Annotated in this window: 53 protein-coding genes and 1 pseudogene; 24 read left to right on the top strand and 30 right to left on the bottom strand. The window is 48.0% G+C overall.

The window, feature by feature from the left end; genetic code table 11:
• Positions 1-83: 83 nt before the first annotated feature.
• The 11 genes from folK to C7N83_RS15500 all read right to left on the bottom strand — a co-directional run bounded on the left by folK (position 84) and on the right by C7N83_RS15500 (position 7,454).
• Complete coding sequence (gene folK, locus C7N83_RS00280; protein ID WP_106739767.1) at positions 84-584, bottom strand: 2-amino-4-hydroxy-6-hydroxymethyldihydropteridine diphosphokinase; 501 nt, start codon at positions 582-584, stop codon at positions 84-86.
• Between the two features lie 12 nt (positions 585-596).
• Positions 597-968, bottom strand: a complete 372-nt coding sequence (locus tag C7N83_RS00275; protein WP_106739765.1) for a SirB2 family protein — start codon at positions 966-968, stop codon at positions 597-599.
• A 54-nt stretch (positions 969-1,022) separates the two neighbouring features.
• A complete protein-coding gene (gene mnmM, locus C7N83_RS00270; protein ID WP_106739764.1) occupies positions 1,023-1,586 on the bottom strand; it encodes a tRNA 5-(aminomethyl)-2-thiouridylate-methyltransferase MnmM in 564 nt (187 codons plus the stop codon).
• A 90-nt stretch (positions 1,587-1,676) separates the two neighbouring features.
• On the bottom strand, positions 1,677-1,967 hold the full coding sequence (hfq, locus tag C7N83_RS00265) for an RNA chaperone Hfq (protein WP_106739762.1): 291 nt from the start codon (positions 1,965-1,967) through the stop codon (positions 1,677-1,679).
• Positions 1,968-2,283: 316 nt separating this feature from the next.
• Entirely contained in the window at positions 2,284-3,753 is a 1,470-nt protein-coding gene (der, locus tag C7N83_RS00260) for a ribosome biogenesis GTPase Der (RefSeq protein ID WP_106739760.1), read from the bottom strand.
• A gap of 191 nt (positions 3,754-3,944) precedes the next feature.
• A complete protein-coding gene (locus tag C7N83_RS00255) occupies positions 3,945-4,574 on the bottom strand; it encodes a YfgM family protein (protein ID WP_106739759.1) in 630 nt (209 codons plus the stop codon).
• Positions 4,575-5,870, bottom strand: coding sequence for a histidine--tRNA ligase (hisS, locus tag C7N83_RS00250; protein ID WP_106739757.1), 1,296 nt, complete (start codon positions 5,868-5,870; stop codon positions 4,575-4,577).
• Positions 5,871-6,004: 134 nt separating this feature from the next.
• Positions 6,005-6,472, bottom strand: a complete 468-nt coding sequence (locus C7N83_RS00245; protein ID WP_106739755.1) for an antibiotic biosynthesis monooxygenase family protein — start codon at positions 6,470-6,472, stop codon at positions 6,005-6,007.
• Between the two features lie 55 nt (positions 6,473-6,527).
• The gene (locus C7N83_RS00240; protein WP_106739754.1) at positions 6,528-6,959 is read right to left on the bottom strand and encodes a cytochrome b; all 432 of its coding nucleotides are present in this window, start codon (positions 6,957-6,959) and stop codon (positions 6,528-6,530) included.
• A 45-nt stretch (positions 6,960-7,004) separates the two neighbouring features.
• Complete coding sequence (locus C7N83_RS15505; protein ID WP_245911056.1) at positions 7,005-7,220, bottom strand: hypothetical protein; 216 nt, start codon at positions 7,218-7,220, stop codon at positions 7,005-7,007.
• Positions 7,221-7,259: 39 nt separating this feature from the next.
• Positions 7,260-7,454, bottom strand: a complete 195-nt coding sequence (locus C7N83_RS15500) for a hypothetical protein (RefSeq protein ID WP_245911055.1) — start codon at positions 7,452-7,454, stop codon at positions 7,260-7,262.
• A 317-nt stretch (positions 7,455-7,771) separates the two neighbouring features.
• On the opposite strand from C7N83_RS15500, the gene C7N83_RS00230 reads away from it, so the two are divergent.
• Together C7N83_RS00230 and C7N83_RS00225 are read left to right on the top strand one after the other, a co-directional pair.
• Complete coding sequence (locus tag C7N83_RS00230; RefSeq protein ID WP_106739752.1) at positions 7,772-8,215, top strand: MarR family winged helix-turn-helix transcriptional regulator; 444 nt, start codon at positions 7,772-7,774, stop codon at positions 8,213-8,215.
• Between the two features lie 219 nt (positions 8,216-8,434).
• Complete coding sequence (locus C7N83_RS00225; RefSeq protein ID WP_106739750.1) at positions 8,435-9,358, top strand: pseudouridine synthase; 924 nt, start codon at positions 8,435-8,437, stop codon at positions 9,356-9,358.
• An 88-nt stretch (positions 9,359-9,446) separates the two neighbouring features.
• Here the strand turns inward: C7N83_RS00225 and ispG are convergent, their stop codons facing one another.
• From ispG to cmk, 9 genes are all read right to left on the bottom strand, one after another.
• Positions 9,447-10,712, bottom strand: coding sequence for a flavodoxin-dependent (E)-4-hydroxy-3-methylbut-2-enyl-diphosphate synthase (gene ispG / locus C7N83_RS00220; RefSeq protein ID WP_106739749.1), 1,266 nt, complete (start codon positions 10,710-10,712; stop codon positions 9,447-9,449).
• A 2-nt stretch (positions 10,713-10,714) separates the two neighbouring features.
• Positions 10,715-11,572 (bottom strand): helix-turn-helix domain-containing protein, encoded by an 858-nt coding sequence (locus C7N83_RS00215; RefSeq protein ID WP_106739747.1) that lies wholly within the window; start codon positions 11,570-11,572, stop codon positions 10,715-10,717.
• A gap of 3 nt (positions 11,573-11,575) precedes the next feature.
• Positions 11,576-12,331, bottom strand: coding sequence for a type IV pilus biogenesis/stability protein PilW (gene pilW / locus C7N83_RS00210; RefSeq protein ID WP_106739745.1), 756 nt, complete (start codon positions 12,329-12,331; stop codon positions 11,576-11,578).
• Positions 12,332-12,334: 3 nt separating this feature from the next.
• Positions 12,335-13,429, bottom strand: a complete 1,095-nt coding sequence (gene rlmN / locus C7N83_RS00205; protein ID WP_106739743.1) for a dual-specificity RNA methyltransferase RlmN — start codon at positions 13,427-13,429, stop codon at positions 12,335-12,337.
• A gap of 233 nt (positions 13,430-13,662) precedes the next feature.
• The gene (gene ndk, locus C7N83_RS00200) at positions 13,663-14,088 is read right to left on the bottom strand and encodes a nucleoside-diphosphate kinase (RefSeq protein ID WP_106739741.1); all 426 of its coding nucleotides are present in this window, start codon (positions 14,086-14,088) and stop codon (positions 13,663-13,665) included.
• A gap of 148 nt (positions 14,089-14,236) precedes the next feature.
• A complete protein-coding gene (gene zapE / locus C7N83_RS00195; protein ID WP_106739739.1) occupies positions 14,237-15,367 on the bottom strand; it encodes a cell division protein ZapE in 1,131 nt (376 codons plus the stop codon).
• Between the two features lie 152 nt (positions 15,368-15,519).
• On the bottom strand, positions 15,520-15,834 hold the full coding sequence (locus tag C7N83_RS00190; protein ID WP_095503440.1) for an integration host factor subunit beta: 315 nt from the start codon (positions 15,832-15,834) through the stop codon (positions 15,520-15,522).
• An 11-nt stretch (positions 15,835-15,845) separates the two neighbouring features.
• The gene (gene rpsA, locus C7N83_RS00185; RefSeq protein WP_106739738.1) at positions 15,846-17,528 is read right to left on the bottom strand and encodes a 30S ribosomal protein S1; all 1,683 of its coding nucleotides are present in this window, start codon (positions 17,526-17,528) and stop codon (positions 15,846-15,848) included.
• A 246-nt stretch (positions 17,529-17,774) separates the two neighbouring features.
• Positions 17,775-18,434 carry a (d)CMP kinase gene (gene cmk, locus C7N83_RS00175; RefSeq protein ID WP_106739735.1) on the bottom strand — a complete coding sequence of 220 codons (660 nt, stop codon included), beginning with the start codon at positions 18,432-18,434 and terminating at the stop codon, positions 17,775-17,777.
• Positions 18,435-18,636: 202 nt separating this feature from the next.
• Here cmk and C7N83_RS00170 point away from each other — a divergent pair, with 202 nt between their 5' ends.
• On the top strand, positions 18,637-19,863 hold the full coding sequence (locus C7N83_RS00170) for a uracil-xanthine permease family protein (protein ID WP_106739733.1): 1,227 nt from the start codon (positions 18,637-18,639) through the stop codon (positions 19,861-19,863).
• Between the two features lie 67 nt (positions 19,864-19,930).
• Here C7N83_RS00170 and C7N83_RS00165 read toward each other — a convergent pair whose 3' ends face one another.
• Positions 19,931-20,530, bottom strand: a complete 600-nt coding sequence (locus C7N83_RS00165; RefSeq protein WP_106739731.1) for a DUF4230 domain-containing protein — start codon at positions 20,528-20,530, stop codon at positions 19,931-19,933.
• A gap of 227 nt (positions 20,531-20,757) precedes the next feature.
• Here C7N83_RS00165 and ribBA point away from each other — a divergent pair, with 227 nt between their 5' ends.
• The 3 genes from ribBA (at position 20,758) to C7N83_RS14110 (ending at position 23,323) form a co-directional block, all read left to right on the top strand.
• On the top strand, positions 20,758-22,092 hold the full coding sequence (gene ribBA, locus C7N83_RS00160) for a bifunctional 3,4-dihydroxy-2-butanone-4-phosphate synthase/GTP cyclohydrolase II (protein WP_106739729.1): 1,335 nt from the start codon (positions 20,758-20,760) through the stop codon (positions 22,090-22,092).
• A gap of 164 nt (positions 22,093-22,256) precedes the next feature.
• A complete protein-coding gene (locus tag C7N83_RS00155; RefSeq protein ID WP_106739728.1) occupies positions 22,257-22,523 on the top strand; it encodes a GNAT family N-acetyltransferase in 267 nt (88 codons plus the stop codon).
• A gap of 521 nt (positions 22,524-23,044) precedes the next feature.
• Positions 23,045-23,323, top strand: a complete 279-nt coding sequence (locus tag C7N83_RS14110; protein WP_146135060.1) for a hypothetical protein — start codon at positions 23,045-23,047, stop codon at positions 23,321-23,323.
• 856 nt (positions 23,324-24,179) lie between these two features.
• Here C7N83_RS14110 and C7N83_RS00145 read toward each other — a convergent pair.
• Positions 24,180-24,980 carry an aldo/keto reductase gene (locus C7N83_RS00145; protein ID WP_106739725.1) on the bottom strand — a complete coding sequence of 267 codons (801 nt, stop codon included), beginning with the start codon at positions 24,978-24,980 and terminating at the stop codon, positions 24,180-24,182.
• Between the two features lie 545 nt (positions 24,981-25,525).
• Between C7N83_RS00145 and C7N83_RS00140 the strand changes: the two genes are divergently transcribed.
• The 6 genes from C7N83_RS00140 to nqrF are packed head-to-tail and all read left to right on the top strand — an operon-like array spanning position 25,526 to position 31,320.
• Complete coding sequence (locus tag C7N83_RS00140) at positions 25,526-26,869, top strand: Na(+)-translocating NADH-quinone reductase subunit A (protein ID WP_106739723.1); 1,344 nt, start codon at positions 25,526-25,528, stop codon at positions 26,867-26,869.
• A 2-nt stretch (positions 26,870-26,871) separates the two neighbouring features.
• Positions 26,872-28,104, top strand: a complete 1,233-nt coding sequence (locus C7N83_RS00135) for an NADH:ubiquinone reductase (Na(+)-transporting) subunit B (RefSeq protein ID WP_106739721.1) — start codon at positions 26,872-26,874, stop codon at positions 28,102-28,104.
• A complete protein-coding gene (locus C7N83_RS00130; RefSeq protein WP_106739719.1) occupies positions 28,097-28,867 on the top strand; it encodes a Na(+)-translocating NADH-quinone reductase subunit C in 771 nt (256 codons plus the stop codon). Before C7N83_RS00135 ends, C7N83_RS00130 begins: the two co-directional genes overlap by 8 nt.
• Complete coding sequence (locus C7N83_RS00125) at positions 28,867-29,493, top strand: NADH:ubiquinone reductase (Na(+)-transporting) subunit D (protein ID WP_106739718.1); 627 nt, start codon at positions 28,867-28,869, stop codon at positions 29,491-29,493. Before C7N83_RS00130 ends, C7N83_RS00125 begins: the two co-directional genes overlap by 1 nt.
• A 3-nt stretch (positions 29,494-29,496) precedes the next feature.
• On the top strand, positions 29,497-30,090 hold the full coding sequence (nqrE, locus tag C7N83_RS00120; protein ID WP_106739716.1) for an NADH:ubiquinone reductase (Na(+)-transporting) subunit E: 594 nt from the start codon (positions 29,497-29,499) through the stop codon (positions 30,088-30,090).
• A 12-nt stretch (positions 30,091-30,102) separates the two neighbouring features.
• Positions 30,103-31,320 carry an NADH:ubiquinone reductase (Na(+)-transporting) subunit F gene (gene nqrF / locus C7N83_RS00115; protein ID WP_106739715.1) on the top strand — a complete coding sequence of 406 codons (1,218 nt, stop codon included), beginning with the start codon at positions 30,103-30,105 and terminating at the stop codon, positions 31,318-31,320.
• A gap of 88 nt (positions 31,321-31,408) precedes the next feature.
• On the opposite strand, the gene C7N83_RS00110 is transcribed toward nqrF, so the two are convergent.
• Entirely contained in the window at positions 31,409-31,870 is a 462-nt protein-coding gene (locus C7N83_RS00110) for a DMT family transporter (protein ID WP_106739713.1), read from the bottom strand.
• A gap of 118 nt (positions 31,871-31,988) precedes the next feature.
• On the opposite strand from C7N83_RS00110, the gene C7N83_RS00105 reads away from it, so the two are divergent.
• Positions 31,989-33,029 carry an FAD:protein FMN transferase gene (locus C7N83_RS00105; RefSeq protein ID WP_106739797.1) on the top strand — a complete coding sequence of 347 codons (1,041 nt, stop codon included), beginning with the start codon at positions 31,989-31,991 and terminating at the stop codon, positions 33,027-33,029.
• Positions 33,030-33,050: 21 nt separating this feature from the next.
• Complete coding sequence (nqrM, locus tag C7N83_RS00100) at positions 33,051-33,275, top strand: (Na+)-NQR maturation NqrM (protein WP_106739712.1); 225 nt, start codon at positions 33,051-33,053, stop codon at positions 33,273-33,275.
• A gap of 288 nt (positions 33,276-33,563) precedes the next feature.
• Here nqrM and pheA read toward each other — a convergent pair whose 3' ends face one another.
• Entirely contained in the window at positions 33,564-34,646 is a 1,083-nt protein-coding gene (pheA, locus tag C7N83_RS00095) for a prephenate dehydratase (protein WP_106739710.1), read from the bottom strand.
• Positions 34,647-34,806: 160 nt separating this feature from the next.
• A complete protein-coding gene (locus C7N83_RS00090) occupies positions 34,807-36,042 on the bottom strand; it encodes a multidrug effflux MFS transporter (protein ID WP_106739709.1) in 1,236 nt (411 codons plus the stop codon).
• Between the two features lie 262 nt (positions 36,043-36,304).
• On the opposite strand from C7N83_RS00090, the gene C7N83_RS00085 reads away from it, so the two are divergent.
• Entirely contained in the window at positions 36,305-37,834 is a 1,530-nt protein-coding gene (locus tag C7N83_RS00085) for a helicase HerA-like domain-containing protein (RefSeq protein ID WP_106739707.1), read from the top strand.
• Positions 37,835-37,931: 97 nt separating this feature from the next.
• Here C7N83_RS00085 and C7N83_RS00080 read toward each other — a convergent pair whose 3' ends face one another.
• The 4 genes and pseudogenes from C7N83_RS00080 to C7N83_RS00060 form a co-directional block, all read right to left on the bottom strand.
• Positions 37,932-38,903 carry a calcium-binding protein gene (locus tag C7N83_RS00080; RefSeq protein WP_106739705.1) on the bottom strand — a complete coding sequence of 324 codons (972 nt, stop codon included), beginning with the start codon at positions 38,901-38,903 and terminating at the stop codon, positions 37,932-37,934.
• Positions 38,900-40,366, bottom strand: a pseudogene (locus C7N83_RS16840) (hypothetical protein); the annotation flags it as partial. The pseudogene C7N83_RS16840 and the gene C7N83_RS00080, both read right to left, overlap by 4 nt.
• An 868-nt stretch (positions 40,367-41,234) precedes the next feature.
• Positions 41,235-41,951: a tRNA (guanosine(46)-N7)-methyltransferase TrmB gene (gene trmB / locus C7N83_RS00065; protein ID WP_106739700.1), complete on the bottom strand. Its 717-nt coding sequence runs from the start codon at positions 41,949-41,951 to the stop codon at positions 41,235-41,237.
• Between the two features lie 225 nt (positions 41,952-42,176).
• Positions 42,177-43,286: a metallophosphoesterase gene (locus C7N83_RS00060; protein WP_106739698.1), complete on the bottom strand. Its 1,110-nt coding sequence runs from the start codon at positions 43,284-43,286 to the stop codon at positions 42,177-42,179.
• Between the two features lie 140 nt (positions 43,287-43,426).
• Between C7N83_RS00060 and C7N83_RS00055 the strand changes: the two genes are divergently transcribed.
• Both C7N83_RS00055 and recB read left to right on the top strand, forming a co-directional pair.
• Positions 43,427-44,329: a Dyp-type peroxidase gene (locus C7N83_RS00055; protein ID WP_106739795.1), complete on the top strand. Its 903-nt coding sequence runs from the start codon at positions 43,427-43,429 to the stop codon at positions 44,327-44,329.
• Between the two features lie 266 nt (positions 44,330-44,595).
• A complete protein-coding gene (recB, locus tag C7N83_RS00050; RefSeq protein ID WP_106739793.1) occupies positions 44,596-48,234 on the top strand; it encodes an exodeoxyribonuclease V subunit beta in 3,639 nt (1,212 codons plus the stop codon).
• A gap of 756 nt (positions 48,235-48,990) precedes the next feature.
• Here recB and C7N83_RS00045 read toward each other — a convergent pair.
• Positions 48,991-49,212, bottom strand: coding sequence for an HP1242/YdcH family protein (locus C7N83_RS00045; protein ID WP_106739697.1), 222 nt, complete (start codon positions 49,210-49,212; stop codon positions 48,991-48,993).
• 239 nt (positions 49,213-49,451) lie between these two features.
• Here C7N83_RS00045 and C7N83_RS00040 point away from each other — a divergent pair, with 239 nt between their 5' ends.
• From C7N83_RS00040 to C7N83_RS00005, 7 genes are all read left to right on the top strand, one after another.
• Positions 49,452-50,195, top strand: coding sequence for a nitroreductase family protein (locus C7N83_RS00040; RefSeq protein ID WP_106739695.1), 744 nt, complete (start codon positions 49,452-49,454; stop codon positions 50,193-50,195).
• Positions 50,188-50,547 (top strand): hypothetical protein, encoded by a 360-nt coding sequence (locus tag C7N83_RS00035; protein ID WP_106739792.1) that lies wholly within the window; start codon positions 50,188-50,190, stop codon positions 50,545-50,547. Before C7N83_RS00040 ends, C7N83_RS00035 begins: the two co-directional genes overlap by 8 nt.
• A 137-nt stretch (positions 50,548-50,684) precedes the next feature.
• Positions 50,685-51,935 carry a serine hydroxymethyltransferase gene (glyA, locus tag C7N83_RS00030; protein ID WP_106739693.1) on the top strand — a complete coding sequence of 417 codons (1,251 nt, stop codon included), beginning with the start codon at positions 50,685-50,687 and terminating at the stop codon, positions 51,933-51,935.
• An 853-nt stretch (positions 51,936-52,788) separates the two neighbouring features.
• On the top strand, positions 52,789-53,301 hold the full coding sequence (locus C7N83_RS00020) for a hypothetical protein (RefSeq protein ID WP_106739690.1): 513 nt from the start codon (positions 52,789-52,791) through the stop codon (positions 53,299-53,301).
• Positions 53,302-53,422: 121 nt separating this feature from the next.
• The gene (locus C7N83_RS00015) at positions 53,423-54,001 is read left to right on the top strand and encodes a hypothetical protein (RefSeq protein ID WP_106739688.1); all 579 of its coding nucleotides are present in this window, start codon (positions 53,423-53,425) and stop codon (positions 53,999-54,001) included.
• 185 nt (positions 54,002-54,186) lie between these two features.
• Positions 54,187-55,137 (top strand): thioredoxin-disulfide reductase, encoded by a 951-nt coding sequence (trxB, locus tag C7N83_RS00010; protein WP_106739686.1) that lies wholly within the window; start codon positions 54,187-54,189, stop codon positions 55,135-55,137.
• A 290-nt stretch (positions 55,138-55,427) separates the two neighbouring features.
• A complete protein-coding gene (locus C7N83_RS00005; RefSeq protein WP_106739685.1) occupies positions 55,428-57,434 on the top strand; it encodes a site-specific recombinase in 2,007 nt (668 codons plus the stop codon).
• The last annotated feature ends 237 nt before the right edge of the window (positions 57,435-57,671 follow it).

Below are 57,671 nucleotides of genomic sequence, written 5' to 3'. Positions count from 1 at the left end.
GTCAGACCGTATTTTATCAGACCCTGCAATAGTGAACAGTATAAAGATGCTGTCTGAAAGTGGTTAGGATTTTTTCAGACGGCCTATTTATCCGCTTCACTCAATAACTGAATGCCATTATCTCCCAACCGTGCGGCAATATCGGCAGCTTTACCTTGTTGACCCAATTCAAAATCAGGCAGGATTTCGGCCAGTGGCTTCATCACAAAACTGCGCTCGTGCGCACGCGGATGTGGTAAAGTCAAATGCGGATCGTCACTGCTTTGGTGATGGTAGTCGATGATGTCTAAATCCAGCGTGCGCGGCGCATTACGGAATGTGCGTTCGCGGCCGAAATCCGCCTCAATTTGATTCAATACTGCCAACAAAGCAACGCCTTCCAAACCGGTGCATACCGTACACACAGCGTTCACAAAATCCGGCTGATTGTCATAGCCGACCGGAGTCGTGATGTAGAGTGAAGAAGTTCGTTCAATCTCAATCTGTGGATGGGCAGCAATCGCTGCCAACGCTGCGCGAACCTGTTGGGCAGGGTTTTGCAGATTGCTGCCCAATGCAATGATGGCGGATTTTCGGTTCGACATATTCAGACGGCCTCAGAAATAAGGTTTGAATAAAGCCATATACACAATCGTGGCCACACAGGCCATGGCGCATAAATAGGTAATATAGAATTTGCGCGAACGCGGCGCAGCACGCATCATCACCACACCAAAGCCGATGTACACCAATAATAAAACAATTTTGACGGCCAACCAAGGTGCGTTAAACGGGGTGAAATGAGTGAGTTTCATCAACCACAAGCCGGTAAACAGCAACATGGTATCGTTCAAATGCGGCAAGGCTTTCAATACCCCGGCCAAAGGTTTTTGCGGATTTTTCCACAACAAGAAAAAACGCAAGGTAAACAATAAAATGGTAATTGCCACAAAAAACATATGGCTGTGTTTAACAATCAGATATTGCATGGCAGGGTCGCGGAGAGTTTGAGAATAACGCTATTTTACCCTAAACATTCATTTCTAACGTAACTTTTGTATCGCCAACATATAAGGCGGATGATTTTGGCGGTTGATAAAATGATATTTCAACACGGCAAATTCTTGTTGCGGCAACGATTGCGCCCATGCTTCTATTGCTTCGGTTTCCGCACGGCCCGAATCGTGACCGGGGTATAACACTGCCACTACAATGCCGTTGGGATTTAACAGCGACAAGGTACTGTTTAACGCGGCAAGGCTGCTATCGGCCAACGTAGTCACGTTTTTATCGCCACCCGGCAACCAGCCGAAATTGAACACCGCTGCATCCAATCCCTGACAGATATAACGTTCGATATATTGGTGGCTGTCGTGAACCAAAGCAACTCGACTAAGCAAATTTTCCGCCATCAATCTGGCCTTGGTCTGCTCGGTGGCTTGTTTTTGCACATCAAATGCCCATACTTTGCCACAATTGCCTACTGCCTCGGCTAAAAAAACCGTATCGTGACCGTTCCCGGCCGTACCGTCTAAAGCAATGTCGCCATTTTGCAAATGACTGGCTAATAATTGATGGGTAAAGGGAAGAATATTCTGAATCGGCATCACATTCTCTCCATTGCGTTTGAAAGGCCTTCTGAAAATAAAAATACCTTACCGCCAAACGGTAAGGTATCAAAAAAATAATGACCTGCATTATTCTACCGGCTGGGTTTCCACTTGCCCTGACGCAACTACTTGTGGTTGGGCTGCCGGTTTGTTTTCGTGCTGCAAGCTTACCGCACGGGCCGGAACAATGGTTGAAATAGCATGTTTGTAAACCATCTGAGTGACTGAAGTATTACGCAGCAAAACAACGTATTGGTCGAATGATTCCACTTGGCCTTGCAGCTTAATGCCGTTAACCAAGTAAATCGAAACCGGTACGTGCTCTTTACGCAACGCATTCAAAAAAGGATCTTGTAACATTTGTCCTTTAGCTGTCATATTCTTTACTCCGTTATTATGATTTTAAGGAAAGCTGTGAATAGCTTTATGGGCGATTGTAGCCTTGAATATGGATTTTTACCAATAATTTTGGGTAAGAATATGCAAACTTTTTAATACGGTCTATTTGTTTATCTGGCTTGATTTTCCTTACTATGTAGCTTGTTTTTTGTTTAAATATTTACTCTATTTACCTTATCTCTTTCATCTTTTTCAACTTTATTTGCTATACGGCATTTTTGACAACTTAGCCAACCACACTATGTGCAAAACAAGACCGGCAAACGAAATTTTGCTTTCGTTTGCCGGTCTTGTTTTATTTGCTGTGTTGTTTTTTCACGCTGACTTGGCGCTTCTTGGCTTTGCCGCCGCTATTGCGCACTTTTTCACCCTTACGTTCTTCACGTTTGGCGATACGGTTGCTGTAGGCCGCACGGCGCAATGGTTTCTTCTTCGGCTTATCTTCTTTTTCTTCGTAAGGGTTTTCCGAAACATTATACTGAATCCGCAACGGCGTACCTTGGAGATTAAAAGCTTTGCGGAAAGTTTGGGTCAGATAACGTGTGTAACTGTCAGAAATCAAGTGCAGGGAGTTACCGTGCACCACAATCACCGGCGGATTCATGCCGCCTTGGTGGGCATAACGCATTTTCGGACGGGTCCGGCCCGAACGCGGCGGTTGTTGGCGCTCAACGGCAGTCTGAAGTACACGGGTGATTTTCGGTGTCGGCATTTTAATCATAGCTGCCTCGTAAGCCGCTTGAATACTGTCGAATAAACCGTCAATGCCACGCTCTTTCAAAGCAGAAATAAAGTGGAATTTAGCAAAATCAAGGAAATACAGCTTGCGGTTGATATCGCGCTTGACTTGCCCTCGGCACTCTTCGCTCATACCGTCCCATTTATTCACCGCCACTACCAATGCACGCCCTGCTTCCAAAGCAAAACCGGCAATCGTGGCATCTTGGTCGGCGATGTCTTGCTGCGCATCCAATACCAATACCGCGACATTGGCCGCTTCAATCGCCTGCATGGCTTTAATCACCGAGAATTTTTCAACCGCCTTATCCACTTTGCCTCGACGACGCACACCGGCGGTGTCGATGATGGTAAACGGCTTGCCTTCGCGCTCGAAATCGATATAGATACTGTCGCGCGTGGTACCCGCCATGTCGAATGCAATCACGCGCTCTTCACCCAAAATGGCATTCACCAATGTGGACTTGCCGACATTCGGCCGGCCGATCACGGCAAAAACCGGATGTTTGGCGATTTCTTCCTCTTTTTCCGGCTCTGGAAATTCTGCCAAAATGTCTTCAATCAGATAATACACACCATCGCCGTGCGCACCGGAAATCACATACGGGTCACCTAATGCCAATTCGTAAAACTCGGCAGACAACACTGCCTGATTGCCGCCTTCGCTTTTGTTCACAGCCAAATAAACCGGACGCGGATTTTGGCGCAAACGGTCGGCAATGATTTTGTCTTGCGGGGTCAGACCTGTGCGCGCATCAACCAAAAACACTACCGCATCGGCTTCATCAACCGCTTGCAGGGTTTGGCGCGCCATTTCGTGCAAGATACCGCTGTCGACTACTGGCTCGAAACCTCCGGTATCAACCACCAAATAAGGTTTGCTGCCGATTTTGCCGTGACCGTAATGGCGGTCGCGCGTTAAGCCGGGCAAATCGTGTACCAACGCGTCTTTGGTACGTGTCAATCGGTTGAATAAGGTGGATTTGCCGACATTCGGCCGCCCCACCAGTGCAATCGTTGGTTTCATTTTTTCTCTTTCTTGCGTTTTCAGGCGGCCTATTATTCGGCAGGCCGTCTGAAAACACACAAGGGCTTGCCGGACATAATCCCGACAAGCCTGCTGTTCTTATCATAAATCCACATCATCCGCGCCAAACCATTTGCAGCCCATATTGCATGATTGGTTAACGTATTCCATCAATATGGTTTCAGACGGCCTTATTTTTGCGAATCCAATTTCATTTGAAGCAATTCGCGGCTCCCCGAATCTTTCGGTAATTTTGCTAATGCCTGCTCATAGCTGGCAGCCGCTTCTTTGGCTTTGTTTTGCGCCACAAAAACATCGCCTTTGGTTTCCAGCAACAAGGCTTCGTAGTTGGGATCAACTTTTGTATCCAAGGCGGCTAAAGCTTCATCATATTTCTTCTGCTGTAACTTTACCACAGCCAAACGCTGCACTGCCAATGCTTGAACCAACGGCTCTTTTTGGTTTTTCAATACCCAGTTCAAATGGCCTGAAGCCACGTCGTAACGACCGGCATCAAATTCGCTAGCCGCTACCATCAACGTGGCTTGTGCTGCCGGAATGGTATCGGCAAAGTTTTGCTGAAGGTTTTTCAAATCGACATTAATGGCTTTGGTATCGCCCTTGTTTTGCGCCTTTTCAACCAGTTGCGCCAACACGCCTGCCGCTTCTTGGCTTTTTTTCACCAAATGGCTTTGATACATGGTATAGCCCAAGTAACCCAATGCAACCAGCATCAGCAGGGCAAACAGCCAACGGCCGGTGCTTTTCCAAAAGTATTTGAAATTGTCTAACTCTTGTTGTTCTTCCAAATGAGCTGCCATTTATACGTTCTTCCATTGTTGTAAAGTATTGATTAAATCAGCGGCTGCCACAGTAATCTGGCCTTTTTCGCCCTGCATGTCTTTCAGTGTGACTTTGCCTTCGGCCAATTCGTCTTGCGCCACAATCAGCGCGAAACGTGCGCCGCTAGCATCGGCTTTTTTCATTTGCGCATTCAGTTTTTGATAACCCGAATGCTGCAACACATTCAAACCGGCTGCGCGTAAGGCTTGCGCGTATTGCATCACTTTCAAATCCGCACCTTCACCTTGGTGCATGGCATACACGTCCGGCGCAGCATTCACTTTCAACGAGCCGTATTCGTGTACCAGCAACAGCAAACGCTCAATACCCATCGCAAAACCGATGGAAGCCGCCGGCTTGCCACCCAACTCTTCAATCAAACCGTCATAACGGCCGCCACCGCATACTGTGGCCTGCGCACCGAGTTTTTCAGTCGTCCATTCAAATACGGTCTGGTTGTAGTAATCCAAGCCGCGAACCAGGCGCGGGTTTTCGACATATTCGATTTGCAAGCCGTCAAGCAGGGCTTTAAAGCGGTTGTAGTGTGCCAGAGACTCTTCGCCCAAATAATCAATCAGGCACGGAGCCGCATTGCAGATTTCCTGCAAACCGGGATTTTTGGTGTCCAGCACGCGCAAGGGATTGCTTTTCAGACGGCGTTTGCTGTCTTCATCTAATTGGTCTTCATATTCAGTCAGATAAGCCACCAACGCGGCACGATAGGCGGCGCGTTCTTTCCGATTGCCCAAGCTGTTGATTTCCAGCGTCAAATAATCCCTGATACCCAGTTTGTTCCACAAATCAGCCGACATCGCAGTAATTTCGGCATCGATGTCCGGCCCTGCAAAACCCAACGCCTCGATACCGACTTGGTGAAATTGGCGGTAACGGCCTTTTTGCGGACGTTCCCGGCGGAACATCGGCCCCATATACCATAATTTCTGCGGGTTGTTGTATAAAAGATTATGCTCTACCACCGCGCGCAAACACGAAGCCGTGCCTTCGGGACGCAGGCTCAGGCTGAGTGAATCATTGGAATCGGAAAAGGTGTACATTTCTTTGCCGACCACATCGGTTTCCTCGCCGATAGAACGCACAAACAAACCGGTCTGTTCCACAATCGGCGTACGGATTTGCTGATAGCCGTAAGCGCGTGCCCATTGGCTGACCGTATCTTCAAATGCCTGCCAAAAAGCGGCGGTGAGTTTGAAATCTTTTTGTTCGACAGGCAAAAGGTCGTTCATGCCTTTTACGGATTGGATTTTTTGTGCCATTTTTTTAAACAGAATGGGAAATCAAATAGTCGGTTATTATAGCGGATTTTTCAGACTTTGTGAGTTTCGGAAAAGGAACAACAAGGCCGTCTGAAAGATTTGCGGTTTCTTTCAGACAGCCTTTGGGAATAGTATTACCGATTAGCAACCGCTTTTTCTTCTAAAAATTTCTGCTGCATTTTGATAAACGGATCTTTGCCATCGACACGGGTTACTTCATACAGCGCAGGGGTAGCAACCGTGCCTTCCGGTAGCGGATTGTTCAGCTCCTGCCGCATTTTGGCAGTGGCGGCTTGGAACTCGGCAGGTGATGCCCATTGTGCGATGTTGATTAATTGGTATTTGCCGTCAGCATCGATATTACGGTGCAGGCGTGTATTGATGTAGCCGGGTTGTTTCGCCAAAAAGTCACGCGATTTTTCCCATGAAACAATGGCTTCATCGACTTTGCCTTGTGGCACTTCAAACACATTAATCAGCGTGACCTGCTCTGCGTATTTTTTCGCAAATTTTTTCGGACCAAAGCCGAAGCAGCCTGCCACCATTAACACAGCAGTGATTGAAGTAGCAATAACGGCGGATTTTTTGAAATTGGTTTTCATGATTCAGACCTTTCGATATGGATAAAACGGGTTTCAGGTTGGAAAACAGCGCAGTTCAAGCCATACGCTGCCAGATTTTTTCGCCTTTGCATTGGTGGATTACTGTCATCATCACATGACCGGCTACCAGCAACAGCAAACCGAATGCCAGCAACCCGTGTGCATTGCCGAATGCTGCTTCTGCCTGCTGTGCCATGCCTGAAGCCGGTACGGCAAACATAGCGGCGTAAAGTGCCAAATGACCGATACGGGTGGCGGTATTATTGTGCGGACGATGGCGGAAGTTTTTAACAGCCAGCACAAAGCGGAACAGGGTCATCAGCAGCAGTAAAATTCCTACTGCGCGGTGCACGTTAATCAAATAAGTTAAATTTTCGTTCACATTCCATGCCAGCGCAGTGCCGAACATAATCAGATAACAAGCAGCCATCAGCCAATGAAACCGGCGGGTAAAGGTGCTGTAACGTTGTGGGGTGTCAGTTTTCATGATTGCGATTCCTTATAGGTTTTAATGCTGTATTTTTCAGACGGCCTATGCTTGCACTTTTGCAGCCGTGCGGCTTTTCACGGCGGTTACACCGTCGCGAATATTCAATCCCATCATGATCAGGTTGGCAGCACCTGCGATTAATTCGATGATTTGCACGGTGTAAAACATGCCGTTAAATTCACCGGCCTGCGCCAAGCGGTTGAGATAAAAAGCGCAAGGCAGCAACACCAGCAGACCGTTGAGGGCAATTTTCGGCATGCGGCGGCAATGAGCGGATTGCTGCGGCCTCCCAATTTATTACCGGTAATGCCGATTGCTGCCATTACAGGGATAAATACAATAAAGGCGCACACAATATTGCTTCACAGCAGCAACAGCGGCCTGCGATAAAAACAGTTCGGCAATCACCGTACTGCTCCCAAAAGACAGGATAAACAGAAAGCCAGAAATACCTGCGATGATGTGGATGATTTTTAAAGTTTGACGGTTCATGATGGTCTCCTTAGTTTGAGTTATCGTTTAACATGAAAACCAGTTTACAAATTTGTAAAGTGGTTGTCAAATTTATGAGTGTTAATTTTTGAAAAATTGACAACTGATTGCCTATTATTTATGATAGATACAACTGGAAGATAATCGGTCTTTAGACTTACAACCCTATAATAACTGTCTGAATCCGATTTTAAACAGATAATCGATTACCCAGCGCTTCTTTATTATTTCTTCAGACGGCCGTTAAATGACTCTTTTATTTACGACAACTGATTACCATTTTTTACTGATTAAATTAATATTTGTAAGGCATCATCATGAATACCCACTCCCACGCCTTCGGCCTGCTGACCACACAGGTTTTCCAAGCCAACGGTTTGTTAATCCATTGGGGCGACCAATTTGTCGCCGATTTGGGGCTGACTTCCGCCCGCTGGCAGATGCTCGGGGCACTCAATCTGGCCAAACAGCCGCAAACCTCACCACAAATCGCCGAACGCATGGGCATTACCCGTCAAGGTGCTCAGAAACAGTTGAATTTATTGCAAGAGAGCGGCTTAATCGAAGCACACGACAATCCGGCACACAAACGCTCGCCGCTGTATTCATTAACCGAACAAGGCAAAGCGGTATATGCCGAAGTGTATGCACGCTGGGAAAAAACGGCGGAAAAATGGTCGGCTGATTTGAGTCCGGCAGAATTGGCGGTGGCGGCGAAGGTACTGGCGCATTTGGTGGCGCAGGTGAAGATGGAAGAATGATGCAGGTACGTACGCCGCGCTGCTTTTTCACGGCGTAACCGTACGCACGCTGTCAAAAAATCCAGCTATTTCAAAAAACAATCAATGCCGTCTGAAAAATTCCCATTTCAGACGGTATTTAGGATGGTGCTTGCGTACGGTTACGCCGTGAAAAAGCAGTGAGACTAACCGTACCTACAATGGCAAACCCTGAAAAACACACACGCTACAATCCACCCTATGAAAAAACGTATCAACCCCCTACCCTTACTCGACGGTATCAAACCCAGCTACTTGGTGCTGCCGCATGAAAAAACCTTTTACGGCAAGCCCTTGCTGGATTTTTTATGCGTGCGTTTTCCTTCTGTCGGGCAGGAAAACTGGCAGGTGCGGCTCAATAGCGGTTTTGTGGTCGGTGCAGACGGCAAGCCTTTGAGCGAACATACCGTGTTTGTACCCGGCGAAGTGATGTATTACTACCGCGAAACCAGCCGTGATGACGAGCCGCGCATTCCGTTTGACGAAAAAATCCTGCACATCGACGAGCATTTGATTGTGGTCGATAAACCGCATTTTTTACCAGTGATTCCCAGCGGCCGCTTTTTGCGCGAAACCTTGCTGACACGGCTGCGCCTGCATCCGGATTTACAGCATTTGAATGTCGCCGACATTACGCCGCTGCACCGCTTGGACAAAGACACCGCCGGGGTAATACTGCTGTCGCATAATCCGGCCTCCCGGCGTGATTATCAAATCATGTTTCAGGAAAAAACGGTACACAAGGTTTATAAGGCAGTTGCGCCGCTGCGTACCGATTTGGTTTATCCGGTGGAAGTCCGTTCGCGCATGGTACGCGGAGATATGTTTTTCCTCACCAAAGAAGTCGAAGGCGAACCGAATGCACATACGGTGATTGAGTTAATCGAACAACGCGGCAACTACGGCTTGTACCGCCTCTATCCGCATACCGGTAAAAAACACCAGCTTCGCGTGCACATGATGCGTTTGGATATGCCGCTGCTCAATGACGCGCTGTATCCGACCGTAGCGGCAGCGGGTGATGAAGATTATGAAAAACCGTTGAAATTATTGGCAAAACGTATTGCGTTTCAAGATCCGATAAGTGGAGAGATACGGCATTTTGAGAGTAAACAAAGTTTGTAAAACAAAAATGCCGTCTGAAACACCTTTGCAAAGCTTATCAGCTTTACAGTTGTGTTTCAGACGGCATTTTATTCCAAATCAAATCAAATCAAACAGTCTGAATCGGAATCACCTTATTTTGGCTGCGTTTTACACCGCCTTCGCGATAGTTTTCTTTCACATATTCTTCGACAATGGACAAAAACTCGGCTGCAATATTATCACCCTTCAAAGTAACCTTGCGTTCACCATCCACATATACCGGCGCAACCGGTGTTTCACCCGTACCCGGCAGGCTGATGCCAATGTCGGCCAGTTTGCTCTCACCCGGCCCGTTGACTACGCAGCCCATCACGGCCACGTTTAAGGATTCCACCCCCGGATAAATCGTGCGCCACACATTCATTTTTTGGCGCAGATAATTCTGAACATCTTGTGCTAACTCTTGGAATACCGTGCTGGTGGTTCGTCCGCAACCGGGACAGGCTGTCACCATCGGCGTAAACGAACGCAAGCCCATGGTTTGCAGAATCTCCTGACCGACAATGACTTCCTGGGTACGCGAACTGCCCGGCTCTGGCGTTAAAGAAATACGGATGGTGTCGCCAATGCCTTCCTGCAGCAATACCGCCAAAGCTGCCGTTGATGCCACAATGCCCTTACTGCCCATACCGGCTTCGGTCAAACCCAGATGCAGCGGATATTGGCAGCGGCTGCTCAGCTCACGATACACTTGGATCAAGTCTTGCACCGAGCTTACTTTACACGACAAAATGATTTTGTCTTCCGGCAAACCCAAGTTGGCTGCTTTTTCAGCCGATTCCAAGGCGGAAACAATCAAAGCTTCTTTCATTACCTCTTCCGGCGGACGCGGCACAGCCAAAGCCATATTGGCGTCCATCATACGCTTAGCCAAACTTTGATCCAAAGAACCCCAGTTCACACCAATGCGCACGGCTTTGTTGTTTTCGGCAGCAGTGCGAATCATGTAGGCAAACTTTTCGTCCCCTTTCACACCTTTGCCGACATTACCCGGATTAATGCGATATTTTGACAACGCCTTGCCGCACTCGGGATATTCGGCCAATAATCGCTCGCCGTTAAAGTGAAAATCACCGACCAACGGCGTGTTGTAGCCCATATCGTCAAGGCGCTGGCGGATTTCGGTAACTTTGGAAGCCGCTTCAGGACTATTAACAGTAATCCGCACCATTTCCGAACCGGCATCACTCAATTCTTTAACTTGTAAAGCCGTACCTTCTGCATCAGCAGTATCGGTATTGGTCATGGACTGCACCACCACCGGAGCGCTCGAACCGACAGTCAGGTGGTCGATTTGTACTTGATGTGTTTGGCGGCGTTTGAGTGTATTCATGTTTATTTTTTTCCTGCGATAAAGGTGGCAGACTGTTTGCCCGGCGCACGGTATTCAACCGGACGAATTGTTGTGCCGCCATAATTCGCTTCAGCACCTGCAGCAATACCAACCCAGACTTCATAAGGTGCACCGCCTTTAAAACGCCGCTCGCTGCCGGCCGGAATGATATTGCTGAATACCATTTTGCCGTCTTTATCATGAATAATCAGATTACTGCGGTATTGGACTTTCACCCACAATTCATCGGCAGCCACTTCGATTTTCGGCTCGGAAGCGGAAGAAGCAGCAACGGCTGTTGAAGCCGCAGCGATGACCTGTGTATCTTGATCGGGCATTTTCGATACTCCGACATTACTGGCTTTCAAAGCCGGGGCTTGCAGACTGTTTTGCACGGCACTGCTGTCTTGTGTATATTGATGAGTGTTTTCCAAGTTGGATTTATTCTGCCAAGCATAAATGCCGCCGACAATTAATACCAACGCAGCTACTCCTAAAATCCATTTGGGAAAACCGTTTTTTTCTACGCTTGGGTAGTTAAAACCGGCATCTTTCTCGCGCTTTACCGCATAAACGTGATCAGCTGCTTGCGGCACAACGGCTTTCAGACGGCTTGCAATGTCCCGCTCTTCCATTTTCAATAAGCGTGCATACGAGCGCAGAAAACCGGTAGCAAATACCAAGCCGGAGAAGCTGGAATAATCTCCTTTTTCCAAATCTTGGATTTGTTCGGCTGATAATTTCAGACGGCCTGCGATTTCACTAATACTAATGCCCCGCTTCTCACGCAATTGGCGCAATTCGTTACCTAATACTTTTGCTGCTTCGATGTTGTGTGCTGGTTTTTGTTGGTTTTCCATGTATTATCGACCTGTTGTCACTGCCTGTAGTTCTTCGGAATAAGGGAAATTAGCCCTTAATTGTGCCTCATACTCGTAAGCCGCTTGGGTATTGCCCAATGCATTAGCCAAACGCCAGCCCAACAGCAAATCATCTGCCTGCAAAACATCAACCTTACTTTGGTATTGGCGGAAGTAATAATCGGCATCGTTCAGACTGCCTGCCAACATTTTGGTTCGTGCCAATTCTTTAAACGCAGGCGGAAATTGTGGTGCGGCAGCCAAAGAGCGTTCCAAATACGCTTCAGCCAACGAAAATTGACCCATTTTCGCGCTGCAAATGCCTTTGTTTAAATTCGCCACATACGGGCTGGGATAAGTCGGATCCGACAAGGCTTTGTCGAAATATTGAATCGACTCGGCCGGATTATTCATCCGACTGCACACAAACCAGCCGTAGTTGTTGTTGATTTCCGCACTATCCGGCTTCAACGATAAAGCTTTCAAAAAGCTTTCTTGCGCTTTATCCTGCACCTTTAAATATTGATAAATCTGCGCGCGTACCAACCAAGCCACTTCGTTTTTGGAATTTGAACTTAAAGCATCTTCAATTGCCTGCGTTGCCTGACGGTAGTCTTGGACACTCATGTATTCCAAAGCCAATTGGGTTTTAATGTTGGAAACCTGTTGCGCACGCTCGCGCGGACTCGGACCGGACGCACCGGCACACGCCGCCAATGCTAAGATTAAAATTAAAGACTGTAAAATGTTTACTTTCATTGCTCACCCCTGTTTTTCAACCAAAATCTGCTGCCATTTCTGCTGACGTTTGGTTTTATCCTGCACCTGACCTGCCAACTGACCGCAAGCCGCATCAATGTCGTCACCTCGTGTTTTGCGTACTGTCACCACATGTCCGGCCTGCTGCAGAATATCGCGGAATACTCGTATATTCTCATTGGAAGAACGATCGTAGCCTGAATTCGGAAATGGATTAAACGGAATCAGATTGAATTTGCACGGCACATCTTCCACTAATTCAATCAACTCACGCGCATGTTGCGGTTTGTCGTTAATACCGTCCAGCATAACATATTCAAAAGTAATAAAATCACGTGGTGCTTTCACCAAATAACGCTGACACGCCGCCATCAATTCTTTCAGCGGGTATTTTTTGTTCAGTGGCACAATTTCATCACGCACAGCATCATTAGACGCATGCAGCGACACTGCCAAAGCCACCGGCATCGCCTCACGTAATCTGTCCATCTGCGGCACCATGCCTGAGGTTGATACGGTCACGCGGCGGCGGCTCAAGCCATAGCCGTGGTCATTGAGCATAATGCTTAAAGCGATAACCACATTATCAAAGTTGGCCATCGGCTCACCCATACCCATCATTACCACATTAGAAATCACACGCTCGTTTTTAGGTGTCACTCCCATGGCTTTATTAGCCCACCATAATTGGCCGATAATTTCAGCGGCGGTTAAATTGCGGTTGAAACCTTGGCGACCGGTGGAACAAAACGTACATTCCAGCGCGCAGCCGACTTGCGACGAAATACACAAAGTGCCGCGCTCTGCTTCGGGGATAAATACTGTTTCCACGCCGTTGCCTGTGCCAACATCAAGCAGCCATTTGCGCGTACCGTCGGCAGATTTTTGTGAAGCCATCAATTGTGGAATACCGACTTTGGTTTGTCCGTTTAATTTTTGGCGCAATGATTTGGCCAAATCGGTCATTTCATCAAATTCAGATGCACCTGATTGGTGAATCCAGCGCATAACCTGCTTGGCTCGAAATGGCTTCTCACCCATCGCAGCAAAGTATTCAGTTAGACCGTTTAAATCAAAATTCAGCAGATTGGTTTTCATCTATATCTTAAATTATTGGAAGCTGTTAAATTAAAATTGTGTGACATGGCAAAATACAGCTTTAATTTAAAAGCCTTTTCAGATTTATTTTCAGATAGCCTTTTCATTATTCTATCAAAAGGCCGTCTGAAAATGTATTCGACAAAGTCTTTTAGCCGTCTGTCTGTTTTCCCGAACACATATTGCTTTCGGAAAAATCATTCAGACGGCCTCAAACGAATGACGATCGTCAATTAACGAGGGCAGATTTCACTGTCGTTGAAGAAGTAAGCGATTTCGATGACAGCGTTTTCCAAGCTGTCGGAACCATGTACTGCGTTAGCATCGATGGACTCGGCAAAATCAGCACGGATAGTATGGGCAGCCGCTTCTTTAGGATTGGTCGCACCCATCAGCTCACGGTTTTTGGCAACGGCGTTTTCGCCTTCCAATACTTGAATCATTACCGGGCCGCTGGTCATGAATTTAACCAAATCCACAAAGAAAGGACGCTCTTTGTGTACAGCATAGAAACCTTCGGCTTCAGCTTGCGTCAGATGTTTCATTTTTGCCGCAACGATTTTCAAGCCGTTACTTTCAAAGCGGTCATAAATTTTACCGATAACGTTCTTGCCTACGGCATCCGGTTTTACGATAGAGATGGTGCGTTCAATAGCCATATCATGTCCTTATATTCATTGTATTTTGCAATATTGTTTTAAAAATCCGACAAGATTTCATTTTACCAAACTTCATTTGTTTGTGGTAGAAAGCATCTCCATTGGTAAAAATCAGCCCTGTTTTTTCTTATCTTTTTATTGCCTATGCTTATAATGTCAAATGCGGCTGCGCCAAATACACTTCAGACTGCATTTCCACCATACGGCTGGCGGTACGGGCGAATTCTGCAGCGAAATCGCCTTCAACATAAATATCGTGGACATCGACTGCGCTGGTGGCACACAGTTTCACACGAAAATCATACAACACGTCAATCAACCAAGTCAGGCGGCGCGCTTCAGCTTTTTCTTGCGGCGTCAACCGTTCCAATCTTGAAACAAAGACAACTTCATAATTTTCTGCCAAATACAGATAATCGGCTTGCGAGCGCGGCCCGAAACACAGCACACGGAAATCAAACCAAATTGCCTTATCCGATTTGGCTTTATGCGGAATTTCACGGTCGTGAATAATGCTGATGCCGGGATTTAACTCGGATGTGTGCGCCATTTCTTTAAACAACTCGGCCAGTCTGTTTTCGTTTTCCTCATTGCCCGGCACAAAGAAAATTTCAGCCGGCTTCAAAGTACGCAGGCGGTAATCTTCGCCACCATCTACATTTAAAACAGTCAGGCTTGATTCAATCAGGGCAATGGTCGGCAAAAAACTACTACGGTTTTGCCCTTGCGGATACAACTCAGACGGTGCGTAATTGGAAGTTGCCACCAATACGGCACCTTCATTTAACAAGTTTTCCAACAAACGACCAAGAATCATAGCATCAGCGATATCGCTGACATGAAACTCGTCAAAACACAATACGCGTGTTTCCCGAGAAATCTCTGAAGCCACAGCTTTGAGCGGATTGGCTTCACTTTTCAAACCTTTCAATCGCTGGTGAATCTCTGCCATAAATGCATGAAAGTGAACACGGCGTTTGCGTTTATAAGGCAGGCAGCCGAAAAAAGCGTTCATTAGAAAACTTTTACCGCGCCCCACGCCACCATAAAAGTACAAGCCTTTAGGTACTTGCGGCGAGCACAGGCTGCGCCCTAAAAAACGGTTGCGTTTGCGTTTAAACATCATCAATTCAGTCCACAAACGGTCTAAATGCTCAATGGCAGTGGCTTGCGCTTCATCACGGATAAAATTAGGCTGCTGGGCGGCAGCCTGATACCAAGTCAGCGGACTGTGATTTTCAAAACTTGGCAGGACAAACAGATTTTCTCTATCACTCATTACTGAACCTTATTATTTATTAATTCTAACCAAAGGCAGCCATTATAAATGATTTCGCCCGGCCTCCAAGCATTTATAACATGAAACTTCTTTATTGCCTGAACTTATAAGAAAAAACGCCGCATTTCTGCGGCGCTTGCTTACTCAGGCTTTTAGTTGGCGTTCTCTTGCAGAGCCAAGTCCACACGTTCGCGCAACTCTTTACCTGGCTTAAAATGCGGAACATGCTTTTCAGGTACTTCCACACGCTCACCAGTTTTTGGATTACGACCCACGCGGGCAGGACGGTGGTTCAAGTCGAAGCTGCCGAAACCGCGGATTTCAATTCGTTGGCCGCGAGCCAGCGAACGGGTCATGGTATCTACCAAAACCTTTACACTGTACTCAACATCTTTAGCCATCAATTGATTTCCGTTTTTTTCGGCAAAAACCTCTGCCAAACGAACCATTAATTCAGACTTAGTCATTGTCTGCAACCTTATTCTTCACCAGACAATTTAGCTTTCAGCAAATCACCCAGGCTGGTAGTCCCGGCATTGACAGTTGCTGCAGAATTTACTGAGTTCAGCGCTTCGCGGTTTTCTTTAGCGTCTTTGGCTTTTACAGACAAACGGATGCTGCGGTTTTTGCGGTCAACCGTTGCAATAACGGCTTCAACTTCATCGCCTTCTTTTACAACGTTGCGCAAATCTTCAACGCGTTCGCTAGACCATTCGGCTGCAGGCAAGTAAGCTTCTACTTCGTCAGACAAGGCAACAACCGCGCCTTTAGCGTCAACAGACTTCACAGCACCTTTAACCAAAGCTCCTTTATCATTTACGCCAATAAAGCTACCGAATGGATCGCCTTCCAATTGTTTGATGCCCAAAGAAATGCGTTCTTTGTCAACATCAATGGCTAATACGACGGCTTCAACTTCTTCGCCTTTTTTGTATTTGCGAACGGCTTCTTCACCGGACTCAGTCCAAGACAGGTCAGACAAGTGAACCAAACCGTCAATACCGCCGGGCAAGCCTACGAATACACCGAAATCGGTAATCGATTTAACCGCACCAGACAATTTGTCACCTTTGTTGTGGTTGGCAGCAAATTCTTCCCATGGGTTGGCCTGACATTGTTTCATGCCTAAAGAAATACGACGACGATCTTCATCAATTTCCAATATCATTACTTCTACTTCATCGCCCAATTGAACCACTTTGCTTGGGTGTACATTTTTATTGGTCCAGTCCATTTCAGAAACGTGTACCAAACCTTCGATACCTTGTTCGATTTCAACGAATGCACCGTAGTCGGTCAGGTTAGACACTTTACCGAATAGGCGGGTACCTTGCGGGTAACGACGGGTCAGACCGCTCCATGGATCTTCTCCCAATTGTTTCATACCCAGAGAAACGCGTTGTTTATCTTGGTCGAATTTCAATACTTTGGCTTCAACTTCTTGGCCGACTTCCAACACTTCGCTTGGGTGTTTCACACGGCGCCATGCCAAGTCGGTGATATGCAGCAAACCGTCGATACCTCCCAAATCAACGAATGCACCATAATCGGTGATGTTTTTAACGATACCTTTGACAACCGCACCTTCTTGCAGATTTTCCAGCAAGGCTTTGCGCTCTTCACCTAAAGTAGCTTCCAAAACGGCACGGCGCGACACCACCACGTTATTACGTTTTTTGTCCAATTTGATGACTTTAAATTCAATCTCTTTGCCTTCAAAGTGTGAAGTATCTTTTACCGGACGGACGTCGACCAAAGAGCCCGGCAAGAACGCGCGGATGCTGTTGACCATCACGGTCAGGCCGCCTTTGACTTTGCCGTTGATTATGCCGGACAAGATATCGCCGTTTTCCATTGCTTCTTCCAAAGCGATCCAATCGGCAGCGCGTTTGGCTTTTTCACGGGACAGTTTGGTTTCACCGAAGCCGTTTTCAACAGATTCGATGGTCACGGTAACAAAGTCACCGACTTTAACTTCAATTTCGCCTTGAGCGTTTTTGAATTCAGCTACGTCAATCAGAGATTCTGATTTCAGACCTGCGTTAACGGTCACAAAGTTTTGGTCGATTGCCACTATTTCAGCGGTAATCACCTCACCTGGATTCATCTCTTGCAGGGTGAAGCTTTCTTCCAATAACTGAGCAAAATTTTCCATAGACATAAAATAACTCTTTTCGGTACACCGCCAAGGGGTGCGGGGTAGGTTGGACATCGTTTGCCGCCCTTGGCACGGCAAGCGTCAAATTCGAATATAAAGATTGCAAAGGTAGGAACGGCAATGCACCGAATGCGCTTTGCCGCTTTCTTAACATTAACCGACTATTTTTAACCGACTATATTTTTTTCAGGTGAGGCCTTCCAAGATAAAAGGCCGTCTGAAATCAAATAGAGAATTATACAGTAATTTTCAGACTTTGCTATACCAATCAAGCACTTTTTTTACGCTTTCTTCAATACCCAAATCAGTAGTATCTAAAAGTTGCGCATCCGGTAATTGCTGCAACGGCGCAACAGCGCGGCGGCGATCAGCTTCATCACGCACCTCGATATCTGACAAAATACGGTAGAATTCCACACCTTCGCACGGTAAGCCGATTTGCTTGGCGCGGCGTTCGGCACGCACTTGTGCGCTGGCGGTCAGAAAAACTTTAAGCGCGGCATCAGGAAAAATCACCGAACCAATATCGCGTCCGTCGGCCACCAAGCCTTTATCAGTCAGAAAATCGCGCTGGCGTTGCAATAAGGCGGTGCGTACTTTCGGCAATTGCGCGACGGCCGATGCGCCCATGCCGACGGTTTCGCTGCGGATTTGTCCGGAAACGTCTTCACCGTTCAGCAAAACTTTTTGTCCGGCAAACTCAGCCGGCAAATTTTCTGCCAACTTGGCCACATCTGCCTCATCCGTCCATTCCACGTTTTCTTTTTGGGCGTACAGCGCAGTCAGCCGGTAAAGCGCGCCCGAATCCAAATAATCAAAACCTAAGGCAGCAGCCACGCGCGAAGCAACCGTTCCTTTTCCTGAAGCACTTGGCCCGTCAATAGCAATAACTTTTTGTTTTTCAAACATATTTTCTCTCTTTATCTCGTTTGGTTTGAAGGCAGTGCAAAGGCCGTTTGAGCAATCATTCCGACCGTTGCCGGCATTATAAACAATCTCGACACCAAATTCATGGCTTCAGACGGCCTTTGGCATGCAAAGACAATACAAAACCTACTTGAATCATCGTATAATTGCACCCGGTTGTTTAAAAAACATAACGGAATTTAACATGCAACAACTCAAACTTGCCATCTCCGGCGCGCAGATTTTATTTGTCGCATTCGGCGCGATGGTGCTCGTCCCCCTGCTTACCGGCTTGAATCCTGCATTAGCCTTACTCGGTGCAGGTATCGGCACGCTTTTGTTTCAATTGCTCACTAAACGTAAAGTGCCGATTTTCTTAGGTTCTTCGTTTGCCTTTATCGCACCGATTATTTATTCTATCAGCGAATGGGGGCTGCCATCGACCATGTTCGGCTTGTTTGCCGCCGGTTTTATGTATTTTATTTTTGCCGCACTGATTCGGTGGCAAAGTTTGGAAGCAGTACACAGATTATTGCCGCCCGTGGTCATTGGCCCGGTGATTATGGTCATCGGTTTATCGGTGGCTGCCGCCGCCAGCCAGATGGCCATGGGCCAATCGGGCGGCCGGCAAATTATCGAATACGATGACTCATTGATTTTGGCCGGCTTCACCTTTTCCGTGACTGTGGTTGTGTCGGTATTCGGCAGCAAAATGATGAAACTGATTCCGATTTTAATCGGCGTGGCCTCAGGTTATATATTAGCGCTCATCATGGGATTGGTCGATACCGCACCGATTGCCGCCTCGCCTTGGTTTGCCGTGCCGTATTTTGAAACACCCGAAGTCAACTGGCAGGCAGCTTTATTTATGTTGCCGGTCGCCATTGCCCCCGCCATCGAACACATCGGCGGCATTATGGCCATTGGCAACGTTACCGGTAAAGATTACGCCAAAGACCCGGGCTTGGACAAAACCCTTGCCGGTGACGGCTTAGGTGTATGCGTGGCCGGCTTAATCGGCGGCCCGCCTGTCACCACTTACGGTGAAGTGACCGGCGCGGTAATGATTACTAAGAACAGCAACCCGAAAATCATGACATGGGCAGCTATTTTTGCGATTTGTATGGCCTTTTTCGGCAAATTCAATGCGTTTTTGGCATCAGTTCCTTTACCAGTGATGGGCGGCATCATGATCTTACTGTTCGGGACCATTACTTCATTGGGCTTAAAAACGCTGATTGATGCCAAAGTCGATTTAATGCAGCCGAAAAACTTAGTCATCGTCAGCGCGGTTTTAACCACCGGCGTGGGCGGCATGATTATCAAGTTCGGCACGTTGAGCTTTGCCGGTGTGGGCTTGTGCGCGATTTTGGCAATTTTACTAAACTGGATTTTACCGACACCGGAAGAGCCTTCCACTTCTGCCGGATAAATCATCTCCATACCCAAAAGGCAGTCTGAAAAATATTTTTCAGACTGCCTTTTGGGTATTTCATGCTTCAATCACAAACCGGCACAGCAGCAGGATAAATCGACACCTGCGTTTGCGTCAGCCTGAATAAATCTTCCAACTGTCTTTGCGCCTGCGTAGTGGCATTTTTCAAAATATCCGCTTTACACGCGCCAGTCAGCACTTGCTCGCGAGCCTTTTCCTGCACGGTTTTAAAGACCGTTTTATCTATCGGCAATATATTCAGCGAACCAGTTTGGATATCGTAAACTTCAATCTCTTCCAAATCCACGCTGAGAATTTCCACTTCCGGCAGGCTGATGATGACTTTTTCATCAATGATATTTACATTATTTGTCGTGATTTTGTCTAAATCAACACCGGCCAACACTTTACCGCGCACAATAAACAAACCGATTTGCGCATCCTGCCATAATTTGCGCCAGTCACCTTTTTTCTCAGTGCGGATAATGGTATCAATATAAAACACCGTGCTTTCCAAACGGTTAAGCTGTTTGATTTGCATCAACACCCTTTCGCGCGACAGCGCTTCTGCCCGCTCTTGCGCGGCCCGTTCATGATAAAAACTGCCTGCCGCCGCAGCTGCGGACAGCAACAATACCAGCAGCCAGCGAAAAAATATCTTCATCGTATCAACCTTAAAATATTTATAATGAAACTAATTGATAATATGGCTGCTTTTAATGGAATTTCAATGAAAAAGGCCGCCTGAAAACCCTATTTTACGTTTCAGACGGCCCTGTCTTTATTACTAAAAAATTACTATAAAGTAATATAAATTATCTACATTACCAAATTTGCTTTTTGGTAAAGTTAGGACTACAATCGATTACGTTCTCACACACAGGGCACACCATGACTATTACCGAATTGCGCCGCCACAATCTGCGACTATGGATTAACCGTCAATGCGGCGGCCAGCAAACCCGATTTGTTGCAGCAACCGGCATTAATCAGGGCGAACTCTCCGCTTTATTGAAAAACAAATCATTCGGCGAAAAAAAAGCCCGGAAAATAGAGCGCGATGCCGCCATGCCCGAAATGTGGCTCGACACTATACACACACCCACCCCATCCGATTCCAAAGAGAGCAAAGCCATGAATATTGCCACCATTCCAGAAATTTTAGCCGACATCAAAGCCGGTAAGATGGTCATCATCACCGATGCTGAAGACCGGGAAAACGAAGGCGACCTGTTAATGGCCGCGCAATTTGTAACCCCCGAAGCCATTAACTTTATGATTAAGCATGCCCGTGGTTTGGTTTGCCTTCCGATGGCCGAAGAAATGGTCGAAAAACTGGGCTTGCCGATGATGACACAGAAAAACGGCGCGCAATACGGCACTAATTTTACCGTTTCCATCGAAGCGGCCAACGGCATCGCGACCGGTATTTCCGCCGCCGATCGCGCCTTAACCATTCAAACCGCCGTATCACCTACCGCCAAACCTGAAGACATCGTACAGCCCGGCCATATTTTCCCCCTGCGCGCGCAAAAAGGCGGCGTATTGGCTCGCACCGGCCACACCGAAGCCGGTGTCGATTTGGCGCAAATGTGCGGCCTGATTCCGGCAGCAGTGATTTGCGAAATCATCAACGACGACGGGGCCATGGCCCGCATGCCGGAATTGATGAAATTTGCCGAAGAACACGGTCTGAAAATCGGCACCATAACCGACTTAATCGAATACCGCAGCCGCACCGAAAGCCTGTTGGAAGAAATGGGGGATTCGCCGGTATACACACCTTGGGGCACGTTCCAACAACACGTTTACGTCGATAAATTAACTGGCGAAACCCATTTAGCCTTGGTAAAAGGCACACCGGCTGCCAAAAATGAAACCTTGGTGCGCGTACACGAGCCATTCAGTGCGATGGATTTTATTTCCCCAAATCCGCGCCATTCATGGTCGCTGCCGCAAGCCTTAGCCCGCATCCAACAAGCCGAAAGCGGTGTGGTGATTTTAATGCACCGTACGGAAGATGGCGCATCTTTGCTTGACCGTACCTTACCCAAAAGCGCAAACCAAACCTTTAAATGGGACAGCAAAAGCTACGGTATCGGCGCGCAAATCTTGGCCAATCTCAACGTCAACAAACTGCGTGTGCTGGGCAAGCCATCCGCCTTCACCGGTCTGACCGGCTTCGGCTTGGAAGTGGTCGGATTCGAAGAAGCAGGAAACCAGTAAATTTCTAATTTTTCAAATAATAAGGCCGTCTGAACACTTTGCCGTGAAAAGCTTGAAGGTTTCAGACGTCCTAATTTTTTCTTACGCATTACCACAAATCTTTTATACTGGTTGAACGGCAACACACCGATTTCAAATTTTAGATAAAAATTAAGGAGAGAGTCATGCCGGTTATCCAGCACCAAACCGATTCGCAACGGTTTATCTTATTGGCCGATGAAGAAATTACCGGCGAATTGGATTACCGCATCATCGGCAATTCACTCGACATCACCCATACCCACATCGAGCCGCAACATCGAGGTAAAGGTTTGGCACGCCATTTGGTCAACGCCGCCATTCAGGAGGCCGAGAAAAACGGTTTGGGCTTAACGGCAAGCTGCAATTATGCCGAACAGATTTTGGCACAAGAAAGACGCTTGTCACATTGATCCAATCCATTCTCTTTATCAAGAAGGCCGTCTGAAAGCATGAACCGCCCCAAATCTCAGACAAATTTACATTCAACTGCCACCAGGGACTGAATCCCGTATGCCACAGAACCCGGTCCTTTTCATTTCAACTTGCTCCTGTCGTGATTGTAATAACGGATACCCTCATGAATATCCGCTATCAAGTCATCGGTACCCTTAAACACCCGCAGAAAAAAGCACCCCGTCTCCAATAACCGCAAAGAAGCCCTCCATCGGCGTACTGTCTCCGCCATTGTCTTTGCCTGGCATACGCCGGCAGCTTCGCCCGAAATGCCTTCGGACGGTACGGCAACCCCCGATCCGAATCAAACAGCGGTTTATGTTCAGGCATCCGGCCTGTCCATCATCTCCGTGACCAATTACCGTTCGGTTGTCGGCAGGGCGTATACGACTGTTTCGCGCCGTTATACACATCCGATACCGGGGATAGGTGCCGCTAAACCCGGCCAGCTTTTGCCGCAAAGCTGCGGTCGGACGGGTTGCCGCTGACCGTGCTGGCAACCGCTTTTCGGCAGTCTTTGCCCTGCCTGATTTTTGCCTGCATACCCATTTCCCCCATCAGCTTTCTGGCGGCTTTTTTCGGAAAGACGGATGCGGCGGTTCGGGATGGCGCAAATGCGGCGGCAGCCGTATCGGTCTTTGTGCTGTCGGTATGGCTTGGCGATCTGTTTCATCGGCAGCCGCGCTTTGGCAGGTGCGTGATACGCCTGTGGCTGTGGATGAGCTGTGTCGGTGGCGTGTCAGAGCTTGGATTTTAAATGGGTTTGTGAATTTGGTTATGAAAAACTGCTCCTTGTTTAGTGGGCTGGGAGGTCCTACTTTTTGGAGAGAAGTTCATGTTTCAGACGGCCTTTTTGCTTTGTTTCTCAATACTATCCGATAAAATCATGCATTTCATCATGTCGTTCATTGTCAGCAAAGAGACCGTTCAAAAATCTGTGTCAGCTTAAAACTTATAATTTGATTATACCAGCAAGAATAGCAAATTTACGTATTGCCTTTATACTCATAGCTTTTTCCTTCCATCATACATTTATCGAACATTCTAACTCTTTTATGGCCATAAGCAGAATCATTATATTTATCTCTAATAAAATTAAATATATTCCCATTCCTGTCTGGTATTCCTTCCGCATCCACACCTAGACAATATTTTATATCTATAATCCGCTGTTCATTACTTACATCTTTGATATATGACTCAACATGAAAATGTCAGCCCGCCTTACTAAGGTACAACGGTCATTGGACTAAAACATCTACCGCAAACACTTGGATAGCAAAACGGCCAAAAAATATAAAATTACATTTTTCATGATTACCTCATCTGAATGATGGCTTGAAATATATCGGAAGAAATTATATCCGAAATAGCAAATGGTGCTGCTACCGGAATAGCAACAACGGTAATAACTTCGGCGGCTATATCAGCTATCTTTCCGTTATCGCGTGTGGCATTTCCTTTATCACCATAAACCCCCTATATTCTGACTACCGAGAAAATTATGCGTGCCGGCAAACCCTTCTGCTATAGTATCTTGTCAGTCTCCAGCGGTATAATTCCCCAGCATTGAACCAGGTTTGGCTTGGAAGCCGTCTGTTGCGCCATATCAGTCACCGACCCTTTGAAATATCCAAAGGCACATGCCGTTGCAGTGCGGGAAAGGCTTCATCCAAAGCCGCATATTGTCCGGCCGGCAAACGGATATCCAAGCAATCTGCCAATTCTTTCATGTGCGCCGTTTTGCCGGTTCGCGGAATCGATACCATGTTTTGTTGCGCCAAGGTAAAACACAACAGCACCTGGTACACGCTGATATTGAGTTCGTCCGCTATTTGACGCATCTCGGGATGATGCAGCAAATCGTCCTGCAATTCACCGGCCTGCGCCAGCGGACAATACGCAATGGTTGAAATACTGTTGGCATCCTGCCACGGCTCCAAAACAAATTCGATACCGCGCGATTCCAAATAATACAATACTTCATTGGTTTCGCAATTCGTGCCGCCCCCATCATGCAATTCATGCATGTCTTCAAAATCAAAGTTCGATACGCCCCATGCTTTGATTTTCCCTTTCTGCACCATCTTTTCCATCAATTCAACCGTTTCGGGCAAAGACGTCGCACCACGCCAATGATACAGATACATATCCAGATAGCCAGTCTGCAACCGGTACAACGAAACATCCAAGCTGCATTCAAGGTTGTGGCTGTTGGCATTGCCTGGCAACACTTTGGAAATCAGGTAAATACTGTCGCAGATAAAAGGCTGAATGGCTTCACCAACGAGATTTTCCGAACGACCGTTGCCGCACATTTCAGCCGTATCGATAATCGATACCCCCGTTCCAAGCCATAACGCAATGCGGCAATTTCTTCTTGATGCATCGAAGCGTTGTCGCCGAGATACCATGTTCCTATGCCTAATTTGCCATGATTCAACAGCGTATTTTTTGCTATGATGATTCTCCGATTTGATTGGACGAACAGCTTAATTTTAGCCATATTTTTCCCGGCCTGCTTCAAGAACCTGCCCATCCTTTTCCGACGGCCTTGGGTATTTTTAAGCCTTATTATTTCTTTAAGATATTATTTTTGTATCATAATTTATTAGTTATTATGGCTTACTAAATTAGCTTTATACGTGAAAAAATCTGCCGGAATGTGACAAAAATCCGTCTATTCCTGTTAAAATTCCAAAGATTTTATTTATTCTTCCATTTGGATATTTTGAGCCTGCTCTTTCTCCAAAACCGATTTTCAGATGGCCTGAGCCAGTGTTAATCTTTTATTCGACAATAAAAACAACGATTAATTGCCAACCACCTTACCATACCATTTTTAGATTTATTTGGTTTTGAAGAAAATTTGCCGCCATCAAAAATACCGACGTCGCTGGCCGTACTCGACGCCATCGGCTTGCCAGTTTTTTAACCTAGTAAGAAGTAACGCATCTCTATGATTAAGATAAAAAAAGGCTTGGACCTGCCTATTGCAGGCCGACCGGAACAAACCATCTATGATGGCCCGGCCATTACCGAAGTCGCGTTGCTTGGCGAAGAATATGTCGGCATGCGCCCCTCGATGAAAGTCAAGGAAGGCGATGTCGTCAAAAAAGGCCAAGTATTGTTTGAAGACAAGAAAAATCCGGGTATGGTGTTTACCGCTCCGGCTTCAGGCACCGTCACGGCTATCAACCGTGGCGAAAAACGCGTCTTACAATCCGTGGTGATTGCCGTTACCGGCAACGACGAAATCACGTTTGAGCAATATCCTGCCGAAGCCTTACCGGATTTAAGCAGCGAGCAAGTGCGTGCCAATCTGATTCAATCGGGTTTGTGGACTGCCTTGCGCACTCGCCCGTTCAGCAAAACGCCTGAGGTCGACGCCAATCCTGCTGCCATTTTCGTCAATGCCATGGATACCAATCCGCTGGCTGCCGATCCGGCCGTCATCATTACCGAAAAAGCTGCTGACTTCATTAACGGCCTGCGCGTGTTGAGTCGATTGACCGAACGCACTGTGCATGTGTGTAAAGCAGCCGGTGCCAATGTGCCGTCTGCAAGTGCGACCAATATTGTCGTGCACGAATTCAACGGCCCGCATCCGTCCGGTTTGAGCGGCACGCATATCCACTTTATCGAACCTGTCGGCGCGAACAAAACGGTTTGGACAATCAACTACCAAGACGTGATTGCTATCGGCCAATTGTTTACCACAGGCCGTCTGAACACCGAACGTGTGGTCGCTCTGGGGGGCTCCCAAGTCAACAAACCGCGTCTGTTGCGTACCGTTTTAGGTGCCAACCTTTCCCAGTTCACCGCCGGTGAATTGGTGAATGCTGACAATCGCGTGATTTCCGGTTCGGTCTTAAATGGCAGCATCGCCACCGGTCCGCACGACTATCTCGGTCGCTACCACAACCAAGTGTCGGTTTTGGAAGAAGGCCGCCACAAAGAATTTTTCGGCTGGATTGCGCCGCAATCTGAGAAATACACCATTACCCGCACCACACTCGGTCATTTTCTCAAAAGCAAACTCTTCAAGTTCAATACTGCCGTCAATGGTGGTGACCGTGCCATGGTACCGATCGGCACTTATGAACGCATTATGCCGCTTGACATCCTACCTACCTTACTCTTGCGTGACTTGATTGTCGGCGATACCGACAGTGCGCAAGCCTTGGGCTGTCTGGAATTGGACGAAGAAGATTTAGCATTGTGCAGTTTCGTTTGCCCGGGCAAATACGAATACGGCCCGCTGTTACGCAAAGTGCTGGATACTATTGAGAAGGAAGGCTGATTATGGGCTTGAAACATTTTTTAGAAAAAATCGAACTGCACTTCCTGCCGGGCGGCAAACACGAAAAGTGGTATGCGCTCTATGAAGCGGCGGCAACGATTTTCTATACGCAAGGTGCGGTAACGCGTAAGGCGGCACATGTCCGCGATGCGCTCGATTCGAAGCGTATGATGATCATGGTTTGGCTGGCACTGTTTCCCGCCATGTTCTACGGTATGTACAACGTCGGTGCACAAGCATTCAGCGTGTTAACACCTGAATTGCTGCAACAAAGCATCGCCAATGATTGGCACTATGCTTTAGCCAATACCTTGGACATTAATATGGCTGCCGATGCGGGTTGGTTGAGTAAAATGCTCTTCGGTGCGATTTTCTTTGTGCCGATTTACGCCACCGTATTTGTTGTCGGCGGGTTTTGGGAAGTTTTGTTCGCTATGGTGCGCAAACATGAAATCAACGAAGGCTTCTTCGTAACTTCAATTCTGTTTGCCTTAATTGTTCCTCCAACCCTGCCATTATGGCAGGCTGCTTTGGGTATTACCTTCGGCGTGGTGGTAGCGAAAGAAGTGTTCGGCGGTACCGGTAAAAACTTTATGAACCCTGCGCTGGCAGGCCGTGCATTCTTATTCTTTGCTTATCCTGCCGACATCAGCGGCGAGAAAGTATGGACGGCCGTCGACGGTTATTCCGGCGCAACTGCTTTGGCACAATGGGCTTCAGACGGTATAGCCGGTTTGAAAAATGTTGCCACCGGACAACCGATTACTTGGATGGATGCCTTTATCGGCAATATTCCGGGTTCGGTCGGCGAAGTATCGACCATTGCCCTGATTACCGGCGGCTTGTTTATCGTGTTCGCCCGTATTTCTTCTTGGCGTATTATTGCCGGCGTGATAGTCGGTATGATTGCCGCCTCATTGCTGTTTAACGCCATCGGATCTGACACCAATGCCATGTTTGCCATGCCTTGGTACTGGCATTTGGTGTTGGGCGGCTTTGCCATCGGTATGCTGTTTATGGCGACCGACCCTGTTTCCGCTTCATTTACCAATACCGGCAAATGGTGGTACGGCGCATTAATCGGCATGATGGCCGTGTTAATCCGCGTGGTTAATCCCGCCTATCCGGAAGGCATGATGTTGGCGATTCTGTTTGCCAACCTGTTTGCTCCGATTTTCGACTATATCGTCGCACAAGCGAACATTAAACGCAGAAAGGCGCGCACCAATGGCTAAATTCAATAAAGACGGCTTCGGCGGCACACTGGCCGTCGTGATTGTGGTGAGCTTGGTTTGTTCTGTAGTAGTGGCCGGTTCTGCTGTCGGTCTCAAACCGATTCAGGTCGAACAAAAAGCCAAAGACAAACAAAGCTACATCTTAAGCGTAGCCGGTTTGCTCGATGCGAAAACCGACATCGCCCAAACCTATTCAGAAAGAATCGAGCCGCGTGTCGTTGATTTGGCAACCGGCCAATACGTTGACAATCCACCAGAAAGTTTCGATGCCCGTACTGCGGCCAAAGATCCGAAACAAAACAGCCTCATCAAACCCGAAGACGATTTGGCCGGCATCAAAACCCGTGCCAAACTGGCCGATGTTTATTTGGTAAAAGACGAAAACGGCAAAGTGGAACAAATCGTCCTGCCTATACACGGCAACGGTCTGTGGTCGGTAATGTACGGCTTCATTTCTGTCAAACCCGACGGGAACACGCTCAACGGCATTACCTACTACGAGCAGGGTGAAACCCCGGGCTTGGGAGGTGAAATAGCCAATCCGCTGTGGCAGCAGAAATTTGTCGGCAAGAAGCTCTACAATGAGCAAGGCAATGTTGCCATCCGTGTCGGTAAAGGCGCAGGCGCCGATCAAGAACACGGCGTAGACGGTTTGTCTGGCGCAACCCTGACCACCAAAGGCGTACAAGGTACACTCAATTACTGGTTTGGCAAAAACGGTTATAAGCCTTACTTAGCCAAACTGAAAGCAGGAGCAGAATAATGGCTGATACCAAACGTTTGAAACATTTAATGTTCTCACCCTTTGCCGACAACAACCCGATTGCACTGCAAGTATTGGGGATTTGTTCGGCACTGGCCGTTACCACCAAACTGGAAACTGCTATCGTCATGGGTGTTTCTGTGGCATTTGTAACCGGTTTTTCCAGCCTGTTTATCTCGCTGGTACGTAACTATATCCCCAACAGCATCCGCATTATCGTGCAAATGGCGATCATCGCTTCATTGGTAACTTTGGTGGATCAAGTGTTACAGGCATATGCTTACCAACTTTCTAAACAATTGTCGGTATTTGTGGGGCTGATTATTACCAACTGTATCGTAATGGGTCGCGCGGAAGCATTTGCAATGAAAGAACCTCCGATGGAAAGCTTTGTTGACGGTTTCGGCAACGGCTTGGGCTACGGCTTGATTCTGATTATCGTTGCAAGCCTGCGCGAATTAATCGGTTCCGGCAAATTATTCGGCATGACTGTCTTCCAAACCATCCAAGATGGCGGCTGGTATCAGGCCAACGGCTTGTTCCTGCTGGCGCCAAGCGCATTCTTTATTATCGGTTTTCTGGTTTGGGCCATCCGTACTTGGAAACCTGAACAGGTGGAGAAATAATCCATGGAACATTATCTGAGCTTATTCGTCAAGTCTATATTCATTGAGAATATGGCCTTGGCCTTCTTCTTGGGCATGTGTACCTTTTTGGCCGTCTCCAAAAAGGTATCTACCGCCTTCGGATTAGGTATTGCCGTAACCGTGGTATTGACCATTGCCGTACCGGCCAACCAATTGGTTTACACTTTATTGAAAGAAGGTGCCATCATTGAAGGCGTGGATCTGACTTTTTTGAAATTCATCACCTTCATCGGTGTGATTGCCGCTTTAGTACAGATTCTCGAAATGATTTTAGACAAATTTTTCCCCGCCCTTTACAACGCGCTTGGTATTTTCCTGCCGCTGATTACCGTAAACTGCGCCATTTTCGGCGGGGTGTCATTCATGGTTCAGCGTGAATACAATTTCACCGAATCCATCGTTTACGGCTTCGGCGCAGGTTTGGGCTGGATGCTGGCGATTGTGGCATTGGCCGGTATCACCGAAAAACTGAAGTATGCCGATGTCCCTGACGGCTTGAAAGGTCTGGGTATTACCTTTATTTCAGCCGGCCTGATGGCTTTGGCGTTTATGTCGTTCTCCGGCATCCAGTTATAAGGAAGACACACAATGGAAATTATTTTAGGTATTGTGATGTTTACCGTCATCATTTTGATTTTGGCGCTGATGATTCTGTTTGCCAAATCAAAATTGGTTAACGAAGGCGACATCACCATTAAAGTAAACGGTGAAAAAGAACTGACCATGCCTGCAGGCGGCAAGCTATTAGGTGCCTTGGCCAACGAAGGCATTTTCATTCCTTCCGCTTGCGGCGGCGGAGGCTCATGCGGCCAATGCCGTGTGGTAGTCAACAGCGGCGGAGGCGACATTTTACCGACCGAGCTGTCGCATATCACCAAGCGCGAAGCCAAAGCGGGTTGCCGTTTGTCGTGCCAAGTCAACGTCAAAACCGACATGGACATCGAAGTACCGGAGGAAGTGTTCGGTGTGAAAAAATGGGAATGCACCGTTATTTCCAACGACAACAAAGCCACGTTCATTAAAGAATTGAAACTGGCCATTCCCGAAGGTGAAGAAGTCCCTTTCCGCGCCGGCGGCTACATACAAATCGATGCTCCTCCTCACACAGTAGCCTATAAAGACTACGACATTCCCGAGGAATACCACGAAGACTGGGACAAACACGATTTATGGCGCCATGTTTCCAAAGTTGACGAGTCGATTCTGCGTGCCTACTCCATGGCTTCTTATCCGGAAGAAAAAGGCATCATCATGCTGAACGTGCGTATCGCCACCCCGCCATCGCACGAACCTGATGCGCCTCCAGGTCAAATGTCTTCTTACATTTGGTCATTGAAACCTGGGGACAAAGTGACGATTTCCGGCCCATTTGGTGAGTTCTTCGCTAAAGACACTGATGCCGAAATGGTATTCATCGGCGGTGGAGCAGGTATGGCGCCTATGCGTTCACACATTTTCGACCAATTACGCCGTCTGAAATCGAAACGCAAAATCTCATTCTGGTACGGCGCACGTTCGAAACGCGAAATGTTCTACGTAGAAGACTTCGACGAACTGGCCGCAGAAAATGATAACTTCGAATGGCACGTTGCCCTTTCCGACCCACTGCCGGAAGACAACTGGGATGGTTACACAGGCTTTATCCACAATGTATTGTATGAAAACTACCTGAAAAACCACGAAGCCCCTGAAGATTGCGAATTCTACATGTGCGGCCCGCCGGTAATGAACCAAGCCGTAATCAAAATGCTCAAAGACTTGGGCGTAGAAGACGAAAACATCCTGTTGGACGATTTCGGCGGCTAACAAAAAAAGGAAGAAACCGGGGTTTCTTCCTTTTTTATTTCTATGCCGTCTGAACATTTCAGACGGCCTCATCAAAACCAGATCTTTGTTACTTCCAAACCTTATCACCAAACGAGAAAAGCGCCAACCCTACACCCATCACGACCAATCCGATTAATTTCGGCATGGTCATTTCACGCACCGCCATACCGATAAAACCGTAATGATCAATCACCGCTGCCGCCACCAATTGCCCGATGATAATCACAAACAACATGTTCGCAATACCCAATTTAGGTGCCAGCAACACACTGGTAAATACAAACACCGCACCGAGCAAACCGCCGCTTAATTTCCACCAAGGCTGATGGCTGATGATGGCCAAATACCCGAACAAATCCGTTTTTACCCATGTTATGAAAAACAATGCCACAGCGCCGACGGCAAACGAAATCAAAGTGGCTATTAAGGTTTCGCCGCCCATTGCCCGTGCCAGCTGCGTATTAATCGCTGACTGTATGGCCGAAGCCATGCCCGCTGTAAAAGCTAAACTCAAATAAACTGCCCACATATTACCGCTCCAAATATTCAAACGACCTTTTCAGCCTATTTTTCACCGCCTCTAAAACAGCCCGTTGCCGTTCATTTTACGTTACAATAAGCCATCTGAAAAATTTTGCCGCACACCCATGCCTGTTTTGAAATCCCTATCCCTGCTATTCTTCACCGCCACGCTGTTTCTGCTCTCCGCATGCGGCAAACAAGCGCAAACTGTCACCCTGCAAGGTGAAACAATGGGTACGTCTTACACCGTCAAATACCTTTCAGACGGCCTTGATCTGCCCGAACCCGAAATCATGCAGGCACAAATTGACGACTTACTTCAAGAAGTCAACCGCCAGATGTCCACCTATCAACCGGATTCGGAAATCAGCCAATTCAACCAAATACGTAATATCAACCGGCCGTTGCCGATTTCCGCCGATTTTGCCGGTGTGACCGCCGAAGCGATGAGATTAAACCAAGTTACCCAAGGTGCGTTGGATGTGACCGTCGGGCCTTTGGTGAATTTATGGGGATTCGGTCCGGATAAAGAAGTAACCTACTCGCCTACCGCTGCCGAAATCGAGCAGGCGGCGCAAGCGGTCGGCATTGATAAAATCGTGCTGGTTAACGACGGCCAATCTTCCACCCTAGCCAAAACACAAGCCGATGTTTATTTGGATTTATCCTCCATCGCCAAAGGCTTCGGCGTGGATAAAGTGGCCCAACATCTTGAAAAGTCAGGTATTCGCAACTATTTGGTTGAAATAGGCGGCGAATTATACGGCAAAGGCAACAATGCTTCCGGCGAAACATGGCGCGTGGGCATTGAGCAGCCGAACATAGTGCAAGGCAGCGGCACGCAGATTATTGTGCCGCTGGATAACCAATCTTTGGCCACTTCGGGCGATTACCGCAATTTCCATTTGGATGACAACGGCAACCGCCTCTCCCATATCATCAATCCGCAAACGCGTGCGCCGATTCGCCACAAGCTCGCGTCCGTCAGCGTGATTGCCGATAACACTGCCACTGCCGACGGCCTTTCTACTGGCTTATTCGTCTTGGGCGAAGAAAAAGCCTTGGCACTTGCCGAACAATACGGTTGGGCGGTATTCTTAATCATCTACGACGGCAACGGCTACAAAACCGAGATGTCAAGTGCATTCAAAAAATTAGTCAATTAATTTAACCTTGGAACCCACATCATGAAGACCCTCTTTTTAACATTCGGCATTTTCCTGCTCGTGATTTTAGGCATGGCCGTCGGCTATATTTTTTCCAAACGCTCGATTAAAGGCAGCTGCGGCGGGATTTCCGCTTTGGGCATGGAAAAAATGTGCGATTGCGACACACCTTGCGGTACGCTGCAAAAGAAATTGGATGCCGAAAAAGCAGCCGGCGGAAGTAAAGGTATTGTGATTGATCAATAGGGCGTATCCTCATTTCATCATGCAGCAACTTTTTGGCATAAACCCCGTCTGCCACATTGAAAATGCACGCAAAGTGTCCAATCTTGCTGCCCTGGCTGGTTATTACCGACGCAGCGTGTAAAGAGTATTGTCTTGTATACGCGCTTTTCTGTCCGAAACTCGGCGACGCAAAAAAATGGGTTCACTCACTAATCCTCATTCCATTAACTATATAACAAAGGCCGTCTGAAACCTGTTCAAGCAATCTTGCTTATCAGATTTCAGACGGCCTTTGACGTATTTGAGTGTTTATAACACCACGGTCGGATATGAGCCGATGACTTTCACAAACGACGCGCGCGCACTCAATAATTGCAGGGCTTTTTGCACACGTTCATCGTCTTTATGACCTTCGATATCAATAAAGAACAAATATTCCCACAACGATGATTTGCTCGGACGGCTCTCAAATTTGGTCATGGAAATGCCCAAATCGGTAAGCGGCTGCAGCAAGCCCATGACCGCACCGGCGCGGTTTGGGGTGGAGATGACCAACGATGTTTTGTCACTGCCTGTGCTGTTGGTATCTTGATGGCCGAGCACCAAAAAGCGCGTGGTGTTGTTCGGCTCATCTTCAATGTATTCACCGGCAATGTTCAATTGATAGATTTCCGCAGCGGTAATGCCGGCAATAGCAGCCAACGTGCCGTCATCCGATTCGGCCACAATACGCGCGGCTTCGGCATTGCTGGATACCGGAATGCGCTCGGCATTGGGCAGGTTGCGGCCCAACCAGTCGTTGCATTGTGCCAAAGCTTGCGCATGCGCAAATACTTTGGTCACACCATTAATTTCGTAGCTGTTTTTACGCAGCAAATTGTGGTGAATGCGCACCACCACTTCGCCACAGGCTTTGAGTGCGGATATGGACAGCAAATCCAGCGTGCGGCCAATCGAACCCTCGGTCGAATTTTCCACCGGCGCCACCAAATAATCGGCTTGGCGCGTTTCCACCATTTTGAAACAATCATCAACCATGGTGCAGGCTTGGGTATAAGCCGCGTGGCCGAAATGCTTGATGGCGGCCTGCTGGGTAAACGTGCCTTGCGGGCCTAAATAAGCAATGGTTAGCGGACGTTCCACTGCCAGACATTCGCTCATGATTTCGCGGAACAATCGGGCAACGGATTCATTGGGCAGCGGCCCTTGGTTCAATGCCTGAATACGGCGCAACACAGTGGCTTCACGCTCTGGTCGGTATACCGTACCAGTACCTTTGAGTTCGCCGATGGCGTGGGCGTGTCCAGCGCGTTCGTTTAACAGGCGCAATACGGCGGCATCGATTTCGTCAATCGCATCGCGATGAGGTTTTAATTGCTCGTCAATCGACATGATGTTTCTCTTGCATAAATTCCTGAATTTAGCGATTTTAGCATTAAACAGGCCGTCTGAAAGAGATTCAGACGGCCTGATAATAGAAATTAAAGCATTAAAGCCCAATGATTGCGCCGAAACAGTATTTCATTGCACCAGTAAGCCAAAATCAATATTTTTATTTAAACTCGCCGTAATTTTTGTCATTTTCAATCCATGCCTCATGCGAACACATCCACAGCAACACAATACCGCATACCGTCGCCGCGAGCATCATCAGCGGCATAATTAAGGCCGAGCCGTTGTGCAGCCAGGTCGTGAGCAGGCCCATCGTCGCGCCGATAACCGACTGACACACGCCCAACACCGCATTGGCGCTGCCGCTTTCTTTCTTAAAATAATTCATGAAGCACGCCTGCGTATTGGCGCTGACCAAGCCCTGAGTACCGACGGAAAGCATCACACACGCCACCAATGCCCACATCGGCGGCAAGTTTGCCAACAATACCAGTAACATCATCAACAAATTGGCGGCAAACTGGATGATAATGCCCCACTGCAAAATATTCTGTGGATGAACGCCTCTTTTCAAACGCCACGCCGTCACGCGGTTAAACAAAGCCATGGTGATGATGTTCAAACCAAAAATCCATGCGTAACTATGTGGCGACACTCCATACAAGTTCATATAAACAAAAGCAGATTCGGTCAGAAACGCAAACATCGACGCAAAACTGAACGCTTGGAAAAACAGATAGCCCATCGCCCCTTTATTGCGCAACACTTGCTTGAACCGGCCGCCGACAATAGCAAAAATATTGCGGCAGATTTTGTCGGTACGTATCGGTTTCGGCAGGAAAACCGCGACCAACGCCAGCAGCAACACGCTATAAGCCGTTAAAAACCAAAAAATCGCACGCCATCCGCCCAAGTTTTGCAGCAGCGCACCGATCATCGGAGCCATCAGCGGCACAATCATCAAAATAATGCCTATAAGCGCAAACATCTGCGCGGCTTTGCGCCCGTTATAATGATCGCGCACCAACGCACCAACCACCACAACCGTCATGCCCGCACCAAATGCTTGTATGGCACGCAAGGCCAGCAATTGCTCGACATTACTGATCATCGTCAACCCTAATACGCTGATAAAATGCAACGCCAGTCCGGCCAAGGCCACCGGTTTGCGGCCTTTGATGTCGGATACCGAGCCACCGACCAATTGGCCGAATGCCGTACCAAACATAAACATACTCAGGCTTTGCTCGATTCGGTGGATATTAGAGCCCAAATTTTCGGCCATTTCAGGAATCGCCGGCAGATACGCATCAATCGAAAACGGCATAAGCGCAATCAACATTGCCATCAATACCGCCATCTGCTTTTCGCCCAAAGGCTTTTCTGCAGCAGTCATAACTTCTTTGCCCACATTCAAACAAACCGCGCCAGACGGTGGTTGGAAAACTTGGAATTATAGTCCATACCGGCCTGACTTGAAAGCATAAGGCCGTCTGAACAATTCAATCACGCTTTACCACATTCTTTCCAAGCAGCCTGATTTTATTCTTTCAGAAGGCTGTCTGAAAAACCCAACACTCACCCGAATACCGTTGCACCGCCACTCATTTCATAAGAAAATAACCGCCTATCTCTGATTTATTCCAAAGGAAAACCGCATGACCACCTTCCCTATCGCCCGCACCGGCGACGTCTCTCTCGAAATCCAAGGCAAAATGGCCAACCGCCACGGCCTGATTGCAGGTGCGACTGGTACCGGCAAAACCGTCACCCTGCGCCGTATGGCCGAAGCCTTCAGCAACCAAGGCGTACCGGTATTTTTAGTGGACGTGAAAGGCGATTTGTCGGGTATTTCCCAAGTCGGTACGGTCGGCGGCAAGGTGGGCGAGCGCATTGCCGAATTTGAACTGGGCGAAAGCTGGCTTCAAAATTTCCCGGTGCGCTTTTGGGACGTATTCGGCGAAAGCGGTATCCCCGTACGCGTAACCGTTTCCGAAATGGGACCGATGCTGCTGGCGCGTTTGATGAATTTGAACGATACCCAAGAAGGTTTGTTGAATTTGGTGTTCAAAGTCGCCGATGACCGCGGCTGGCACATTTTGGATTTGAAAGACTTGCGCAGCATGTTGAAACACGTTTCCGACAACGCCGCCGAATACCGCACCCAATACGGCAACGTATCCGCCGCCAGTATCGGCGCGATCCAACGCCAATTGCTGACCTTGGAAAACGAAGGCGCCAATGATTTCTTCGGCGAACCAGCACTGAATTTGGAAGACTGGATGCAGTCTGAAAGCAGCAAAGGCGTGATTAACATCCTAAATTCAGAAAAGCTGATGCGCTCGCCGCGTATGTATAGCGCGTTTTTACTGTGGATGCTAGCCAAATTATTTGAAATGCTGCCCGAAGTCGGCGACCCGGAAAAACCGAAATTCGTCATGTTTTTCGATGAAGCCCATTTGATGTTCGACAATGCCGCTACTGCATTATTAGAACAAGTCGAACAAGTCGTGCGCCTGATCCGCTCCAAAGGCGTGGGCGTGTATTTTGTGACACAAAACCCGCTCGATTTACCCGATACCATTCTCGGCCAACTGGGCAACCGCGTGCAGCACGCCTTACGTGCGTTCACCCCGCGCGACCAAAAAGCCGTACGCGCCGCCGCCGAAACCTTCCGCAGCAATCCCGACATCAAAGTGGCCGAAGCCATTGCCGAATTGGGTGTAGGCGAAGCCTTGGTGTCATTCTTAGATGAAAAAGGCATGCCCGCACCGGTGGAACGCGCTTATGTGTTACCACCACAATCCGCGTTGACCCCGTTATCCAAAGAAGAACGCGATGCCTTGTATCAGCGCGATGATTTGTATCAGACATACAAAGACATGATTGATAACTACTCCGCCTTTGAAGCCCTAACCGAACTCAACAACGAGCAAGCAGCAGCCAAACAAGCGGAAGAAACCGCCAAAGCACAGGCACAAGCCGAAAAAGAAGCGGCCAAAGCCCAAGCCAACCAAGACCCGGGCTTACTCGGCGGCTTTATCGGCGGTTTGACCGGCGGCCGTAAAAAGTCCGGCCAAGGCGTAGGCTACAATGTCGCCGATGCTGTCGGCAGCCAAATCAACCGCCAAGTAACCAACGCCATTTCCCGCAGCGTGATGGGGATTATTAAAAATATGCTGAAGTAAACACATCAACTCATGCAAACAGGCCGTCTGAACAAATATGGCAGAACCCTCAGATTCTGCTTACCCGTTCAGACGGACTTTTATACCGCCTGACAAATCAGACAACATTCACATTCAGTGACGCATCCACCGTTACCGTTGCATTATCAAATGAAAATTGGCTGTAACGGTAAGACTGGCTGCTGAAATAATTCTGCACACTTACCTGTCCTCCATCCTCGCCGAAAGCCTTAATTACCAGGCTGCTGCCCTCTTGCGAGAACACGGCATGTTCAAACAGCGCATCTTCAAATATTAAGGTATCGGTATGTTCGGCACGGCTGCCGTAGTCGGAAACCGTATCTTTACCATGGCCTTTGGCGAAAATATAGGTATCGGCACCATCACCGCCTTTGAGGAAATCGTTGCCTGCGCCGCCGGTCAGGATGTCTTTGCCGGCACCGCCTTCGAGCAGATCGTCTCCGGCACCGCCGTTCAATACGTCGTCACCGCCTTCCCCATACAGACGGTCATCGCCGCCTCCTCCGTTCAGCGCATCGTTACCACCGCCGCCGCTGAGATAGTCGTTGCCTTCGTTACCGTTCAGGGTGTCGTTGCCTTCGTACCCGTAAAGGGTGTCGTTGCCCAATCCGCCGTCCAATACGTCAACGGTGCTCCAGCCGTACAGGGTGTCGTTGCCGTCCGTGCCCCGGCCTGATACGGTTTCAGACGGCATATCCGCTGCGGTTAGGGTTTTGTCGTCAAAGGCAAAGTCATAATAACGGTAGGAACCGCTGCTGAAGTAGCCTTCAACGGTTGTGCTGTCTCCGCCGCCGTAGGCTTTAATCACCAAATTATTACCGTCACGGGTAAAAACGGCATGGGCATGGTTGGCACCGCTGAAGCGTAAGGTATCGGTATGTTCGGCACGGCTGCCGTAGTCGGAAACCGTATCTTTACCATGGCCTTTGGCGAAAATATAGGTATCGGCACCATCACCGCCTTTGAGGAAATCGTTGCCTGCGCCGCCGGTCAGGATGTCTTTGCCGGCACCGCCTTCGAGCAGATCGTCTCCGGCACCGCCGTTCAATACGTCGTCACCGCCATAACCATAAAGTCTGTCGTTTCGTCTCTACCTGCCAAATAATTGGCAGTTTGGTTGCCAGATAAAGTTTCATCCTTACCCGTTCCCAACTGATGACCAAGTTTGGTAAAAGCTTCGCTTCCCAATGCGGCCGCATAGTTTGAGAACGTGCCGTTTTGTGCGGCAGTTTCAACGTAACCGGCAAATAAACTATTCAGTTCTTCCGCCCCACTTTTGCCGTAAGCCAAAAACTCGCCCAAATCGACAAAGGCTTTTTCGGGGTTTTCAGAGTAAACGGCATTGAATTTGGCTTCAATACCGCTGTAATCGAGCTTGAACTCCCCGTTTTCCAAGGTCAGACCGATTTCGTTCAGATAGGGCTGCAAGCGGGTTTGGAACAGCAGGCTTTCGTAAACATTGGAGGCCAGTTTGTCATAGGTGTCCTGCACTGTATCGATAAAACGCTGCATCTGGTCGGTATTGCCCGCATACACCACGCTAGAATTTTCGCCTGAAAAGGCATCCAATACCGCAATTTTATGACGGACTGCTTGGATTTTTTCCTGATATTCGGCAGGTATTTCAGCTGCCAGCATCAATTTGGCTACTTGGCTCGGTGTCAGTGCGATGCCTTCGTTTGCCGTGCGGATCATGGCGGTAGAAAATACCGCGCCCGCACCGGCTGATGCAAACTGCGGGTCGGTTTGCGCCTATTTGCCGACCAAATCATCCAACAATGCCTGTTGCGCCGCTTTGGTTTCCGCCGCGCTGTAGGCTTTCAAAGTTTCTGCCAGGCTTTCCGATAAAGCCGCCGCTTCGCGCAAATCACGCAAACGGCCTATGCCTTGCAGATTGGCTGCCTGCATCTGTTCTTCAGTCATTTCTACCGTGTCAGTATAACGGCTGTGCAGATGGTCGGCAGCCAAAAGCAAATCGCCCATCTGTGCCGTAGAGCCGTCGGTTTTGGTGTAGCTGCCGTTTTGCGCCAAGGTACTGCCGTTGCCTAAGGATTTATTGGTGTCTTGGTAAGAAACGTTCAGCGATTGGATGCCCAGTTCGGTTAAACCAAACAGTTCACCCTCTTGGGAAACACCGTCCTGATTCAAATCTCGCCAAACTTTTAATTTGTCAAAATCAGCATCGTTTGCATCGACGATGCCGTCTGAATTGGTGTCGAACTCTGCCAATGCCGCAAAACCGTTGGCCGCATTTGTGCCGTCGGCCAACAAAGTATTGTCACCAAACAATTCATTGCCGTTGTTAATCAGGCCGTCTGAATTGCGGTCGATAACCAGCAGGCCGTCATCCGCCGAAACCCAACCCGAAGCCGTGCGGATACCGTCGCCGTCGTGGTCGAACAGCGCACCTGTATAGCCTTGTGTACCGACGGTTTTGATGCCGTCGCCGTCCAAATCAAGAACTAACTGGTCGTAGATGTGGTATTTGCCGTCGTGGTTAACTTTCTCCTGCTATTTTTTCCAATCTTCAGGAGTACACCAATGTCTATCTTCCGGCTTGACCCATTTTCTAGAGTCATTGAACGGATCATTGATAGTTTTTCCTTCTTTTACACGGTCATAAATCCATTTTTCTAAAGAATCTGATATTTCTCCTACTTTTTTTAGCTTTTTCCCAATTATGATATTCTTCCCTTCCTACATTATTATTCCATTTATCTTGTGTTAACTTGGCGCTTGGAAAAGCATGTCTGTACGCTTCATAGCTGTCGGTATGCAGCCTTGTAGTTTATTTATTTGAAAACCCACCATGGTAATTTGCTCTATCCATAGCATTTCTAGTAAATGAACTTCCACTGTAATAAGGGTAATATACCATTATTTATCTCCTATAAAAAAAGTATGTTCATATTTATTAATATTCAAAACTAATTTATCAATGTTTTTCTTATCTAATTTATAACATCTATTTTTTTGATTTCGGCTATTATAAAGATTTATTAATTTAAAACTCTTAAATGTCGAATCGTCATTATCATAAATCCATATAACCGTGCCATTTTCCTGATATTTAAAATTTTTTATCTCCTTTCCTGTTTCTTTATATATCTGTTTTCTAAAAATTAACTCAACTCAAAAGAGAACGGTTTGACACCTTACGTGCATTTTCAACGCAGCAGCCGGTTTTTTATGTCGGAAAGATGCCGCATGATGAAATGAAGACACTCCCTAATAATTGAGCCTTTTTAAAACCCTAAATTCGTACACAGTTCAAAATGGCAGCATCAAATCATGCTCAGACATGCAGACACATAGCGTTCAAGGAGTACCGTGCCGAAAAATGTGACAAGAACAGGGATTCTACAAAGGTCTCATGCTGTTATTTCGTGCGTTGGAACACCAAATCCCAAACACCGTGCCCCAAGCGTTTGCCACGGGCTTCGAATTTGGTTTCCGGGCGGTAATCCGGTGTTGCAGCGTAATCTTCAGCCGTGTTTCGCAGATTGTGGAAGCCACTTAAAACTTCAAGCATCTGCACGGCGTATTCTTCCCAGTCGGTTGCCATATGGATATAACCGCCCATTTTTAATTTCGGCAATAATTTTTCAACAAATGGGGGTTGCACCAAGCGGCGTTTGTGGTGGCGTTTTTTGTGCCACGGATCAGGAAAAAAAATATGAATGCCTGACAATGCATCGTCAGCCAGCATGTTTTCGACCACTTCTACCGCATCATGGCGCATCACACGGATATTGCCAACCTGCTCTTCTTCAATCAGCTTTAAAATATTGCCAACACCCGGGCCGTGTACGTCAATCGCCAGAAAATCCGTTTCCGGCAGGCGTTTCGCAATTTCTACGGTTGCCGTACCCATACCGAAACCGATTTCCAAAACTTTCGGGTTAACTCGGCCGAAACACTGATTCAAATCGATGGCCGAATATTGATAATCGATGCCGAAATGCGGCCACATGGTATCAATGGCCCGCTGCTGCGCCGCAGTCATATGGCCTTGACGTAACACAAAGCTGCGGATAGAACGCAAATGTTCAACAGGTATTTGGTTTTCTTCGTGATATTGGGTGAAATCTGTCATACTGGTTAAGTCATTTTAATCAAAATAAAAAGGCTGAGACCCTCCACCGAATTTGAGTGTAGCTCAAAGTGGAACAATTAAAAAATTTAATATATCAACTTGATAGATAACAATTCAGGAAGTTTGGCACGAAGCGATATGCAAAAGATGGGAGGCAAAAGACCCAAGCCGTCCGAAAGCCATATGCTTCAAACGGCTTGAAGTATGGTGCGCAATTATACCGTATTATTGCTTTTCAAACGGCCTTTCTATTTGACCTTTCACATCAATAATCCACACTTCCGCTTGCGAACCCAAGCGCATCGGAATGCCCCAGAAACCATAACCTGAAGTGACAAAGTAATGGCCTTTGCCGATGGCTTCATAGCCGTAGGCCAAACGGTTGATGGTCTGCACGATTAAATTAGCCGGCGCGACTTGGCCGTTGTGAACATGGCCGGAAACCTGAATATCGACCGGCAGTCTGGCATGCAGATTAATTTCAGACGGCCTGTGATCCAACAGCAATACCGGCAGATTGGTATTTTGACCTTGCAATAATTGCTCGGTTGACGGGCGTGATTTGTCCAGATCGTCATTGCGGCCGACCAGCAGCAGGCCGTGTTTTTCAATGGCTTCGTTCACCAATACACGGATACCAGCTTTTTCCAATTCGGCGCGGATTTCGTTTTGATGGCCGAACAAGTCATGATTGCCAAGCGTAGCATACACGCCAAGCGGCGCCTTCAGCTTGGCCAAATGCGGCTGCATGTTTTTGGCGACATACACTTTGGTGTCGTCATCCATCAAATCGCCCGGCAACAGAATCAAATCGACTTTTTCCTGCTGCATGACGGCCGCAAGTTTGTCCAATTCTTTTGCACCCACCAATAAGCCCAAATGGGTGTCGCTGGCCAAACCGATGCGCAAAGGCCGGTCTAGTTTCTTATTGATGGTAATGCTTTGATGGCGCACTACCGGCGTGTAAGCGTTGTACACCGATAAAGCAGTCAGGCAAACCAGAAACAACGGCGCGAACAAACGCAGGCTGCGCGATAAAGGCGGCTGTGCCATAAATTTGCGCAACAACAGATACAACACAAAGGTCGCCAAAGCGGCATACATGACAAACAGCAGCAACACCATCCAAAACGCGGTAATGCGGAAAATGACATGATCGACTTGCAGCAGCAACCCGACAATCAGGCTGTTGGTAATGAAATACGCCAAGCCCATCAGCCAGCGGCGGCCACGTTTGCCGATATATGGCGCCAACAGCCATTGCAACGACCGTCCCAAACCAAAGGTAAAGAGCTGCATCAATACCAAAACAATAATAAAAAATCCGAAACGCATAAAAAAACCTGTCTGCAAATAAGGCGTACATTTTAGCATAAAGCCATATCAGCAAAGACCGTCTGAACCAAGCAACTGTAAACCGTAGAAATTAGGTTATAATGATGCCCGGTTACAAACTCATTTTCGGAAGCAAAAACATGAATCCGCAAACTACCATTATCTCCGATCACGCCAAAGCGGGCGTGTTTATTGAGGCCGGCATCCGCATCGGTCAAATCGAAGCCGTTAAAACCGCCTGCCGTGACAGCGTGCAGCATCTTCACGCCTTACAAGCCAAGTTCCCACAAGCCGATTTGGGGTTAACCATTGCCTTCGGCAGCGAAGCTTGGCATATTTTCGGCCACCCGGACGAAGGCCGTGAAATCAAACCGTTTACCCCTTTGGGCAATGGCTTGGCACCGGCCACGCAGCAAGATGTATTGATTCATATCCAAGCCTTGCAACAAGATGCCGCGCTGGCTTTGGCGAAAAACGTGTTGGAAACATTCGGCGACAGCCTGACCATCGCCACCGAAGAACACGGCTACCGCCTGTATCAGGAACGCGGCTTAGACGGCTTTGTTGACGGCACGGAAAACCCGCAAGGCCAAGCCATCCGCGAAGTAGGCATTATTCCCGAAGGCCGGCCCGATGCAGGCGGCAGCTATGTGTTGTTGCAAAAATACCGCCACGATTTGAAACGCTGGGGCAAAGTTGACGTGTCCAAGCAGGAAAGCTACATCGGCCGCAGCAAAGAAGCCAATGAAGAGTTGGATAAAAGCGTACGCTTGGCCGATTCGCACCTGGGGCGCGTGGATTTGAAAGAAAACGGTGCCGGCCTGAAAATCGTGCGCCGCAGCCTGCCCTACGGCAAAATTACCGGAGAACACGGTTTGATGTTCCTCGCCTACTGCCACACGCTGCACAACATCGAAGCACAATTGTTGAGTATGTTCGGTGATGCCGACGGCAAAGTCGATTTATTGCTGAAACATATCTCTACCGCCGTTTCCGGTGCCTACTATTTCGCACCGTCGGTTGAGCGTTTGCAAAACCTTTAATCGCGCCCTTAATTACGCGCCCAGGGCGGACTGATCGTTCGTAATGAGACGGATTGTGACACAGAAAGCAGCAGATTCCAGGCGACAAGTGCAGCGGGGTCGGACACCTTGCAAGCATTTTTAACACAGAAAGGCCGTTTTATGGAAAGAATCCCGTCGTTATCAAATGGTCGGTTTGCCCCAAAGGCCGTCTGAAAGCAGATGAGTTTTCAGACGGCCTCTGTTATGATAAGCACATTCTTTCCTGATTCAGACACTTTGCAATGATGTCCCATTCCGTTGGCGCTTTTGTGCCGCTGTCAATTCCCATCCAAGGCACCAATCTGATTGAAGCCTCCGCCGGTACCGGCAAGACCTACGGTATTGCCGCCCTGTTTACCCGCCTGATTGTGTTGGAAAAAATGCCGGTGGACAAGGTATTGATGGTAACCTTTACCAAAGCCGCCACTGCCGAACTCAAAACCCGCCTGCGCGCGCGTTTGGACGACGTATTGCAAGCCTTGGAAAGCGTAGGCTATGCTGCCGAATATTCAGACGGCCTCAATGAATATTGTGAACGCGAACACCCCGGCGATGTATTTCTCAAAGGTTTGCTACAACAGGCTTTAATGCAGGAAAACCCAACCCGGCTAATTGTGCGCCTGAAAGCGGCCATCGCTGATTTCGACAACGCCTCGATTTACACCATTCACGGTTTCTGCCAACGCGTGTTACGCGATTTCGCCTTTTTGTGCCAAACGCAATTTGACGTGGAACTTGCCGACAGCAGCCGCGACCGCCTGCTTGTTCCGGCACAGGATTTTTGGCGTGAGCGCGTGAGCAATGATCCGCTGTCGGCCAAACTCGTTTTCAATCATCAATACACGCCGCAAAACATGCTGGCCGAAATTCAAAGTTTTACCAGCCGCCCGTATTTGCGTTTCAGACGGCCTGAAGCCGGCTTGGCAGCCGCCCAAGCAGATTTACACACATTATGGGATAAAGTCCGAGGCCGTCTGAACCACATCGAAACGGTATTTTGGCAAGCCTTTGATACCGTATTGAGCGGAACCTATTTCAAAAAACCTTCTTATCAAAAACTTTTTGCCCAACTGAACCATGCTTCGCAACGCGGTATTTTGCCGGCATTAGATAAAAGCTCACTGACACAACTGAATAATCTGCACCATGAAGTTTTACCTGAAAAACTCCTCAAAAATAAAATATTAAACAATGAATCTGCCGCCGAATTGCATTATTTGGGCTTAGTGGCCGAAAAATACATTCAAGTCAAGGATGAAGAGGAAAGCGCGCTCACCCTGCTGAAACTCGACCTGATAGATTATATCAACCAAGCTTTAACCGAACAGAAAAAATCCCGCCGCGAACGCACCTTTGACGATTTACTGCTGGATGTTTTCAACGCACTGCAACCCGCCAACCCGCACGCCCAAGCCTTGGCCGAAACAGTAGCGGCCACTTGGCAGGTTGCCCTGATTGACGAATTTCAAGACACCGATCCGCTGCAATATCAGATTTTCAGCCAAATTTTTATTCGCCGAAACCAGCCTTTGTTTTTGGTCGGCGACCCGAAACAAGCAATTTACAGTTTCCGCGGTGCCGACATTTATGCCTATCTGCAAGCTGCGGAAGACGCACAACATCATTACACGCTGGCGACCAATTTCCGCAGCCATGCCAAGCTGGTTAACGGCATCGGTGCGCTGTTCCAATGTAAAAGCCGCCCGTTTGTGTTAGAAAACATCGATTACAATCCGGTGTGTGCAGCGCGCGAAGAAAGCCGTTTGGCGCCACCTCGCCCCGCCATTCAAGTGCGCTGGCTGCACGGTAATGAAACCGAGCCGCCAAATAAAGATGCCTTGCGCAAACGTGCCGCCGAATATTGCGCCGATGAAATCGCTTTTGCCTTAAATGAAGCTGCGGAAGGCCGTCTGAATTTCAAAGGGCGGCCGCTCGAATCGGGCGATATTGCCGTGCTGGTGCGCACCCACAACGAAGGCAGCATGATTGCGCATGCCTTGAAATCTCGACGTATCCAAAGCGTTTTACTGCATCACGAATCCGTATTTTCCTCGCCTGAAGCGCAAGGATTGGCGGCTTTATTGGATTTCTGGCTCAATCCGCGCCGCACCGAATCGCTGCGTTTTGCCTTAAGCAGCGTATTGTTCGGCTACGATGCCGAAGCACTCTACGCGCTCAATCAAAACGAAGCCCGGCTTTTGTCCTGGATTGACTCCGCCGAAAACGCCGCCCGCCAATGGCAGCAAAAAGGCATTTACGCGGCGATGCAACACTTTTCCGCCGAACACGGCATCGAAACACGCCTGCTTTCAGACGGCAACGGCCGCAGTTTGACCAATTACCATCAATTGCTTGAGCGTTTATCGGAAGAAAACGAACAAAGCCACAGCCCTTCTACGCTGCATCAATGGCTGCTCAAGCAAATCAACCTGGCCGAAAACGGCAGTATCGGCGACAGCAATGTTTTACGCTTAGAAAGCGATGAAGCCTTGGTCAAAATCGTCACCATGCATGCAGCTAAGGGTTTGCAGTATCCGCTGGTATATTGCCCGTTTGTGTGGGATGCGCAGGACAATAAAGCGCATGACTGGCAGGTCCTCCACCGCGATGGCGGCGAAAGCGAATTACTGGCCAAACATCAGCTTGACGATGACGATCACACCCAATTGGCCGACGAAGAAATGGCCGAACGCCTGCGCCTGCTCTATGTCGCCCTTACCCGTGCCGAAGAGCAGCTCAACATTTACGCCGCTTATTGCCAAGACACCGACGACAACACCTTCGCCTACCTGCTTGAAGGCCATGCCGACAGCACGCGTGAAACCGTCAAAGCTGCTTATGCAGGTGAACGCAAAGCCGGTAAAGGTGCAGCAGAAATGGCCATGTTGAAAAACAATTGGCAGAAATTTATTACTGAACAAGCCGCCAACGAAAATACTGACTTTGCATTCACGGAAGATGCACCTCTGTCTGCCGCTTATCATTCCGGCAAACAGGCCGATGCGCAATATCAAGCTGCCGATATTCCGCCGCGCGGATTTGAATACATCCGCCACACCAGCTTTACCGGTTTGAGCCGCCACGTCAAAGCACACGACAGCGAACGCGAAGAGCTGCAACCGAGCCTGGATGCGGCAGAAAGCAACATCAGCCCGTCTGAAAACTTTATCGGAGAAAACGATGACAATGAATTGAGCATTCATCATTTCCCGCGCGGCACCCATGCCGGTTTGTGCCTGCACGAAATACTGGAAAACCTCGATTTCCAAAGCCCTGCCGCCGAGCAAAGCGTACAGGTTTCAGAAACCCTGACCCGATATGGTTTTGAAGAGAAATGGCTGCCTGCCGTCATCACGCTGCTGGATTGCTGCCGCGAAACACCGGTTTGGGGTAAAGACACGTTGTCTGATATTTTGCCAAACGACCGTTTGCCGGAAATGGGCTTTACCCTCTATATGGAAGATTTCAACCTTGCCGCGCTGCGTGCATGGTTTGCCCAACCGCATTTGGGTTTGCCGCCCGAATGCATCGAAGCTGCAACAAGGCTGGATTTTCAAGATGTGCAGGGTTATCTCAACGGCTTCATCGACATGACCTGCATCGCTTCAGACGGCCAAGTCTGCGTGATTGACTACAAATCCAATGACTTGGGCGGCAACGAAGCAGCCTATACGCCGCAAGCCATGAACGAAGCCATGGCCGACCATCATTACTACCTGCAAGCACTGATTTATGCCATTGCCGTCGGCCGCCATTTCAAATTACGCGGACTCGTTTTGCCGCAAATCGCCGTGCGCTATTTATTTCTACGCGGCATGAACGGCACGGAAAACGGCATTTGGTCGTGGGATATTAATGCGGAAGATTTAGCGGATTGGGTGTGAGAAACAATAGCATCTAAAGAAAGTGAGTATTAATGAAACATGAGAATTTAGATTTATATCAGCTCTTCTTACAAATGGGCCGGCAAAACCGAAAATGATTTTTTGAATTTTGGTTTAAGCCAAATTCGATGGGGAAATACTGAATTAGTGGATTTAGTATGGAAGAACTTGCTGGAAAGAATCCATCATGGAGAAAATATCTTTATCCGTAATTTTGGCGGGAGTGGAAACGGCAATGAATTATTAACTGATTTTTATCAAGAAGTTTTCCCAATGTTTCGTTAAAGTTTACCCCTGCCAACAATATGAAACCGAAAAAAATTCTGAAACAAATTGTTCCCGATATGAAAATGCTGATGAATTACCAAACCTCGCATATCTTTGGACAAACCAAAAATATTTATCTTTTTAAAGCCCCATAGAATCTTATTGCTGTACCAAAATTATTCCATCCTTTTACCGGACATGAATCAAAAGGTGCTTTAACTGAAAGTTCACATTATTAATCAGAAAAAAAACTATTGAAAAAGTTAAAACCTACATCACACAATATAATGATAATGCAATTATGACAAATAAACAAAAATGATATCAATCAATACCTCACTCAACCGAAACAAGTAAATTTAAATGATCCAACTACAATTCTCCAATTCTCCGTATAAAACAAATTCAATCTGATTTCAAACCGATTGACATCAAGCAATAGGCCGTCTGAAACAAATAAGTTTCAGACGGCCTATTCATATTAAAATCTTAAGCCTTACCGTCGGCTTTCAACAAGATTTCGTACAGGCGGTCTTTCAATGCCAATTTTTCTTTTTTCAATTCTTCAATGTCGTCAGAACCAGCAGTAACCGGATTATTCACCAAACCGGTGATTTTGTCGTCCAATTCATTGTGCTTTTCAAACAAGCGGGCAAAGTGTGCGTCTCCTTGTTTTAATTTAGAAATTAATTCGCGATATTCTGGGAACATATCAGTTTTCCTCTCTTTTCAAATCAAAGTAAAAATAACACGGTGAAACATGTGCTATGTTGTCGTTTCCCATTTCCATTATAACAAAGGAAACATTTTTAGCCAGCTTTTTCCCGTTGCAAGCTGCGTTAAATCAAACATCACCCAAACATCTTTTTGCCAAGGATTTACCCTACCCCTAGACATAGCAAAAACACCGCCTTACAATCATTAAAACAAACACCCGCAAGGATTAAAACATGAATCATGCCATTGAAACCATGAAAAACCACCGCGCATTCCGCCATTTCAAAACCAGCATCGCCATACCTAAAGAAGAGATGCAAACCATCATCGATTGCGCGCGTCAAGCGGCCTCGTGGATGAACGGCCAACACTACACCATCATCAACATTACCAATGATGAACTGCGCGGCCAAATCGCCGCACTGCAGCCGGCTAACCCGCAAATCGCCACATGCAGCACGTTTTTGATTTTTATCGCCGATTTACACCGCAGTGAATTGTGTTCCCAAGCCTATGACGGCACTTTCATCGCCGCCACACATTCCGATAACCTGATTACCGCCGTCACCGATGCGTCGCTGGCCGCGCAAAACGCCGTTGTCGCCGCTGAAAGCTTGGGCTACGGCACCTGCTACATCGGCGGTATCCGCATGATTGCCGCGCAAATCATCGGATTATTGAATTTACCGAAAAACACCTTCCCGTTGTTCGGACTGTGTATCGGCACGCCCGATATTGAAATGCGTGTCAAACCGCGTTTGCCGGAACACACCGTTTACGCCGAAAACCGTTATCCCGACGACCAAACGCTTTCAGACGGCCTTGCAGCCTATGAGCAAACCATGACCGAATTCGGCGAAGCGCGCGAAAAACTGCCTTACCGCGAAAAGTTCGCCCGCTATTACAGTATCACCGAGCAGAAGAACGAACCTCTAATTTTCGAGCAAGGCTGGCTGTTTGGCGGCCGACATGACTAAAATCCGAGCTGTTTTCGGTGCAGCAGGCCAATTCGTGCTGTTCGCCGGCAGACCTTACTGGATGCCGGTCAATGATGCCGATTACGACCATGTGCCGAAACTGGGCGGCGAATTCGTCATTCACGACGAAGCCTTTTACCTGATTGACGGCAACGACGTCTCTTTCGAGCTGCCCGACAACGTCAGACTATTCAGCGAAGAAGCCCGCCGCTTGGAAGAAAAACGCCTGCAAATGCTGGCTTTGGAAGACTTGGCAAAAAATCTGCGGGCGGCGCAGGCAGAATACGGTTTGGAACAACTCATCAGCAAAATCGACTTTTACTTAAAGCAAGAAGATATGTTTGACCGCTAGCGTTCAGACGGCCTTCATAATATTTCCAAGCAGACATCAGAATTGTTGACAATCCCAGCCAATTTGATACATTGTCCAATTTACCTGCCTGCAACATTATTTTTCCTTCCCGACTATTCCACCAAAAAGGATAAGCCATGTTTTCAAGAAGCGTGACCATCGAACAATTTGACCCGGAATTGGCCGCCGCCGTCAATTTGGAAGTGCAACGCCAGCAAGACCACGTCGAGCTGATTGCCTCTGAAAATTATGTCAGCTGCGCCGTCATGGAAGCCCAAGGCTCGCAATTGACCAATAAATATGCCGAAGGTTACCCGAGCAAACGCTACTACGGAGGCTGCGAATACGTCGACGTAGCCGAGCAATTGGCCATTGACCGTGTGAAAGAATTGTTTGGCGCGGCCTATGCCAACGTACAGCCGCACTCAGGCTCGCAAGCCAATCAAGCGGTTTACACTTCGGTATTACAACCGGGCGACACCATTTTGGGCATGAGTCTGGCACACGGCGGCCACCTGACCCACGGCGCCCGCGTGAACATTTCCGGCAAACTCTACAACGCCGTAACCTATGGTTTGGACGAAAACGAAGTGTTGGATTACGCCGAAGTCGAACGCTTAGCCTTAGAACACAAACCGAAAATGATTGTGGCCGGGGCATCCGCTTACGCCTTGGAAATCGACTGGGCAAAATTCCGCGAAATTGCCGACAAAGTGGGCGCATATCTGTTTGTCGATATGGCACACTATGCCGGTTTGGTGGCTGGCGGAGAATATCCGAATCCGGTACCGTTTGCCGATTTCGTGACCACTACCACCCACAAAACCCTGCGCGGACCGCGCGGCGGTGTGATTTTATGCCGCAGCAAAGACCACACCAAAGCCCTGAATTCGGCTATTTTCCCAAGCCTGCAAGGCGGGCCTCTGATGCACGTGATTGCCGCCAAAGCCGTGGCCTTCAAAGAAGCCTTGCAGCCTGAATTCAAACTATATGCCAAGCAGGTGAAAATCAATGCTGCAGCGATGGCTGAAGAACTGGTGAAACGCGGTCTGCGCATCGTTTCCGGCCGTACCGAAAGCCACGTTTTCCTGGTTGATCTGCAACCGATGAAAATCACCGGTAAAGCCGCTGAAGCCGCTTTGGGCAATGCGCACATTACCGTCAACAAAAACGCCATCCCGAACGACCCTGAAAAACCGTTCGTGACCTCAGGCATCCGTATCGGCTCTGCCGCGCTGACCACACGAGGTTTCAACGAAGCCGATGCCCGCGTCTTGGCAAACTTGGTGGCTGATGTGCTGGCCAATCCGGAAGACGAAGCCGACTTGGCAAAAGTACGCGGACAAGTAACCGCCTTGTGCCATAAATATCCCGTTTACGGCGCATAATTTTTGCAGACGGCCTGTTGCTTTAAATTTAAAACCGTCCGAACCTTATCTTTTCTATTTCAAAGGCCGTCTGAAATCATTTTTTTTCAGACGGCCTTTCTTATTTGGTTCGATCAGAAATCATTAAGACAGTGGAATCAATAAAAATAACCGGCACGAGGCTGCTTACCGCAAAGGCGTGTCTTCATTTCATCATGCGGCATCTTTTCAGCATAAAAAACCGTCTGTTACGTTGAAAATGTGCGCAAAGTGTCCGACCTTGCCACGCCGGTTGGTTTTACCGGCACAGCGTGTCAAACCGTCCTGTTTGAGTATTGCCTTGCATACCGTGCTGTTCTGCTCGAAAACAGGCGCCACAGACAAAATAAAGATCTCCTAAAACAAACCTACGCCGTACCTGTTTTTTAGTGATTCCACTGTATTTTATACTTTCAGACAGCCTTTACATATTTACCTATAAAAATCCAGTATAATGTCGTCCAGACATACGAAACGACAACAATAAGGTAAAATAAATTGGAAGGATTACAACAACTTATACAAATGTTAATCGCATTTGTGAATTGGCTCTTGAAATTACTCGACTTTTTGTTTTAAACTGACCCCACTCATTCATGGATACAGATTTCTCCATCATGCAAAACCAAATTCGCTCAGTTGCTTATTTCTATTGGTACCACACAAACGTGCGGTACTTTTCTGCGTCTGCCTGAAACACAGAAAAATAAGCAAACGCGAACCCTGCCGCCACGTAAAATCGGGCGGCTTTTTTTGTTTCTCAAATTTCACGGTTGCCGCCCAAATGCCCAAATAAAGAAAAACGACCCCAATCAAATCCTTAAGGAGCAACCTCATGAAACCAGCCGCAAACACCCTTATCCAAGCCGCCGCTTTACACCGCTGCCACATGATTGCCGACGGCAATGCCCACCGTACAGACTTGTGCGACGGCACCTTGCCCGATGCTTCGGAAAACCTCATCAGCGAAGCCATGCTGCCGAACATCCGCACCATCGCCACCTTAATTGCCACCGAACGTCATCAGTTCGAACAAGCCAGTCCGGCAGTTTTCACCGAAGAAGCCGATTTCTTTGCCGCCCGCATTTTGGTTTTGGGCGTGCGCCGCTTTCACCTCGACATCACTCTCACCACTATGCTCAAAACTGCTAACCAACGTGCACAAGCCTTCGCATTCAAACACAAGCTGCCGTTTACCCCTGCCGATATACAAATGTCGCTCTATCCCAACCGTCCGGCCAACCTGCTCATCATCGAAACCGAATACGAAATGGAGTGCAAAGGTAATTTAATTACCAACACATTAGCCTTTGCCGCCAAGTTGCCGCACTTACCTTTGCTTTTGTAAAAAACCGCAACCCGGCTTGATAAATATTGAATTTCCCCTATATTACGACTCATAATCTGTTTGACGGATTTTGCCGAGTCATCGGCTCAGACATAAAACTATCTTTATTATGGAAGCATAAATGAAAAAAATCATTGCCTTAGCCGTATTATCGACTTTCGCTTTGGCTGCCTGCAAAGACGATACTCAGACAAAATTAGAACAACAGCAAAAACAAATCGAAGCGCTGCAACAACAATTAAACCGACAAAATAACCAGGCCGCACAAGAAGACAACACCGTTTACCAACTGGCAGAAGATGCCGTTAAAGAAACTATTCCTGCCGAAGCCTTAGCCAACAATGGCAACGGCGAGCCGGTTACCGGCACCGACGGCCAACAATATATTTATGATCAATCGACCGGCAGCTGGCTTCTTCAAAGCCTGATTGGTGCTGCCGCCGGTGCATTTATCGGTAACGCCTTAGCCAATAAATTCACCAAAGCCAATAACCAAAACAGCCCAGTTGCCCAACGCGCGCGCAGCAGCTATTACCAAAGTGCCCGCCCGAACGCGCGCACCAGTCAACAATTAAACACTCGTTCCGTTCCGGCACAAAATCGTGCTGCCACCACGCCGAACTACCGCCAAACGCAAGCCGCACCGTCCAACACGCGCCGTGCCGTACCTGTCCGTCGCGGTTTTGGCCGCCGCCGTTAATTGAATAAGGCCGTCTGAAGCTTTTCTTTCAGACGGCCTTATGCATTTTTAAAAAATATTAAGATAAAGACTTAATTAATTCAATATATTTTATTGCTATAAAGATAGTAAAAAGCATTTATTCCAAACCACGCGCCTTTTCAGTACAATAAGCCGTTTGAAATGCCAACGATTAAGGAAACATCATGAGCAACCATCACAAACTGATTATTTTAGGTTCGGGTCCTGCCGGTTACACCGCTGCTGTTTACGCCGCACGCGCCAATCTGAATCCGGTAATTATTACCGGGGTCGAACAAGGCGGCCAATTGATGACCACCACCGAAGTCGACAACTGGCCGGCCGATGCCCAAGGCGTGCAAGGCCCTGAATTGATGGCGCGTTTCCAAGCCCATGCCGAACGCTTTGGTACAGAAATGATTTTCGACCAGATCCACACCGTTGATTTGCTAAACCGTCCGTTTACCCTACAAGGCGACATGGGCGGATACACTTGTGATGCCTTGATTATCGCTACCGGAGCTTCCGCCAAATATCTGGGCTTGCCGAGCGAAGAAACCTTTGCAGGTAAAGGCGTATCCGCTTGCGCCACTTGCGACGGTTTCTTCTACCGCGGGCAAGACGTGGCCGTGGTCGGCGGCGGCAACACGGCAGTTGAAGAAGCGCTTTACTTGGCAAACATCGCCAAAACTGTTACCCTGATTCACCGCCGCGACATGTTCCGCGCCGAAAAAATCATGGTCGACAAGCTGATGAAACGTGTTGAAGAAGGTAAAATCATTCTGAAACTCAATACCAACTTAGACGAAGTATTGGGTGACGACATGGGTGTAACCGGCGCACGTTTGAAACACAATAACGGCAGCATAGAGAATATTGATGTCAAAGGCGTGTTCATCGCCATCGGCCACAAACCCAACACCGACATTTTCAAAGGTCAATTGGACATGGATGCTACCGGCTATCTGAAAACCAAAGGCGGCACTGCCGACAATATCGGCGCAACCAACATCGAAGGTGTTTGGGCGGCAGGCGACGTGAAAGACCATACCTACCGCCAAGCGATTACCAGCGCGGCTTCCGGCTGTCAAGCGGCTTTGGATGCGGAACGTTGGTTGGACAGCCAAATCCGCTAAAAACAAATTGACTGAAGCCGTCTGAACATTTCAGACGGCCTTTTAGTCTGAAGAATTGATTGTCCATAAAAAATCTACCCGTTATTTAATATAGCATCCGATTCGGCCTGTTTGCCCGTGCCGACACAATCATCATGACGCATTTCCAAGACAAAATAAGGTTATAATTGATGCCCAGCGTGTGTTTATTCCCGCCAAAAGCTCTTCCGGCGCATAAAAAAATCAACGGCTTGCGATGCCTATAGCAGGAACATAACATCAAGCCCATATTTTTTATGGAACCACATCCAATGAAAAAACTCACTACCCAAAATCTGCACACACAGCTAAGCGAAGCACTCGAAAGCAAAGAATTTGTATTGATTCTCAACGCAATCATAGATTTTTTGCGCAATGGTGGTAGAAAACAAGCATCGCAACGTTTTGATTTAATCATTGCCACGCTTAAAGAAAATCCGGATTTAGCCCGTAAATTCAGCCAACGGTTTTATATTTGGCTGGAAAAGGTACATGTTTATCCTGCACTTATTAAACTCGGCTTATTTTCACGCGGCAGCTTTATCCGTGAAATCAGCAGCCGCATTTATGAACGCTTCAGCCCGTCTTTCAAAGATTTCAATAATTTACTGGAAGTTTTTCTCTACCTTTTTCACACCCCAAACGATGAAAAATGGCTGCAAACCTTGAATTTGCGCCAATGGCTGGCTTTATATGAGCTGATTGAAGAACATGCCGATCCGACTTTGCTGCAAGTCGTCCAGCGCAAACTGACTGATTCGCTGTTACGCTCGATGGAAATGCTCTCCCTTTGGATTGCTTCCGAAGCCATTGAGCCGGAATTGGTGCGAATTGCGCCGCGCTTGTTGTATTCCGACTCACCTTTTGTCGCCCTGCAACGCGAAATGACCAAGTTGATTGAGCATTACCGCCTTGAAACCACGCCTTACGATACGGCGCATTTGGAAGTGATGTTGGACCAATGCCTCACACAGATGGAATACTTAGCCCGCCGCGGCACCGGTGCAGGCTCGGGTTCGTCAGTAAAAGTGGCACATCTGTTAGAACGTTTGCAACAAACCTTAGGCCGTCTGAAACTCTTAACCCATATCCAAACCCAACCGCAACAGCGTATGCGCCTGACCATTGTGTTGATGAATAACCTGATCAATGCCGCAGTCGGACAATACAGCACACGCGAACTGCGCCGCAGCAGCATCCGCATGTTGGCACGCAGTATCACCGAAAATACCAGCAACCACGGTGAACACTACATCACGCGCAACCGCAAGGAATACATGAACATGTTCTATTCTGCAGCCGGCGGCGGTGTGATTATCGCCCTGATGGCACTGAACAAAATCCATATCGGCACACTGGGTTACAGCGAATTTGTGACTTCCATGTTGTCCGGCTTGAATTACGGCATAGGCTTCATGATTATCCATATGCTGCATTTCACCGTTGCCACCAAACAGCCCGCGATGACGGCTGCGCGTTTTGCCGAAAAAGTCGATTTAAACGAACGCGGTCGCGCAGTCGACAACAAACTTGCCAAGCTTTTGATTGACGTATGCCGTTCGCAAAGTGTTGCCGTATTTGGCAACGTAGTGGTGGCGATTTTATTGGCCGGGGTGATTTCGGCCGCCTTTATCAGCAGCAACCAACAGCCTTTACTGAGCGCGCAAAGCGTAGCCTATCAATTGAAATCGATTGATATTTTTTCCCAACCGACGCTGTGGTATGCCGCCATTGCTGGTGTTTGGCTGTTCTGCTCGGGGATTATCGCCGGTTTCTTCGATAACCGCGCCGACTATCTCGATTTACGTAACCGCTTAACTGTCAATCCTTTTTTACGCAAAATCATGCCGGCTGCTTTGCGCACGGGTTTTGCTGAATACATGCACAACCATTACGGCTCGCTGATGAGCAATTTTATTTTCGGTATGCTCTTGGGCATGACCGGCTTTTTCGGCCATCTCTTCAATCTTCCGCTCGACATCCGCCATGTGGCCTTCTCTTCTGCCAATTTAGGCTACGCAGCCGTTAGCGGCAGCATTGGTGCGGCAGCATTCATCTACGGCATGATTGGCGTATTGGCCATCGGCACAGTCAACCTTTTAGTCAGTTTTGTTTTAGCTTTATACGTTGCCCTACGTTCACGCGGCACGAAAATTGGCAGCATGTCGAATTTGATTAAAAACGTGTTGGCACAAGTCAGAACCAATCCGCTGCAATTGGTGTATCCGGTGCAAATGCCAAATAACGGTAAAGACAACGGCGATCACAAACCTAGCTAATACCTTCAAATGACAGAAAATCAAAAGCAGGATTCTATAATAGAATCCTGCTTCTTTTGTTTTCAGACGGCCTTACCTGTAACAGCCGCGTTGTTTACACAACAGATTGGTGTAAGCCGCCGCCGACTTTTGCACTTTGTTGCAGTAGCTTTTGCACTCTAGGCTTTGCGAAAGTTTCGCCAGCTTTTGCACTATATCGGATGATGAGAAATAAGAAAAGCGACGCTACCGTCGCTT

It is taken from the genome of Neisseria iguanae, assembly GCF_003013245.1.
GTDB classification, from domain to species: Bacteria; Pseudomonadota; Gammaproteobacteria; order Burkholderiales; family Neisseriaceae; genus Neisseria; species Neisseria iguanae.
This window is presented reverse-complemented; position numbering and strand designations above follow the sequence as displayed.

What these genes read in the sequence shown, in the direction of transcription:
- folK (WP_106739767.1), bottom strand. Translation starts at nt 584, where the DNA reads ATGTCGAACCGAAAATCCGCCATCATTGCATTGGGCAGCAATCTGCAA.
- C7N83_RS00275 (WP_106739765.1), bottom strand. Translation starts at nt 968, where the DNA reads ATGCAATATCTGATTGTTAAACACAGCCATATGTTTTTTGTGGCAATT.
- mnmM (WP_106739764.1), bottom strand. Translation starts at nt 1,586, where the DNA reads ATGCCGATTCAGAATATTCTTCCCTTTACCCATCAATTATTAGCCAGT.
- hfq (WP_106739762.1), bottom strand. Translation starts at nt 1,967, where the DNA reads ATGACAGCTAAAGGACAAATGTTACAAGATCCTTTTTTGAATGCGTTG.
- der (WP_106739760.1), bottom strand. Translation starts at nt 3,753, where the DNA reads ATGAAACCAACGATTGCACTGGTGGGGCGGCCGAATGTCGGCAAATCC.
- C7N83_RS00255 (WP_106739759.1), bottom strand. Translation starts at nt 4,574, where the DNA reads ATGGCAGCTCATTTGGAAGAACAACAAGAGTTAGACAATTTCAAATAC.
- hisS (WP_106739757.1), bottom strand. Translation starts at nt 5,870, where the DNA reads ATGGCACAAAAAATCCAATCCGTAAAAGGCATGAACGACCTTTTGCCT.
- C7N83_RS00245 (WP_106739755.1), bottom strand. Translation starts at nt 6,472, where the DNA reads ATGAAAACCAATTTCAAAAAATCCGCCGTTATTGCTACTTCAATCACT.
- C7N83_RS00240 (WP_106739754.1), bottom strand. Translation starts at nt 6,959, where the DNA reads ATGAAAACTGACACCCCACAACGTTACAGCACCTTTACCCGCCGGTTT.
- C7N83_RS15505 (WP_245911056.1), bottom strand. Translation starts at nt 7,220, where the DNA reads ATGCCGAAAATTGCCCTCAACGGTCTGCTGGTGTTGCTGCCTTGCGCT.
- C7N83_RS15500 (WP_245911055.1), bottom strand. Translation starts at nt 7,454, where the DNA reads ATGAACCGTCAAACTTTAAAAATCATCCACATCATCGCAGGTATTTCT.
- C7N83_RS00230 (WP_106739752.1), top strand. Translation starts at nt 7,772, where the DNA reads ATGAATACCCACTCCCACGCCTTCGGCCTGCTGACCACACAGGTTTTC.
- C7N83_RS00225 (WP_106739750.1), top strand. Translation starts at nt 8,435, where the DNA reads ATGAAAAAACGTATCAACCCCCTACCCTTACTCGACGGTATCAAACCC.
- ispG (WP_106739749.1), bottom strand. Translation starts at nt 10,712, where the DNA reads ATGAATACACTCAAACGCCGCCAAACACATCAAGTACAAATCGACCAC.
- C7N83_RS00215 (WP_106739747.1), bottom strand. Translation starts at nt 11,572, where the DNA reads ATGGAAAACCAACAAAAACCAGCACACAACATCGAAGCAGCAAAAGTA.
- pilW (WP_106739745.1), bottom strand. Translation starts at nt 12,331, where the DNA reads ATGAAAGTAAACATTTTACAGTCTTTAATTTTAATCTTAGCATTGGCG.
- rlmN (WP_106739743.1), bottom strand. Translation starts at nt 13,429, where the DNA reads ATGAAAACCAATCTGCTGAATTTTGATTTAAACGGTCTAACTGAATAC.
- ndk (WP_106739741.1), bottom strand. Translation starts at nt 14,088, where the DNA reads ATGGCTATTGAACGCACCATCTCTATCGTAAAACCGGATGCCGTAGGC.
- zapE (WP_106739739.1), bottom strand. Translation starts at nt 15,367, where the DNA reads ATGAGTGATAGAGAAAATCTGTTTGTCCTGCCAAGTTTTGAAAATCAC.
- C7N83_RS00190 (WP_095503440.1), bottom strand. Translation starts at nt 15,834, where the DNA reads ATGACTAAGTCTGAATTAATGGTTCGTTTGGCAGAGGTTTTTGCCGAA.
- rpsA (WP_106739738.1), bottom strand. Translation starts at nt 17,528, where the DNA reads ATGTCTATGGAAAATTTTGCTCAGTTATTGGAAGAAAGCTTCACCCTG.
- cmk (WP_106739735.1), bottom strand. Translation starts at nt 18,434, where the DNA reads ATGTTTGAAAAACAAAAAGTTATTGCTATTGACGGGCCAAGTGCTTCA.
- C7N83_RS00170 (WP_106739733.1), top strand. Translation starts at nt 18,637, where the DNA reads ATGCAACAACTCAAACTTGCCATCTCCGGCGCGCAGATTTTATTTGTC.
- C7N83_RS00165 (WP_106739731.1), bottom strand. Translation starts at nt 20,530, where the DNA reads ATGAAGATATTTTTTCGCTGGCTGCTGGTATTGTTGCTGTCCGCAGCT.
- ribBA (WP_106739729.1), top strand. Translation starts at nt 20,758, where the DNA reads ATGACTATTACCGAATTGCGCCGCCACAATCTGCGACTATGGATTAAC.
- C7N83_RS00155 (WP_106739728.1), top strand. Translation starts at nt 22,257, where the DNA reads ATGCCGGTTATCCAGCACCAAACCGATTCGCAACGGTTTATCTTATTG.
- C7N83_RS00145 (WP_106739725.1), bottom strand. Translation starts at nt 24,980, where the DNA reads ATGGTATCTCGGCGACAACGCTTCGATGCATCAAGAAGAAATTGCCGC.
- C7N83_RS00140 (WP_106739723.1), top strand. Translation starts at nt 25,526, where the DNA reads ATGATTAAGATAAAAAAAGGCTTGGACCTGCCTATTGCAGGCCGACCG.
- C7N83_RS00135 (WP_106739721.1), top strand. Translation starts at nt 26,872, where the DNA reads ATGGGCTTGAAACATTTTTTAGAAAAAATCGAACTGCACTTCCTGCCG.
- C7N83_RS00130 (WP_106739719.1), top strand. Translation starts at nt 28,097, where the DNA reads ATGGCTAAATTCAATAAAGACGGCTTCGGCGGCACACTGGCCGTCGTG.
- C7N83_RS00125 (WP_106739718.1), top strand. Translation starts at nt 28,867, where the DNA reads ATGGCTGATACCAAACGTTTGAAACATTTAATGTTCTCACCCTTTGCC.
- nqrE (WP_106739716.1), top strand. Translation starts at nt 29,497, where the DNA reads ATGGAACATTATCTGAGCTTATTCGTCAAGTCTATATTCATTGAGAAT.
- nqrF (WP_106739715.1), top strand. Translation starts at nt 30,103, where the DNA reads ATGGAAATTATTTTAGGTATTGTGATGTTTACCGTCATCATTTTGATT.
- C7N83_RS00110 (WP_106739713.1), bottom strand. Translation starts at nt 31,870, where the DNA reads ATGTGGGCAGTTTATTTGAGTTTAGCTTTTACAGCGGGCATGGCTTCG.
- C7N83_RS00105 (WP_106739797.1), top strand. Translation starts at nt 31,989, where the DNA reads ATGCCTGTTTTGAAATCCCTATCCCTGCTATTCTTCACCGCCACGCTG.
- nqrM (WP_106739712.1), top strand. Translation starts at nt 33,051, where the DNA reads ATGAAGACCCTCTTTTTAACATTCGGCATTTTCCTGCTCGTGATTTTA.
- pheA (WP_106739710.1), bottom strand. Translation starts at nt 34,646, where the DNA reads ATGTCGATTGACGAGCAATTAAAACCTCATCGCGATGCGATTGACGAA.
- C7N83_RS00090 (WP_106739709.1), bottom strand. Translation starts at nt 36,042, where the DNA reads ATGACTGCTGCAGAAAAGCCTTTGGGCGAAAAGCAGATGGCGGTATTG.
- C7N83_RS00085 (WP_106739707.1), top strand. Translation starts at nt 36,305, where the DNA reads ATGACCACCTTCCCTATCGCCCGCACCGGCGACGTCTCTCTCGAAATC.
- trmB (WP_106739700.1), bottom strand. Translation starts at nt 41,951, where the DNA reads ATGACAGATTTCACCCAATATCACGAAGAAAACCAAATACCTGTTGAA.
- C7N83_RS00060 (WP_106739698.1), bottom strand. Translation starts at nt 43,286, where the DNA reads ATGCGTTTCGGATTTTTTATTATTGTTTTGGTATTGATGCAGCTCTTT.
- C7N83_RS00055 (WP_106739795.1), top strand. Translation starts at nt 43,427, where the DNA reads ATGAATCCGCAAACTACCATTATCTCCGATCACGCCAAAGCGGGCGTG.
- recB (WP_106739793.1), top strand. Translation starts at nt 44,596, where the DNA reads ATGTCCCATTCCGTTGGCGCTTTTGTGCCGCTGTCAATTCCCATCCAA.
- C7N83_RS00045 (WP_106739697.1), bottom strand. Translation starts at nt 49,212, where the DNA reads ATGTTCCCAGAATATCGCGAATTAATTTCTAAATTAAAACAAGGAGAC.
- C7N83_RS00040 (WP_106739695.1), top strand. Translation starts at nt 49,452, where the DNA reads ATGAATCATGCCATTGAAACCATGAAAAACCACCGCGCATTCCGCCAT.
- C7N83_RS00035 (WP_106739792.1), top strand. Translation starts at nt 50,188, where the DNA reads ATGACTAAAATCCGAGCTGTTTTCGGTGCAGCAGGCCAATTCGTGCTG.
- glyA (WP_106739693.1), top strand. Translation starts at nt 50,685, where the DNA reads ATGTTTTCAAGAAGCGTGACCATCGAACAATTTGACCCGGAATTGGCC.
- C7N83_RS00020 (WP_106739690.1), top strand. Translation starts at nt 52,789, where the DNA reads ATGAAACCAGCCGCAAACACCCTTATCCAAGCCGCCGCTTTACACCGC.
- C7N83_RS00015 (WP_106739688.1), top strand. Translation starts at nt 53,423, where the DNA reads ATGAAAAAAATCATTGCCTTAGCCGTATTATCGACTTTCGCTTTGGCT.
- trxB (WP_106739686.1), top strand. Translation starts at nt 54,187, where the DNA reads ATGAGCAACCATCACAAACTGATTATTTTAGGTTCGGGTCCTGCCGGT.
- C7N83_RS00005 (WP_106739685.1), top strand. Translation starts at nt 55,428, where the DNA reads ATGAAAAAACTCACTACCCAAAATCTGCACACACAGCTAAGCGAAGCA.